Source organism: Fundicoccus sp. Sow4_F4, from assembly GCF_052116145.1.
Classification (GTDB): domain Bacteria; phylum Bacillota; class Bacilli; order Lactobacillales; family Aerococcaceae; genus Fundicoccus.
This window is the reverse complement of the sequence record NZ_JBQKLQ010000004.1, coordinates 230,686-283,153: the sequence shown is the minus strand read 5'-3', so window position 1 is coordinate 283,153 and position 52,468 is coordinate 230,686. Positions and strand designations below refer to the sequence as shown.

Genomic DNA, 52,468 nt, shown 5'->3' with positions numbered 1-52,468 from the left:
TGGTCATCCAGTGTCTCGAAATTTATTCGGTTGTGTTTATCAGCCGTAGCCAATAAACTCTTACACATCTTGGTGTTTATCTTTGTTTAGTTTTCAATGAGCTTTGTGTCACTTTGGAAACGCTTCGTTTCTTACCGCGACAACTTCTATATCATAACACGAATCTCTTTACGTTGTCAACACTTTTTAAAAAATGTTTTCGTCTTAATGTTTCATGTTTTTTGTTTACTTGTTGTGTTGCTTCTTCAACAAGGTCTTAATCTTAACATTTACTTAACATTTAAGTCAAGTCTTTTTTAAAATTATTTTTCGTCGTGAGTTGCTTTGTTTTTCTATGTCCTCGTGACGACAAGGAATAATATAACATGGGATTGTTCCTTCTGTCAAACATATTTTTGATATTTTATTAATATTATTATTGCTTTGGAGGCAAAGCTACTATAATCAAGCTTTCCTATAACATTTCTTTAGTAAATTCATTATTAAAATGGTTTGTTTGTTCTCTATTATCAGTTATACTATGATTCAGTAATAATATCTCACCATGAAGCAACAATTCATGCGTGTAGTTGGAGGCATTTATGGAACTTAATCACCCAATGTTTCAACTAAAAGATTTAAGTAGTCTATGGCAAAGTACAATTGGCTTAGAGAAAGAATCATTACGTTTGAAACAAGATGGCAACTTATCCGATTACCCACATTCTGCTGAGTGGGGTACTCGCACGCAACAACCTTATATTCAAACTGATTTCGCTGATAGTCAATTAGAGTTAATTACTCCCCCAGTGAAGACAGCAAAAGAAGCAATCAAATGGCTAGCAGCAAGTCATCAAATTGTGCAGACTACTATGACAGAACAGCACGACGATGAACTACTCTGGCCTTTCAGTGGTCCTGGTCTTTTACCTGATGACCCAGACGTCATCAAAATTGCTCAGTTAGAAAATCCAGATGAGTATAAGTATCGTGCTTATCTTGCAGAAGTATATGGTAAGCCCGTTCAACTATTATGTGGCATTCACTATAACTTCCAGATTAACCCCGCTCTTATAGAAGCAAAAGTTTCTGAATTGAATCAAAACTTGTCTATTAAAGAAGTTACGAACGACCTTTACTTAACTTTAGGACGCAACTACTTACGTTATCGTTGGTTACTGACTTACTTCTTGGGGGCTACACCATATTTGGCAGATAACTATTCAACCAATTTATTCGGAGCACCAAAAGAATCAACCATGCGTTCATTCAGACAGAGTCAATACGGCTACCAAAATGATCCCGATTTATCTATTTCATATGCTTCATTAGAAGCATTTGTAACAGATGTAGAAAAAGCTGTTACAAGCGGACAACTCTCTTTAGAAAAAGAACTATACCGTGATGTACGTTTTAGAGGTCAAGAACAATACCGTAAGTTAATTACAGATGGTATTAAGTACATCGAGTTTCGTAACTTTGATTTAAACCCACTTGACCCTTATGGAATAACACGTGAGGATATTATCTTTACCAAACTATTTATCCTTACAATGTTGTATATTCCACAGATTGAGCGAGATGAAGAGGTTGAATTAGGCAACATAATGAATCATGTCGTCGCCGCTACAGACTCTTTGGCACCTTTGGCATATAAAGAAGAAGGTCTAGAATTATTAACTGCAATGCAAACGATCGCTCGCACATTAGATGAACAACAATTGACTGACGGCTTCTTCGAAAAGATTGTAGCTGATAGAATCCCATTACTTGAAACACCAGAATTAACTCTTGGTGGTAAAATCATCTTAGAGATAGAAGAAAAAGCGAAAGCTAAAGGCGTCAAAGCGCAAGATTACTTCTTAGAGTACGGCTTAGACTTAGCCCGTCAACATAAAAAAACTTATCTAGATCGACCATACAATTTACACGGTTTCGAAATTTATGAAATTTCGACACAACATCTTTTAACTTATGCCATGAAAGCAGGTATCGAAATTGAAGAATTAGATGCGTCTGAAAACTTAGTCAGATTATCGTATAACGGTCATTCTGAATTAGTCAAGAATGCTAACATGACGTCCTTCGATACACAAATCAGTTATTTCGTTATGGAGAACAAAGTCGCTACTAAGAAAATCTTAGCAGAAAACGGGATTCATGTCCCTGCTGGGGATAGCTTCACGAGCTTTGAAGAAGCTTCTCAATATTTTCCATTGATAGGATTTGAACAATTTGTTGTGAAACCTAAGAATACGAATTATGGTATTGGCATCAGCATTTTCAAAGCTCATCCTAGTCGTGAAAACTATGAGGAAGCATTACAAATTGCATTCGCTGAAGATGAGACTGTTCTTATAGAAGCATTTGTCCCTGGAACCGAACTTCGCTTCTATGTCCAAAACGGCGAAGTCCATGCAATTTGCGAACGCCAACCCGCTCAAGTCAAAGGAGACGGCCACTCGAGCGTTTCAGAATTAATCGAGCGTGTGAACACCGATCCACTACGTGGTTCGAATCACCGTGCGCCTTTAGTAGAAATTGGCAAAGGCCGTTTGGAGCAATTACAATTAAAAGCTCAGCAGTTATCGCTTGATTCGATTCCCGACAAAGATCAAGTTGTTTACTTACGTGAGAATAGTAATATTTCAACAGGCGGACTTGCCATTGATCGTACTGATGAAGTTCATCAAGATTACAAAGACCTAGCAATCAAAAGTGCCAAGGCATTAGGCGCTAACTTCTGCGGGATCGACTTAATCATCAAGGACTTCTCACACCCTATTCAATCGGAGAATGACTACGCGGCTATTGAAGCCAACTTTAACCCAGCAATCATGATTCATTTATTCCCAGAACAAGGCAAACCACGTTTGTTAGGAATCCCAGTTTTACAACAACTGTTTCCTGAAGCACCTGTTAGATAAATCACCTCCTAACTTTCTTGATGTATTATAGAAGGAAAGTCTAACTATCTAGTATATACAAAAAGCTGTGACTCAAATTGAGCCACAGCTTTTTGTATATACTAGAAGATTAAATCGACCAATTCATCTTGAGTCACATTACCGAAATATTTATTAATATCAATTCCATTGAACACTTCGTTAACAGATGCTCGGTCATACTTAGTGTCTACTAACACCTTCTCAACGTCAGCAATATCTCCTAAACCGAAAAAGTCTCCGAAAATTTTAGCTTCAGTGAACTTACCTGCTTTAACATTAAAGCGGAAATCAACTAAACCAAATGGAAACTTATGACTTTTCTGGATATCGAAACTTGGTGATTGTCCATAGTTCCAATCCCAGTTACCAAAGCGTTCTTCCCGAATTTCATAGATTTTCTTCCAGTCTTCTTCCGTTAAATGGTATTCTTTCACGTCTTCACGTTTCTCAACACCAAAGATTTCTAATAAAATAATGTCTCTGAAAGCTTCAGTCGATAGTTCTTTATACTGTTCATCGACATATGGCAGTATATTCGTCACACGAGAACGAACGGACTTAATGCCTTTAGATTCAATCTTTGCTTTGTTAGGTTTCAAGGCATTATTCACTTCATCTAGTTCTGACTTGAACATAACCGTTCCATGCGCAGTCATACGGCCATTCTTGGCATACATCGCATTTCCTGAGAATTTACGTCCATCAACTAACAAATCATTACGCCCTTTTAATTCGGCACTTGTCGCTCCCATCTTACGAAGGGCTTCGATCATTGGTTGAGTAAAACTTGCGAAGTCTCTAAAGGAGCCATCGTCATCTTTAATTAAACAAAAACAGAAGTTTCCTAAATCGTGATAGACTGCTCCTCCCCCTGACATGCGGCGAACAACCGTAATATCATTGGCTTCAACATAAGATTGATTAACTTCTTCAATGGTATTCTGGTTGCGGCCGATAATAATTGATGGGGCATTAATATAAAACAACAGAATCGGCTCATCCACTAAACGGTTCTCTACTAAATAGGTTTCAATTGCGATGTTGACACTCGCATCATAATTATTCTGATTATCTACAAAATACATCTATTCCAATCCTCTCCGTTGACTACTTCTAGCCTCTGTCCAAAAAAATGGTTTTGCTTTCTATCCGAAAGTCGCGCTTACACTTCGTATAAAGCGCCTGGATAAGCTTCTAAAAGTGAAATGCTAGCGTTCAAATCCTCCATTACTTGACCAATAATTAAACCTTTATCAGCCTGTGGTGGTAAATGAGTGGGAACTAGCGCTTTAACTTTCGCTTCATTAGCCAGTCGAGCTACTTCCTCCGCAGTAAAGTGTTTATCGTTTTGGCCGACTTCATTTGAGAAGTTGCAATCAGCCACTAACAAATCTGCTTCATTCGCAAAAGCGATCATTGCTTCTAACCAACCACTATCTGCCGTATAGACAATGACTTTACCCGTTTCTCTTTCTAATATTCTCATCGCATAACATTCCAAGGGATGAACCGTCTTAATGAAAGTGAAATCAAAGGGTCCTAATTTCAAGACACCATTTGGTTGATAAGGTTTCGCTAAACTTGAGCCATCATCAACTAATAATGGGGCAAATGTTGACTCCGGGAAATGATAAATGGGAATAGGTGTCGTTTGAGGGGCGGGTTTTTTCAATAAAAATAAATGTTGAAAAATCCCGACGTCTGCCACATGATCCGGATGATCATGTGAAAGCACAACTGCGTCTAGGCTATTAACATCGAGGTATTTTTCAATTGCTAAAGCAGAGCCGCTTCCGGCGTCTAATAAGACGTGATAATCTCCTTCGCTCGAGCTGAGCAAATAAGAAGACGTCCCATTTTCTCCTAATGGGTAACCACCGGCACAACCGATTATTCGTAGTTTCATTCAATTAGCTCCTTTTGAAATGTTCGTCTAATCTGACGTATGACTTGATGTATCAGAGACGGCTGTTTAAACATTCTCACGAATTTGCTTTAATGCCTGCTTGTTCATTTTACGAACAATCGCATTCACTAATTTCACAGTGTTTTTAAAGTCATCTTCATGAATAACAGAGGTATGTGAATGTAAGTAACGCACAGGCACCGTAATCGCAATTGATGGAATACCGCTTAACGCTTGATGTTGTGCTCCAGCATCTGTTCCACCGCCAGGAATGAATGTATATTGGAATGGAATGCCTTCTGCTTCAGCCACATCTACCACAAATTCACGAAAACCTTTGTGACCAATCATTGACGCATCATAAACAATCACTTGTGGGCCTTTACCTAAAACCGAGTCAGCTTCTTTAGCTGTCATCCCTGGTGTATCACCTGCCGTACCTGTATCTAATGCAATGGTTAGATCTGGTTCGATTAAATAAGTCGCCCCTTTAGCGCCACGTAGACCAACTTCTTCTTGAACGTTTGCGCCTGAATAAAGTACCGTCTCATGACCATTAATTGCTGCTTCTTTTAAAACTTCTAAAGCGACAGCCACACCAATACGGTTGTCCCATGCTTTAGATAATAAGAAGGGGGTCTCGTTTAAACGAGTGTATTCAATATAAGGGGTAATCATATCCCCAGGACGAATGCCCCAGCTTTCAACTTCTTCTTTTGAGCTTGCTCCTAAGTCGATGAAAACATCTTTGATATCAATTGGTTTTTGACGCGCTTCTGCTGTTAGAACGTGCGGTGGTTTTGAACCTGTAATCCCACGGAATTCTTTTCCTTCGCGAGTAGTTAGTGTGACTTGTTGCGCGAGTACTACTTGACTCCACCAACCACCAATGGTTACGAAATGTATAAAACCTTTGTCTGTGATTTGGCTGACCATAAAACCAACTTCATCCATATGGGCCGCTAACATTAAGCGTGGACCGTCCGCATTTCCTGTATGCTTTGCAAAGATACCTCCTAAACCATCTTGAACAAATTCTTGCGCATGGTCGCTTGCTTCTTTTTTGAATAGTGCTCTTACTTTACCTTCGTTACCAGCGATACCGTTAACTTCAGTTAGTTCTTTTAATAATGTCTCGTTAATTTCCATTAAAAATACTCCTCACATTGATACAGTTTTAAATCATTTATTAAGACAGACTAAATAGATTGAGTCTGAATCTTTCATAGTACCAATATAACAGTTCAATTCGCATAATTCAATTTACAAAAACGTGTCTGAAGTGATTTCAGCGTTTGGATATTAGTCATTTTCTGTCTAAAAGAATTCACTAACGTTTATTTATAGGTTTCGCCTGAGCTTTGGCGCCATAAGATGACTTCATCCCGCCAAAGGCTACTTTTAACATCAATAATTCTCTGATTTGAACTTCCTCGAAATTGTAAGCTTAAATCCTTCTTACTTAATTCAAACCGCCCATCGACTAACACATCAATTAAACTGAGCAATTCCAGCTTATCTGGTGATTCTTGCATCATCTCTTCCCAATAATAACCCGTCCAAGACCAAATATCTTTACTGTTTCCAAATTCCTGACGAATCGCTCGACATAAAGGAATAAGTATTTGAGTATTCAAAAAAGGTTCGCCCCCCAACAGTGTCAAGCCTTGACAATAAGGTGCTGCCAAATCTTTTAGTATTTGCTGTTCTAAAGCTTCAGTATAGACCGTGCCGTAGTTAAAATTTTGCGCTACTCGGTTATAACACCCTTCACATGCAAATAAACAGCCACTGACATAGAGACTACATCTCACACCTTCTCCGTCTACAAAATTATAAGGCTTATAGTCCGCTATTTTACCTTGACTCCACTCTTGGGCTAACCATTCTTGCGCCCTAGGATGCCTCATGTCTGTCTCTCCTTTTTTTGACTAAATATGTTTCTTGCGAGCACTAATTTCTTTATGACGTCCATGGACCATAGGTCTTTGTTGAGGATTGCCTAAATAACCACAGGTCCTTTTAACAACATCGCATGTTGCTGGATTGCGATTGCCACACTGCGGACATTGGAAGCCTCGAGCTGTTGCTTCAAAATCACCATCATAGTCACATTCATAACAATGGTCAATTGGCGTATTCGTTCCTAAGTAACCAATTCGATCATAAGCATAGTCCCAAACGGCTTCTAAGGCCTTAGGATTTTGTCGCATATTTGGATACTCACAGTAGTGAATGAAGCCACCACTACAATATTGAGGATAGTCTTTTTCAAAAGATATTTTCTCAAAGGGTGTGGGAGTCTTGCGAACATCATAATGGAAGGAATTCGTATAATACTCTTTATCTGTAATGTCCTCTACCACACCAAATAACTCTCGGTCCATTTGGCAAAATCGATCAGTTAAACTTTCTGATGGCGTACTGTACACGCTAAAATGATAGCCATGTCGTTCACTTAAGACATCAACTTTTGCTTTTAACGTCTTCAAAATATCAATCGTAAAGTTTTTGGCAATCGAATTTTCTTCCCAAGCTGCTCCATAGAAACAAGTGGCGACTTCATACAAGCCAATATAACCCAAAGATACCGTTGCTCGTTTATTCTTAAACAGGTCATCCACCGCTTGATTTGGCTTAAGCCTCTCTCCAAACGCTCCATGCATATATAAGATAGGTGCATTTTCTGGCTTTGCTTCCTTCACCCGGTTCACACGGTAAACTAAGGCATCCTCTACAATTTCAAGACGTTCATTTAATAGTTGCCAAAATGTTTCTTGATTACCATTAGCCTCTAAGGCCAGTCTAGGTAAATTCAAGGTCACCACTCCGAGGTTCATACGCCCATCATTAACTTCTTGCCCATCTTCATTTCGCCAGCCTTGTAAAAAAGAACGACAGCCCATCGGCACTTTAAAACTTCCCGTCAATTCAACAATTTTATCGTACATTAAAACATCCGGGTACATTCTTTTGGTTGCACACTCAATCGCTAATTGTTTGATGTCGTAATTGGGATCAACTTGCTGCAAATTCACACCACGTTTTATAGTAAAAACCAATTTGGGAAAAATAGCTGTTCTGTTCTCTGTCCCTAATCCTGTAATTCTAACTCTTAAAATTGCTTTTTGAATTTCGCGTTCAATCCAATTTGTTCCTAACCCAAAGCCCAATGTTGTAAAAGGCGTTTGTCCTTGAGAGGTATACAAAGTATTAATTTCATATTCTAAACTTTGCATTGCGTCATAGATATCTTTCTTCGTTCGCTCTACTGCATAGGCCATTTGTTTTTTTGAATCTTCCATCCAGTGACTTGCTATTTCCAAGTGCTTTTGTAAATTAAGTTCTGCATAAGGGGCTAACACTTCATCCACTCGATTCGCACTAGTGCCGCCATATTGGCTACTTGCAACATTGGCAATAATTTGTGCCATTTGCGCTGCGGCCGTTTGAATTGATTTAGGCGATTCAACCTCGGCATTGCCTATTTTGAATCCCTTTTCGAACATTGATTTGAAATCAATTAAACTACAATTGCTCATTGGCGCATAAGGATGATAGTCTAAATCATGATAATGTAGTTGACCTTTTTGGTGTGCATTGGCTACATGTGGTGGTAGCATAGTCAGTCCTATAGATTTTGCGACTATTCCGGCTGTTAAATCTCTTTGAGTATTGAACACGCGACTATCCTTATTCGCATTTTCGTTCACAACCTTTTGTTCATTCGCTTGAAGCGCTTGAATGCGAACATTTATATTGGAAGCTTCTGCTCTTTCTAAGTCACGTTCTGTACGATAACGAATATAGGCCTTGGCTACCTCAATGAGTCCACTTTCTAATAAGTGATGTTCAACAATGCTTTGAATTTCATAAATTTTTATATCCCTTGTATAACGGCTAGCGATATCTTGTTGGATTTGTTTCGTCATTGCGGTCAAAAGCTCTTCATGTTCTTCTGTCACTGTTGAATAAACCTCAACCACTGCATTCATCATCGCTCGCTTTATTTTATCTTGATTAAATAGCACACGACGCCCATCTCTTTTGATCACCTGAATACTTAGTTCTTGCGAAATACTCGCTTTATTCTCTTTAATTAAACTTGACATTGAGTCATCCACCTTTCTCACAACACAACATATGGTGTCATGACACCTTTATGTTAGCATACATATTGTGTTTTAAACAGAGTTTTTCTCAAGCTATTCTAAAGTATCATTCAATAATTTTATAATGACAGCTTTGAATAATTGCGTCAGCGTCTTTATGAGCAAACTTTAAATTGATATTTTTTATAAAGTGTTTATTCTGAATATATTACACAGCAGTAAATTTTAGAACGATAATTTCCCTACCAAGCCTCTCGACAGAATAGCTCTTTGAGCAGTTCGCTGTCGGAATTTGTATTGACTATCGATAGCCAATTTGTTTGTTCTGGAAGATCCACTGCTTGTTTAAAATTCGAACCCGTTCTTATGTGCTAATTACGAGGTTTGGGAAAAGATGAAAGGGTCAGTCACTACGTTTTTAACGGTTATTTAAGACTATCAGCTGGCTTTAATCGGGGCTGTGTCGTGACGAAGGACACCATTTTCTTTTAAGATTTTATATTGAAGGAATATCTTTGACTAGACTCTGGTGCACGAGTCGTGTGATGACACGCCGTTTAAGGTGGTGGAAAGCACGTGTCATGTGGTGACACGCCGTTAAAGGTAGTGGAAAGCACGTGTCGTATAGGTGACACGGCGACTTTGGATAATTAAGCTTAATTTAGCAGTTATTTCTGCCTGAAATGTTATAAAACTACTCAGGATACGAAGAATAATAGTATAAGAGCACGTGTCATGTGGTGACACGCCGTTAAAGGTGGTGGAAAGAACGTGTCGTATAGGTGACACGGCGACTTTGCCTTGTATTGCTTGTAGACTCTAAACTCCTTTGTGATGCTCGGATTTCTTATAATTTTAGTCCCAACCATGACAAGTAATCTGAAGCATGATAAATCAAACTTCCGTCCATTAATCCTTATAATATAAAAAAAGCGACTCACATGACGTGAGCCGCTTTTATGAATTTAAATGCTGTAAAATTACTCAGCACTTTCCTCTTCAGTTGTTTCCTCTTCAGTTGTTTCTTCTTCAGTTGTTTCTTCAGTTGTTTCTTCTTCAGCTGGTACTTCATCGCTTGTTTCTTCAGTTGTTTCTTCTTCAGCTGGTGCTTCTTCTTCCGAGAAGCCAAAGAAGTTACTGAATAAGTTTAACATGGTTGTTTGAGGACTTTCGATTGCTTCCTCAATACCTAATGGGTAGCTGTCATAAACAGCGTCTTCAGAAATAATCATGTAGTCACCAAAGATTTCATCTTCACCACTGATTGTTGGTAAGAAGACCATGTGGTAAGTCACACCTTCGTAAACCATTTCAGACAATCCCATGATACGTGTTTGTCTATCCGCAACGGTTTGAACATTTACTTGATCAGCAATCCATGTTTCAATTTCATCTTCAGCTAAAACATCTTCTGGATAGATTTCCATATCTAATGTCGCGATACCAATATACATTAAGGTGTCATTGCTAAAGTATAAGATTAACTCTGAGGCCTTGTTTTCGCCTGTCGCCTCACTTACTTCATCAATCTCAAATGTATAACTTAAATACTTTTCAGTTTCACTTAATTCAAACTCTTCCCCTTCAACGCTTGTTTCAAAACTGTCGACTACTTCTTGGTAAGAAGTGCCGTTCACATCACCAACAGCGACATCTTGAACTGTAAATTGGCTTAAAGCTTGTTGGTAAGCATCATATGCATCTAATAAAGCTAAGTTTTCTGCCGAGGCTTCTGTTAATACGCCTGCTAAGGGATGCCCAGCTTCTGCTTGTGCATCTTCCGTCGTTTCTTCGGAAACCTCTTCCGTCGTCTCCTCTGCATCTTGTGCCCAAACTGAAGCAACTGGTAAAGCGACAAGTGCCATATTGGTTGCTAATGCAGTCACTACTAATTTTTTCAATGTCTTTTTCATAAATGATTCTCCTTTAAATTAAGCTTTTTATGCCTCTATGTCTAACTTACTAATTCAATTATAAAGGACAATTGTGGATAGTTACACCAAAACGATTGAATGAAAATAATAGACAAGTTTGTGATTACGATGATAACACTAATTCAAAGCCTGTTTTTTCATAAAAAAGCCCCTGCATTTCTGCTACTTTTTTCTCACACATGTAAGGTAATTTGGCTAATAACCACCAATCGAACAGTTCCAATTCTTCATAAAAATATACCTGTTGATTGAGTAAAAATTGTTGGCAGTCAGCATTCAAGCGAAAGCCCGCATAATAACCAGATAATTGATGAGAATTGACTATTGGTGCAGAACTTAAATAAGTCAATGACGTTACGCGCGTCAACCGATTGATTTGTTCTTTAAACTCCCTGAAGCTGATTCCAACTAAAAACTGGTGGATACATTGTAAAGGCATTAACGAAAAAAAGTCATTACTGCGCCCTTCGACTAGGCGCCGAACAGGCGAGCGCTTCGGAATGTAATCAACCAGTAGCTGACTTATCGTCTGGCTATTATCATTATCTGCTTCGATATACAGCCAATGATCTATCACCGCCAAGTCAGCTTTTAAAACTAGGCAACCTCGCATCCGCAACTCATAATACTCTGGCTTGGAATAGATCGTAAAATTTCTAAACGCTTTTTGATAATACAAGGGATGTGCCTCAAGATAGAAACACTTCTCCAAGGTGGCAAAGGACCTTAAACATGTTGACTGATGATATTGATTAGGAATCAACAACTGATAACCGTGAAATTTCTGAAGCAATAACATACAAGGCTCCTTAAATCATATTTTGTCCATATAATACGATTTTTGAATGAAGCCAACTATCTATTTAATATTAACACTAGATGAATAGTTTGTTACATAATGAGCATTAAACCGCAATGGCTCCATAAAAACCACTCCGAAAGGCCGTTGAAATCGACTTTATCCCACTTTCGATAATTACTCATTAAGAAGTCCAGTCAATTCAACAAAGAGATCTTTCATCGCACCTTGAGGAGAATCGAGTATCTCTTCTAACTCAATTTGATAACCGAAAATCGCATGATCTTGGTAAATATATATAAATTGTGCATACATCTGTTCTGTCGTTTCACCTTGCGGTAGCAAGACTTGATAGTAGTCCTCGCCTTGATAAACCATTTGAGATAAGCCAAACACGCGTGGACCAAACTCAACCATTAGATGATAAGAGTTTTTCGTATCCAACCACTCTTGGTCTAATCCCATCGGCAACAACTGATCATTGTTAATCACTAAATCTAGGGAGCCAATGCCTGTATAGTATAATTCTTCATCAATAAAATAAAATAACAACTCACCCAACACTGGTTGATCGTCGTTGGGATTATTTGTCGTTTCACTCTCATACATATAACTTAAGTAACTTTCCGTTTCGCTCAGATGATGAAAAGTAGGTTCAACGGCTGCCTCAAATTCTTCTACTTCACTTAAAGAGGTACCCGTCACTTCCTCTGATGCCATATCGTGCAAGTTAAATTGCTCAATTCCTCGTTTATAATCTTGATAAGCAGCCCAAATCGCATCATTTTCTATTGTTTCCTCTGTGATTAGCGGATCCAGATAATGCTCTGTTTCAGCAGCCACGATTGGCGCTGTATGTCCAAAGACTAATAAACCAACTAACACAGACTGACTAATTAACGGTCTCAATCTTTTGTTCATTTTATTGCCTCCTTATGAATGTGTTGAGGGGCGGACGACTATAGCTTTCAATATTTTCACTTTGTTCCGTGCCCAAAGGTAGACAAATTTAGCAGAAACTTCCTTCACAGCTCTCGCTACTTGTTAGTTATAGTATATCAATTGCTTTCAATCAAATCACTTAAATGCACTTATCGCTTTGAATTACCTTGTAAGGATGCCTTTTCTTTTGTGAAGTTTTCGGCTTGCAAAGGCGCCTAACAGGCCATAGTGGCTTAGCCGACGAGCTTGCCCCACCGAAGTCGCCCCTTCAAAAGACCAGTCTTGCGCTTATTCGACCAAACAAAAAAAACACTTTCTCCTTCGCTGCTGGGCGTGGGTGGAAAGTGCAAGCAATCTGTCGTAGTTATTCTAAATAAATTAGTGTGTGTTGTTTTGTTTTCGGTCCCAGAGCGGGATGTAAAAGTAACTCAATAAAGCGGCGGTCGCTAACCACGTGCCGGCGACCAGTAACCACGTGAAGTTAAAGCCTTGGATGAAACTCCAGACCAGGGCATAGAAGGCGGTTTGAATGATAAATATGATCATCATCGTTGGCTGGAAGGCTTGATACTGCTTGGCGATTTGTACTGGGTATAGTTGTTGGAATGGGTGTGCGTCATAGTAGTGAATCAGCGGCACCAATTGGACGACGGTTAGTAAGTGGCCGATTGCTCCTAAAATCATGGCCATGTATAATTGGTCGACTAAAAGGAGCATAACAGCGATAAATAACATCACACGTAGCCAAACGCCGCTATAGGCATTGTTGCGAAACAGCATACGTAAGTACATATAACTGCCTCGGTTGGCTAGGCGTTTGCTTAGGTTCTCCAATAGGCCGTCGAGAAAGGCGCGTCGTTTGACAGAGGGGACCAAATGTGGCACGTCTGCAAAAATGGCGATCCATTTGTAGAAGGTCGATTCGCGGGCCGTTTCTTGTTCGATGACATATTCAAATTGGATTAAACGTTGCTCACGCTGAGTCAACGCCCACAAAACGTAAGCGCTTAGGCCAATTAGCACGATACCAAACATTAAGATATGCCAAGGTCTTGATGGTAATAAAAAGCTACTTGTCAAGACTAGCACAAAAGCCAAGGTGTGGTGCCATTGGTTCAAGGGTTGTTGGATTTTCCCTAGGCCTAAGGTAAAGATATTTAAGTAAATTAACACAAAGCTGAGAACTTTAGCCAGCGCTAAGTAAACGCATAGAAGTAACAATTGCTCGCTAGACCACGAGGTCACCAAACTGATAAATGGTGACAGTAGTACGACTGCTGCCAGTAAAATAATGACAGGCAGAATAACTGCCAAGAGTGTGCCCTTCAGCCAATAGGCATGCCACTCTTTGCCGCGAGCAAATAAGTAACTTTTATCCGAGTCCTTCGTTAGCCACATCGGTTTACCTAATTGAAAACAGACGGCCAAAATGATGACGGCAATCACAATAATCGGCAAACGAATACTTCCTGTGTCCATGGCTTGCAAACGAACGAGTTGTTCGCGGTAAAAGAATGCACCAAAGCCTAATATGACAAACAGTATAATTGAGAAATGATCGTTAAAAATTAAGCGGCCGTATTTGCCTAACTCTTTGGCAAACTGCGCGAAACGCTTTTGCCAAAGTTGCGCTAAACTTGTCATACGCTGCCACCCGCCTCAGCCGCTAAGCCCTCTTCAGCAATCATGACATACAATTCGTCTAAGCTAGCATCTGGTCGTTTAAGCTGCGCCTGCATCTGTGTGAGGTCACCGCTGGCAATTAACTCGCCTGCTTGCAACATTAGAAAATGGTCGCATAAAGATTCCGCAATACTTAGGACGTGGGTTGTAAATAGAATCGCGCTGCCAGCTTCGGCCCGCTCTTTTAATAATTGCGTGAAATGTTTGATCGCTAATGGATCGAGTCCTAAGAAAGGTTCGTCGATAATCAAAACGCGTGCGTCCGTCACTAAGGCACAAATAACCATCACTTTCTGCTTCATCCCTTTAGAAAAATATGCCGGGAACCAGCTCAAATGTTTATCTAAACGAAATAATGTTAACAAAGGCTCGGCCCTTTCCATCACTGTCTCTATCGGTATGCCGTACCCTAAAGCAGTCATTTCTAAATGTTCTTTTAGAGTCAACGCTTCATATAAGATAGGTGTTTCAGGGATATAGGCCAACTGTTTGGCATAAGCCGCATGATCCGCTTGTAAGCTCTTGCCGTCAATCGAGACCGAGCCTTTTTGTGGTGTCAATAAACCTAAAATTGTTTTTAAAAGAGTTGATTTTCCGGCACCGTTCAAACCAATTAGTCCAACGATTTCGCCAAATTCAATGTCAAAATCTACATTTTTCAAGACGGGTACCTGACGGTAACCACTAGATAGCTCTGTAACTTTCAGCGTCATAACTTCCTCCTGTGTTCAGTGCGTTTGCCACAAGATCTTGGCACGTTCACTTTTTCAATAGTCACATTATATCACAGAAAGCCATTGCAAGAACTCCATATGATTATTTTTTGCTTAGGAAGTCAAGCACTTGATCAAATCCGCGATTTGCCAAGGACTCAAACCATCCGTTTCAATCTTCACATCAGCCACTTCCTCGTATAACACCAGCCGCTGCTGATATAAAGCCTCTAACTCCTGGCGACTTTTCTGCTTAACAATCGGCCGACACACCAATGGATCATTGACGATGCGTCCGTACAACAAGTCAAAACTACTAGCCAAACACACAACATTCGCCTGCTCTTTCAACAAAGCACGCACCAACTCAGTCTCCACACAGCCACCACCTGTCGACAGAACGCCTGCCTGGCCCAAATGCTTCTGCAAAATTTCCAATTCCAACTGACGAAAACCGGCTTCGCCCCTTTCTTTGAAAAGATTTGGAATAGTCATCTCGGCTTCGTCAGAGATTGCCGAATCCAAATCAAGAAAGGCTAATCCTAGCTTCTTCCCCAGTAAGCGTCCAATGGTCGTCTTACCGGCACCCATAAAGCCAACTAAAATCATTTGCTCCTTCTCCTTTCTAGTGTTTGCTTATGAAGCGGTCTTTAGAATTTGTTGGAACAGGGCCGCTTCATTAATTGCCTGTGCTGCGTGCGAAAGTCTACTATTTCTCTGTCGTATGAATAAATCACACATCAATGGAACTCTTACGTAAGGGTGGTTCTAGTCCACCTTCGCAGTCTTTTACTTTATCCCCTCGCTCGGCTTCTCCAGACTTTCAATCGTGTCAAAAAAACTAGGATAGCTAATGTTGACGCAAGAAGCATCTGCTAGATGAACCGTTCCTTCCTTAACTAAAAGAGCCGCAATTTGTAACATCATGCCGATACGGTGATCGCCAAAACTGTTCACATCTGCCGCTTGCAAGTCAGTCTGACCGCGAATTAACCAACCATCTTCGGTAGGTATAATGTTGGCCCCCATCGCATTCAGTTGAGAAGCAACTGCTTGAATGCGGTCCGTCTCTTTGACCTTCAACTCTTCGGCATCACGAATCATCGTGACACCATTGGCTTGGGTCGCCATTAAAGCAATCACTGGCAATTCATCAATCAAGCGTGGAATGATGCTGCCTTCAATCACCGTGTTCTTCAATTGGCTACTGCGAACGGTTAAGTCAACACTAATGCCATTATCACGCGGCTCAATTTTCAAATCGCCTCCCATCGCCTGTATGACGTCCAATATACCCGAGCGCGTCTCATTGAAGCCGACATTTTCAATCTTAATTTCCGTCTCTGGAAGCAACAAGCCTAAAGCTAAAAAGTAAGCAGCTGACGAAATATCTCCCGGCACCTCAACCCTTTGCCCGGTGAGTTTCTGACCGCCACGAATGCGAATCGCTTTACGCTTAACCTCCACATCGACTCCAAATAAACGCAACATTTCTTCCGTATGATTACGGGATAAAACTTTCTCGATAATGGTCGTTTCGCCTTCTGCTTGCAAAGCGCCTAACATGATGGCTGACTTCACTTGGGCGCTCGCGACCGTCATTTCATAGTCAATCGCCGTCAACTTGTCGACCGGCTGAATTACTAAAGGCGGTAGCTCGGTTTCAAGATAACCCGATAGTGAAGCACCCATTGCTCCTAAAGGCTCCATCACGCGTCCCATCGGTCGTTGATTCAAGGAGGCGTCTCCAATTAATTGACTTTCAAAAGGTTGCCCAGCCAAAAGGCCCGTTAATAAACGCATGGTCGTACCGGAATTACCACAATCTAATGGCTGCTTGGAGGCTGTCAAACCAGACCAACCACGCCCTTCAATCACAATCTCATCACTTTCAAGATCTTCGTTTATCTCCACTCCCAATTGGCGCATAACCGCAATCGTTGCCAGACAATCTTCCGCTTTTAAAAAACCTGTCACACGTGTTTGCCCTTCAGCTATTGAACCTAATATAATACTGCGATGTGAAATTGATTTATCGCCTGGTACCGTCAAACGGGTTTGGATACCTGCCAAATGTGTTCTTAATTTTCTGCCCTTTGTATTGGGGGCATCCATCGTAATCGAAGTCTTAGTGAGATTGACTCGTTTACCCGTTTTTCCAGAAGCGCCACTACTTGCTTGATTAGTTTCCTGGCTGGTAGTCGACCCATTCCCCATATTTTCTAGTTTTCTTGTCATCGCTCAAGACTCCTTGTCTTCAGTGTTTTCCTCTAATACCATTTGACTAGTTTCAGCTTTGTTTGCTGGCTTCGCTTGGCTTTGCGCCTGGGTTTTATTGTGAACCTTGGCACTTCTTGTGGCACGCTGAGTTTCTTTATCAGCCTTGGCATCTGCGTGAGCGGCCCAATCCGTATTTACTACATCCCCTTCACCAATTTGTTGCCACATATCCGGATTCTTGCTGTATGCTCGGTGAGCTGCCACCGCGCGTTTCAACTCCCCATAGCTATCATGTGGAAATTTCTCCAGTACTGCTTGGGCGAGCTCTAGCGCCACCACTGCTTCAGCCACCACACTGGCTGCAGGAACCGCCGTCGTATCACTACGCTCAATACTCGCGTCATAAGTTTCTTTCGTATAAATATCCACACTTTGCAGCGGACGATATAAAGTCGGAATCGGCTTCTTGACACCACGCACAATCACCGGCATGCCATTCGTCATTCCGCCCTCAATCCCACCTAAGTGGTTACTCAAACGATAAAAACCTCGCTCTGGACTATAAGCAATCTCATCCATCACTTCACTACCAAAACGACGGGCTAACTCAAAACCATCGCCAATCTCAGCCCCCTTAAAGGCATTAATACTGACCATCGCTTGGACTAAACGACCGTCCAACTTCTTATCCCATTGTGTATAGCTTCCTAACCCAACCGGAAGTCCCGTCGCAATCACTTCCACAACACCGCCCAGTGTATTACCCGCTTTCTTGGTCTCATCAATCTTCGCCATCACTGCCGCTTCTTGAGCCGAATCCACCATCATCACAGGTGATTTCGATACACGTTCACGCAAGTCAATCAAACTCAACTCAGCCACATCCGCCTCGCAGACGATGCCACCAAGCTCACGTACATAAGCTGCCACTTCAACGCCCAAGCCTTCCAACAATTGACTTGCTACCGAGCCTAATGCCACCCGCATCGCCGTCTCGCGTGCAGACGAACGTTCCAAGACATTCCGTAAATCCGCATGGTGGTACTTTATCCCACCCACTAAATCCGCATGTCCCGGACGCGGACGATGAACCGCTCGACGTAACTTCGCACGTGGATCCTCTAAAGGTTCAATCCCCATCACACTCTGCCAATTCTTAAAATCTTTATTGGGTAAACTCATCGTCACCGGCGAGCCTAAAGTCAAACCATGACGCACACCAGACGTAATCTGAATTCGATCTGTCTCAATCTTCATACGATTGCCACGCCCATAACCACCCTGGCGACGCGCCATTGCCACATTAATCTTCTCCACACTGATCGGTAACCCCGCAGGTAAACCCTCGATAATCGTTGTCAACACAGGGCCATGAGACTCACCCGCTGTAATAAAACGTAACATACTACTCCCCCTAATCTAAAAGTTCACCCAGCACCCACTCAACATCCAACTCTCCAGACGTGAATAAAGCATAATTCACCGCCGCCTGTCCCACCAACATATGTAAACCATGCAAAGTCACACAGCCTTGCTCTTGGGCCACACGCAAAAACTCCGTCTGCAAAGGATTATAAACAATGTCACACACCAAAGCCCCTTTTTTAAACAACAGACCTTTAGGTAGAATAGTCTGCTGGCAATTTGGCGCCATACCAACACTCGTAGCCTGTACCACAATATCACTAGCTAAAAGCACCCTCTCAAGAAAGTGCCGGTTCGATAAATCAACCAGCTTTATTTGCACACCGTAATCTTTCACCAATCTATTTATCAGCTCTTTAATTACCAATGGCCGTTCCAGATCACGGCCAACAATTACCAATTCTTGAACCCCTTCTAGAACTGCCTGCACCATCAGAACGCCTGCCGTATTACCTGAACCAAAAATCAACACCTTTTCTTTAACTAACTGATAACCTTTCGCTTTGACTGCCGACCAAAAGCCAATCCCATCCGTGTTATAACCTTTCCAACGCCCATTATCTAAAACCAGCGTATTGACCGCTTGAACATAATTGGCCGTTTCATCCAATTCATCCGCACAGGCTAAGGCTTCATCTTTACAGGGCATTGTGATATTCAAGCCCTTAACGCCTAACTGTTTAAGCGAAGCTATACTGGCTTGTGTGTCTTCTTTAGTCACTTCAAAAGCGAGATAGACACTATTGATTTTAAAGCGACTAAAGGCCTGATTGTATATCGAAGGGGACTGAGAATGCTTAATCGGTGAGCCGATTACCGCATAGAGGCTCGTTTCACCATTAATTCTTTGTTGACACATCCGCATTCCACTCCTTTTCAAACCACTGACTAAATTCCACAACTGGCAACTCGATCAATTCACAGCGGCCAAAGTCGCTTGGTAAGACTATTGTCATTGTATGCCTGCGCCTTTTTTTATCATTCAACATGGCTTGATTTAAGTCTTTTGCCGAATAAACATACGGCCCTTCCAATAAATGATAATCATCTAGTAACTGTGTGAAGTTAGTCAAGTAATCCGGTGGCAATTCTCTTCTTTGCATCGCCATTTGCAAAAACAGCTGCATGCCCGTCGCAATTGCTCGCCCATGACTAATTTCATACTGGCTGACTTGTTCCAATGCATGACCTAGAGTATGACCGTAATTTAATAATTGCCTTAAGCCTTGATCAAATTCATCTTCTACAACGACAGAGCTTTTCATTTCAACACAAGTTTTTACTAAGCGCACTAGTTCTGGATCTTGTGCTGTCAGTGGTTGCTCTCTAGACATCAGCTCTTGTAATAAACTTGGCTTCATAATCATTCCATATTTAATCAGTTCGCTACAACCCTCTTCAAAAATTGCTGCAGGCAAGGTTTCAAACGTAGCAACATCACATAAAACAACACTTGGGTGATGAAAGGCCCCTACCAAGTTTTTACCTTGCGGTAAATCGACGGCCGTTTTACCGCCAACAGACGAATCAATCGCCGCTAATAAAGTCGTAGGTATTTGTATAAAATCAATGCCACGCAAATAGATACTTGCGACAAACCCAACTAAATCTCCAATCACACCACCGCCTAAGGCTATCAGACAATCTTGCCTTGAAAAGTTTAAGCTAGCCAACATCTCCACTAATTCTTCTACATTCGACAGCGACTTTTGCCTTTCTCCAGGAGGGAAGACTTTAACGTGACTAACCTCAGCCACACTTTTGATAGCATGAGTGACTCTGGATGCATAGCCTTGTTCAGCTACATGCTCATCTGTCACGAGCAATACTTTTCGATTTTGCACTTGGTTTTTAATTAAGTCCCCCGCTCTATCTAGTAAGCCGTGACCAATTAAGACGTCATAACCTTGTTCAATCGGGATACGAATTTTCTCCAAGGTGTGACCCTCCTTCATTTTTGGGCCAATCATCGATTGGCTATCCTCGTCTTATAAAGTCTTCATGAATTGATGTAACTTCCAAACCTTTTCAGTCAAGGCGGTAAATTGGTCTGGGTACAATGACTGTTCCCCATCCGACACAGCCTCTTCGGGATGTGGATGAGTTTCAATAATTAAACCATCTGCACCTGCTGCTACCGCTGCTAAGGCAAGTGACTCAATCATATCGCGTTTACCAGCCGCATGACTTGGGTCAATCACAATTGGTAGATGACTTAACTTCTTAATCGCTGCAATGGCTGATATATCTTGAGTGTTACGAGTCATCGTTTCAAACGTTCGAATCCCCCGCTCACATAAAATCACATGTTCATTTCCTTCGGACATGATGTATTCGGCACTCATTAACCACTCTTGAATGGTTGCTGACAAACCACGTTTCAGCAGTATAGGCTTACTTGTTTTTCCTAACTCTTTTAATAAGTCGAAGTTTTGCATATTACGTGCCCCTACTTGAAACATATCGACATTGTCGAACAGATCAATTTGATCAATCGACATCACTTCCGATACCACTGGCATTCCTAAATCCTCGCCAACTTCACTCAATAACTCTAAACCAGATTGACCCATTCCTTGAAAAGAGTAGGGCGATGTTCTCGGTTTGAAGGCTCCGCCTCGAATCATGTTGGCTCCGGCTGCATGTACATAATTAGCCGTTTCTTGTAACTGCATTGGACTCTCGATTGAACAAGGCCCACCAATCATGGCGAAATGTCCACCCCCAACTTTCACATTCCCAACTTGGATAATGCTTGCTTCAGGATGCAACTGTTTACTCGCACGATGGTAAGGCATTTGAATTTTTTCTGTGCGAACCACTCTTGGCAAGCGTCGAATAATTTCTAACTTGTCTTCCGTAATCACACCATACAACAATAAAGAAATATCCGGACGGTGCGGTAATTCATTGACCTCGATTTCTAAATGCTTCAATTGGCTACAGATCTGTTCAACTTCGATTTTTTTAGTTAATGGGTTTAATGTAATAATCATTATTTTTTCCTCCTCAAATTTAGAACATCGTCAGCGACCGATTGATTAATGGATACAAAAAAACCTAGCCCCACTAATCACGGTGTGTGACTAGCGTTGCTAGGCTTTTAAAGTAACATTCGATAAGTGCCTCTTATACTGCAGGGGCTAGTTAGTCAGAAATGTTTAGTTAAAAGGTCCTATTTGAGTGCAACACAAATCACTTTTACTGTTATAAAAATAAAAGTAAAAGTAGTTAAAATATGTAAAGAAAGCTGCACTCGTCATAGACTTCATAATCATTTCCTCCTAACTTTTTTTGATAATTAGAATTTATCATTAAATTCTAATGGTGTCAACCATTTATACTCATTAACTTTTAATCCAAAACAAAAAGCGCTTCGCAGCGCCTTTTACTTTGTCATTTTTTATATTTTCTATCTGTTAGAAATTAAGCTTTGGTTAGACCCGTAATTGTTTTCCAGACTTCAAGGGCTGTTTCTAGTTTCGATAATTGTTCCAAAGCTCGCTTTTCATTGTGCTTGCCAAGGATTGTCACGCGATTCGTGTCGACATTGAAGCCAGCGCCTGCTTGCGACACGTCATTGGCAATAATCCAATCAGCGTTTTTCTTTTCCAGTTTGGCACTCGCATATTCCAACAAATTCTGAGTTTCAGCCGCAAAGCCGATCAAAGTTTGATGTGTTTTTCTCGCACCCAAGCCAGCCAGTATGTCCGGATTCTCAACCAATTCGATGGTCCTTTCGTCACCGGTGTCCGATTTTTTCATCTTTTCCTGATGGGAATTCGCGACGCGGTAATCACTGACAGCCGCCGCCTTGACCACAAAATCTAGTCCCTCGAAAGCCGCCTCAACCGCCGTTTGCATATCCTTGGCACTTTCAACATAAGTCACACCAATCCCTAAAGGTAGTGTTAAATTTTTATTGGTCGACACCAACTGGACCTGAGCACCGAGCCAAGTCGCCGCACGCGCCATCGCATATCCCATCTTGCCAGAGGAGTCATTCGAAATATAGCGAACCGGATCGATGCGCTCAATCGTGCCGCCAGCCGTAACGAGTACTTTTTTTCCTGCTAAAACTTGTGGCAATTCTGTTTGCGCCAAGACCATCTCGGCTTTCTCAAGGATTCTTTCCAGTTCTGGCAGACGCCCTTTACCGACATAGCCTTCCGCTAAAAAGCCCGTATCAGGTTCCATCACCGTGTAACCGTCCGCAGCCAACTGAGTAAGATTACGCTGTGTTGCTGGATTATGGTACATATTCGTATTCATCGCCGGCACAATTAAACGTGGACAATGCACTGCTAAGAGCACACTGCTGACAATGTCATCCGCCAAACCATTGGCCATTTTCGCAAAAATATTTGCTGTCGCCGGTGCTACAATCGCTAAATCACACCAATCGGCCAGCTCGATATGTTGCACACTCGTTGGATCGTGCTCATCAAATATATCTACAAGCACATGATGCTTCGTCAAGATTTGCAAAGTCAGGGGCGTAATAAATTCTTGTGCGCTCTGGCTCATCACCACACGCACTTGTGCACCTTTTCTTATCAGTTGTCTCGTAAACTCGGCCATCTTGTAACTCGCAATGCCACCAGTAATAAACAAACCAATTTTCTTATTTTCTAACATCTTTTACACCTACTTATGTATTGTTCCCTCCATTGTACCCCACTTAAGAAGTCCGACGCAATGCCAACCCCCTTGGACACAATAGGACGGATAATCCGCCAACAGATCAAGCATGAACCGATTGGCTATTGTAGTGTGCCAGTAGGTTCATTTGGCACCCGATTTTGGATTGTCTAACTAAAAAAAAAAGCGACTTGCTTACATTAAAGGGCGAGTCGCTTGAAAGCATGTATAATAAATTATTCTTCATCCGAAGAAGCTGATTCGGTCATATCGTTCATTGACCTTTCTTCTTTTTCGACCGTCTGATTGTGAAATTATTGGCTGAGATTAAACAAGTAAGAAGACGGTTGATCACTGCAGCTTGAACTATTCACAATGAAATGATAAACGACTTCCTGTTGTTGATTGAATAGCGAAAATTCATACATCATGTCATCAAATCCTGCAAAACTTCGGAAGGATAAACTCGTATAAGTTTCGCCTTTAAAGCGACTGTGACTGATGCCGGCGAAAACTGGTGCTAAAGACACTAGCTGCTCAAGGCGTTTGCCAGGTTCGCTATAGCTGATCGCATCTTCTTCTGATAAAACATTTTTCGCATTGAAATTCATTGTGACACTCGATAAGCCTACATATTCTAAATGGTCATCTCTAAAGTAGACAATAATTTCTGCCAAATGGTGTTGGCTCGTGTTGTCGCCGGCCGGTCCATCAAAGACATAGAATAAATAACTGACCTGTTCGACTTAAGTAGATTATTCTAGCATAACTTCCGTTTCAATACTTTCTAAAACATCCTCCATCTAATTCAATTATACGGTTCTCAGACCTATGAAGACAATGTTATGAATAGTAATAAACTTGAAGAACTTGCCGGCTTGCTTATGTTTTCTGCTGGTTTAATTACATTAAACCAGCAGATTAATGCCGGTCGTTTCGAATAAAAAAAGAACGTCGCAACGAAGAAAATAAAAAATAAGCTAGGAAAGAAAAAGGTGCCGGTCGTGGGTGCATCATAACAATTTATTTAGGGGCAATCTTGTGTTGAGTAGAGGATCGAGACCGTTATTGTTGAAGTTGAAGCTTGCTTTCTCAAAGAACGAGCCGCCTCTTCTCGCAAGGTTGGCACGATTGAACAACTTACAGGTCAGACGCTTAGAGTACCCCACCCCACTTTCTAACCAAGCCAGTAATTAAACACACGAATAAGGATTCTAAAGTCTAGGTAAATCAACCTTTAGTTGCTCATTTGTTTTATTATAAAAAAAGCTCCTGAGCAAAGTCAGGAGTGAGTTTGTTTACTTAAGCTTCAAAATCAACGCGTTTACTTAGTGGATACATGACGAATGCTGTGACTAACATAGCAGCTGCTTCAGAAATTGCTAGGGAAAGATAAGCGGGCCAAAAGGCAGCTTCCGCGCCAACAAATAATAACATGGCAGCAATCGGTAGCATTTGAATAACAAAGGCAATTGCCATCACAATGTATTTAATAATCATAGGATCAGCTTTCAAGCGACCAGTTTTTTGCAGTAACTTAACGAGCCATTCGGCAGTCCAACGGCCTAGCCATAGGAAGACAAAGGTTGCGGCACTTCCGACAACCATATCAATTGGCCCAAATTGGAAATAATTCACGAGGAACACTCCGGCTGTGACCGCATAAATATAGCGACGATTGTAAAGGCCTAGGTAATTCAAACCTTCTGATATTCGAAATTGAACGGGACCAAATGCGACTGGGGCAACGAGCAGCGTCAAGACGATGTATAAAGCGGCCACTAAACCAGCTTTCACCAAACTTTGCGCATTAGAGCTCGCGTAACTACTCTTTTGATGATGACTTGTCATATTTATCATTCTCCTTTGTAGGTGTTTACACCTATTACTAACCACGACCAAAGGAAGAGAGTAAGTACTCTGCTGAAGTGTCGTGGTGCCGTTCGATCATCACTCGAACAACGCACTTTAGTTTACCACTCACACAGATTTTTGCAAGGTGCTTGTTACCCAGTGGTGGACTGCTTGTGCGAGGTTTATGGAATCAAGAGGTGGCATGTCTCGACAAGTGAGTTTCGAAACTCCATCAGCCAAACACTACATAAGCCACTCCTTCACGCCCCTTTTCCTCACAAGGTCGCAGCCCATTAATATTCTCCAGAAAAACAAAAAAAAACGCCCAAATGGGCGGAACAATCATTGACCCGACTAAAATAAAAGGTTGGTATTCGAAATTTTGTCGGGAGTTTAGTGATTGGGAAATTTTGGTCGAATACCAACCGAGTGCTGCTGTAAATCTTTAGAACCTACGAGAGAGATTTACAAATCAGTAGAATGACTTCTAACTGACTATAACCCTATTATAACTGTTTGTGAATTATTTGTCAAACTTATTCTGAATATATTCTGTTTTAATTATAATGTTCTAATCATCTTTACAATGACGATTACCGATTAGTTTTAACGTCATACACATATAAATAGCCTTACTAGCCAGACTGTAATAAGGCTATCTTGTGATTTAATCATCATGTTCAATGCTGAGAATATCTCCTGTCAACGCAGCAATTTCTAAAGCAACTTCGCGATTAGAATCTTTATCTTCTATTTTAATATCCCAACATACAAGGGCTTGGCCCTCATCATCGTCCTCATCATTATCCCAATCTAATGTCCATTCGGTTATTTCGCCAAAGCCTGCTTCAGTTAAGGCAATCTCGTTAATTTCATCGATACTTAATAAGTCGTCTAATGGTAAGGCTCGTTCGTTGTCATTCTCTCGGTCCGTTTCACGTTCGATTACTTTTTCTTTTTCTGTGTCATAATCTAATTCATATTCATGTTGACTATCTTGACCAGTCAATTGAATGTCATAGTGACCCTCTTTTTCTAACTCGATGTCTATTTCAATTAATTCTGCGTCTGGAAATTCTTCAGTGAATAAATCCATGGCAGTGTTTAAGTATTCAGCTAAAGGGCTCAAATGTTCTTCATCCTTTATGACAGTTTCTGTTTCTGTACTCTCTTTTGATGAGTCAGTTTGTGCCATAACTACCGTGCCAAAGACACCGACAAATAAACTCGCAGATAAACTCAAGGACACCAATTGTTTGAAGTTACTTTTTTTCATACAAAATTCCTCCTATTTCGTTTCCATACACAGATTGAAAGCAAGCGCCTTGCTTTCATTACGTCTAATTAAAGTATAGAGAAAATATTTTTTGCTTGCAATTTCCTTGCTTGGTTAGACAACTGTTTTTCCTTCGTGCGGCGGGTCTGTAACCTGTTTCAATATTTCTTCCTTGAATGGCACCGTAGGATTAACAGCGCTTTTTTGGTAAAGAGATTATTATCGAAATTTGCATTTTTAATGCATTTTCCCTGCTTTTAATCTATAATAATAGGATAGTTACAATATTTAAGTAAACCTTAAGATGAGACGTATTATAAATGCTTATAGCTAGCTAAAGAAATCACTAGCAATCAGAACTTGCAACCATCTCGCGTCTTATTGTTTAATAGATGTAATATAAATATTAAATCATTCACTAATGGCACGAGGGGGACATTACAATGCTTACTAAGAAACAGAAACAACAAAGCGCTATGATTCTTGATCAGATCTATGCGAATGGCCCGATTGCTAGGGTTGAGTTATCACGCAAGCTTGGCATCACTCCCGCTACCTTGACAGAAATCACTCATTATCTGCTTGATCGTAAAGTTATTTATGAAGTTGGCGAAGATACAGATGACTATCATGTTGGACGAAAGAAAATTCTTTTGGATATCACACCTCAATACGCCTATTTTTTAGGTATCGAATTTTATCATAATTTTTTCAGCATGTGTATTACTGATAATAAAGGAACTGTCTTTGCACAGCAGGTGGTTGAATTTTCACCAGAGGAACTGAACGTGAATTTCACTTGGACGAGGATTTTAAATACCTTAGCAAGCTTCCGTGAACAACACGCTCAATTTACACTCACCTCTATTGGCTTTTCATTACCGGGTTTTCTGGACAGTGAAAATAAAGTGCTTGTTACAGATCACCCTTTCTGGAATTCACTTAATCTGACTGACTTTGAAAATGCGGTTGATTTGCCAGTCTACTTCGCACCCTTAACGAATTCACTGGCGATTGCACAGCGCATTTTTTCAACTGAGACTGCTATAGATGATTTTATTTTCTTACATATCCGCAATAAAATTGTGACGGCTTATATGAAAGATGGCCAGTTAGTTGAAAACCAAACACCTTACGTCGCTGAATTAGGCCATACGACGTCCAATCCACAAGGTGAGGTCTGTTCGTGCGGCAAGAGGGGGTGCTTGCATACTTATTCGAGCGAGGAAGCAATTCTTCGCAAATCAAAAATGATTTATGAAGTGTCCGCCAATTCTTTCTTTCATAACATTGTAAAAGATCAATCGCAAATTGATATGAATGCCTTCATTAAAGCTTACCGTTTAGGTGATGATGCGACCATGACGATTATCAAGAATGCGATGAAATATCTGGCGATCACCTTGGAAAATTTGACCATGATGATTGATATTAATCATATTTATGTTCATGGCACACTCTTTAACACACCAGAATTTACTGATATTCTGAATAATAGTCTTGCAGAAAATTCTTCACCTTATCGCAAGCTTCACCGTTTGAATTATACACTCGTTCCCTACAAGCAAATTAACGGTGCCATCAGTGCTTGTGCTCACAGTGTGAGAGAAACAATTATTCACGGCTTTTAATTACAGCCATATAAATAACCGTTTCGAAAACATGATGTTTTCGAAACGGTTATTTTTTAGTTAATTATTTAGGATCACGAATCTCATCGAAGGTTTGTTGAACATCAGTTGGAGTGATATTCTCACGCGGATGACGTAAATTATTAAAATCTCGCGTATTACGCTCCACTTCTTCCTGATGAATCGTCGGATCGCCATAATGGTCTGTTGGTTCATCTACCACCCTATCTGTATCGATTGCTTCAGCTTCTAACGCCTCACGTTCGACACGTGTTTCGGTGAATGTTTCATTACCGGCTTCACTCAGACCAAGCTCTTCAGCCTCTGTTTCAATTGAATTTTCTGGCATTCTATCCAGTTGATCGACTTCTGCTTCCGTTAAGTTTTCGAACTCTTCAATATTAACACCAGGCTCATCTGCCATACTCGCTCCTGATAATGGATTATAAAGATTGTTTGGTAAATCTGTGTCGACTTCACCAGTTGTTTGTGTTTCATCAGACGTCACATCCGCTGGAGAATCTGGCAATGGTGTTTCTGGTGGTTGTGTGACCCAAGCCTCTGGCGAGTCCGTTAAAGGTTCATCTGATGTCACGATAAGTACATCATCGGTTGAGTCCTCCTCAATCGTAGTTTCGACAGATTCTTCAGAAAAATCGCGCGGCTGATGGTCCACGGTGTCGCTTGTGACTGTGGTATCTGTCTTTGTAGGTGTTGCCCCTAAGTTGACATGATAAGCCGCATCTTCGAACGTACCATCAACAACCACTAGCACTTCGCCTGCCTCAATGTTGTCTTTGTAACCTGAAAAATCAATCTTGCGCTCTGCTTCACCTCTGTTGACATCTTGTGAATCAAAGCTAAAGAAATCCAATAAGCCTTCCCACCAATGACTTGTTTTTTCCACCAAATTATCAATCGACTCAATATGTGTCATCGTCTGTGCATGATTAACCACATCTTCGCTCGCCAATAATTTAATTCCGCTACGACTGACCCCTTTGCCAGTCAATTCATCCACTACCGCCTCCGCTTCATTCAACGAACGATAAACGCCATAAACAAATTCTTGAACCATTTTACTCCACTCCTTTTCTAATCGAATATTGTGTCTGTCTTTCTTATTTTAATCCTATAAGAAATCAAGAAGTGATACAAAAGTTACGACTCTACTTTGTAAAATTTAAGGAATTTTTAAGCGCTTTCTTTTAACAAAAGAGGACCAGTATCAGACATACTTAACGCAGTGCTAGTAGACAGGTGACGTGCTTTTTAGAATTAGTGTAGTGGCCCGACCAGAAAGAAGCAGCCATTCTGCCAGAAATTGTCATTCACGCGCTATAACTCTCACTGACGTTCCTCACGATTTAGAAAGTGTTAAACATTTGGCAATTCGTCTCGAAGGGCTGTGAGTAACAGCAGCTTGTCTTTATACTTTTGTGGGCGTAAATCATGTGTTTTCAAACGGGTGGTCACTCAAACTTAGGCTTCTATGTCCTGATAGCACAAAAAACTGCACCCCTTTTTAAAGAGTGCAGCCTGTTTGCCGATTAATTGAATTCTAAACGTGTGAATAAATCATCAAAATAAGCTTCTGACTCTGGATGATCCGTAATGTCTAAACCTTCATATCCGTAATCACTCATTTGTTCGCTGTCATACTTTTGGAGCGCGTAAGCGGCAAAGGCTTGTCCGAATGAGTGGAAAGGATTATTGAGAATCGCATCCTCATCTTCTTCATTGAGCCATTCTGTGTCATGGATAGCCATCCAATCGTCAGCCAGTGAGTAACTTGTATAATTTTCATAATTCGTATCTTCGGGCATGTAAGTACTTAAGTCTAGGATATGTCCAATTAGATAGTAGACAATACTTGGATCGTCTTCCATTTCTTCACTGAAATATAATATACGTTCTGAGTAAGCTTTCATTAACAAATCATCTCTTTGAGTTCGCTCATTCAATTGATCTTGACGGATGATTCGAATATCAAATAAGCGTTCTTGTAAATCAAGTGGCACTTTTTTCAAACTAGCATCGATAAAGTCAACTAATTCACTGGCTCTTTCTGAATCCTCGACATCGTCATAAATGAAGTAGTCATAGTATAAATCAGCCCCACAAGCGTTATTGTAGCGCCCTTCCAGAATAAAGTATTTGAATCGAATTTGTTCTAGCAATTTTGTCGCTTCTTCATAATCAGGATCATCTTCCGATAAGTCAGCGTATAAAGACTCTGCTCGCAAGAGGTTCGCCTTTCCATCAGCAAAAACAGCTGTAGGAAATCCTTTAGACAGGCGGTAAATTTCATCTAAGTCATCAGAAAAAGCATGCATGTAATCACTGATTAACTTATGATATAAGTCTTCGTTTTGAGCCGTTAAAAAATCAACAATTGTGTAAAACTCGGATAAAGCGTTTGACATATTCATCGGTGCTAATAAGGCCAACTCGCCACTGTCATAAGTCAGAATATACATCGGCCATACAGAATAGTCACGATAAGTTTCTAAGTCTGTAAAGTTCTGATAGTAAGTTTCTTCTTGTGATCCGTCTTCTACAATGACCCACTCCTGAGAGAATAAGGTCGACTCGTCAATACTGACACGGTCTGCCGGCAAATTTGCATCAAGTAATTCATAAGAACTTGTCGGAAACATCGTCGCTTCTGTATCAATTTCTTCACCATCCACAAGCAATGGACAGGCTTCCATCGCTGCCTCATCTGTTTGGGCATAGGTCATAGCTGAAGGTAAGGCTAAATTAGCGCCTAATAAGCTCATCGCTAAAGTTAACGTCAACTTCTTACTAGCTATCAATTTTTTCATCATAATCTCCTCCCATATTTTAAAGTATCTAAACTTAAGCCATCCCAACATAAAGTCGTCTATTCATTTTTATCCTATCATATCTTTATTATAATTTGCGACTATTAAGTCCTCTAGAAGGTTATTTGTATCAAACTTGTTTGAAACCTTCGGAACAAACAAAAGTGATAGACACAAAATGCGTCTATCACTTGTCTAGTTTTTAGAATTTAATGCGTACTTTAAAATTTACTCATTATAGTTATGTCGTTCAAAAAAAGCGTCGAAGTAAGCTTTTGATAAAGGACGATCGGCAATGTCATCATCTTGATAACCCAGTTCGCTCATCTGCTTATCTTGGTATTTCTCCAATGTATAACCAGCGAAAGCTTGGGCAAAAGATTCAATTGGGTCATTGTAGTAATAGTCTGCTTGATCTGGTTTGCCCCATTCTGCTTCATGAATTTCTAGCCACTCTGGATTCGTAGAGAAACGAGTAAAGGATTCATATTCTAGAGACGTTGGCGCATAAGCATCAAAGTCGACAATATGGGCGATTTCATGATAGACCAAGCCAATATCATTGGTCGTGATATCATCTCCAAAATAGATGACTCCCGTTGGTTGAGCGTAAGCATCGATAAAGGAATCTTCCATAACAGCCGTTATTTCTCCCTTAGGCACGAAATAAAAATCGGACAAACGTCTTTGGATATCGTCTGGTAATGTCCTAATCACGTCCTCGACCATAACAATTAAATCGTCCGCTAGCGCTTCATCCATTAACTCTTCTGATTTATAGAAATTAAAAGCCGGCGTCTGACTGTAACGGTTATTATAGCGTTGCATCAAGGCACTATAACCAATGCGCATCTGTTCGATAATTTCCGTTGCGCCATTATAATTCACATCCTCTTCGCCAATCGTCGCATACACTTCTTCCGCACGCATCATTGCTGCCTTTGCATCTGCAATCAGCTGCGGTGCAAACTGTCCCTGTAATTCATACAAATGATCAATGTCATCTGCAAATGGCCATACAAAGTCGTTAGTTACCTTATGGAGTAGTTCTTCTTTATGGGCATTCATGAAAGCAAGCTCATCATAAAACTCATAAATTTCTTCGGTGAAGTTAATCGAATGCAACATTTCCATGTCACCATTAGTATAGACAATGTAATACATCAGCCAAGTTGAATAATCTCGGTAGGTCGTCGGATCTGTAAAATTATGGTAATAAGTTTCTTCACGGCCTGGCGCTTCAATAAACAGTCGCTCATCACTATATAAACTCGCTTCATCCACTACAATTCGATCCGCTGGTAACTCTGCGTCTACAATGTCAAAGCTGACGCTTGGATACATCGTAGCTTCTGTATCGATGGCCTCCCCATTGACTAAAAATTCTGCTACTTCATTTGTAGAAAGCGCCTCTTCAGCGACTACTGTATTCATCGCAAATGACGGAGTAAACGGCAGACTCATCCCAAGTAGACCAGTGACTAAACTCCACTTTATGAGTTGTTGCTTGATAGACTTTTTCATCTCAAAACTCCTCTCTCCTATTTACTAAACCTTTATAAAATTCTTAAATTTATCCTAGCATATTCAATTTTAAGATGCGAATAAAAGCACTTCATTCGATTGCATTGCCTTCAAACACTAGCAGTAAACTCTTTCTTTTTCAGGACATTTTTGACCGTAAGAATTAACGTCCTATTTTTTTAAAAAGGCGGTTCAACATCTCTCGATTTAAGATATTTCCACTTCACTTTTATTACGCTATAAGCTATACTTGAATGTGCTGAGTCTTTAAGTGCTCAGATAATTTTATTTTTTTATATCACAGGAGGATTTTATTTATGTTAAAAATCGGTATTATTACTGGTAGTATTCGTGACGTTCGTGTCAATGACCAAGTGGCACAACACTTCAAAGAAGTTGCTGACAGCAAGAACTTAGAGAACGTATCTTTTGAAATTGTCGACATCAAAGATTATCAATTACCTATCTTCGACGACGCACTACCACCTGCAATGGCTAATAAGCAATATAACAATCCTGACGTTCAAAAATGGTCAGCTAAGATTGATGAATTGGATGGCTACATTTTCGTAACGCCAGAATACAATAAAACAATCACTTCAGCATTAAAAAATAATATCGATCATATCGGACCAGAATTTGCACATAAATCAGCCGGTATTGTTGCTTACGGTTCTACTTTAGGAATCGCAGCCGTTATGTCATTACGTGGTATCTTAGCAAACTTCCGTTTAGCAACAGTTACACCACATGGTGCATTCAACTACTTCACTGATTTCGTGGATATGAAAGAATTCCAACCCTCAGAAGTTCACACACCAACTGTTCACGCAGTCATCGACGAAGTCGTTGCTTGGGGCTGGGGTATGAAAGATGTTCGCGAGAACCACTTAAACAAATAAATCCATTCGTTAATCAAGCGGTAAAAAAAGAGCAGCCTAAGGCTGTAGTGATCCCCTAAATCTGTGTTCGGATTTAAGGGACACTACACAAGGCTGCTCTTTTTATATGTCATGATGGCATTTATTAGTTTAGAGGTCACTGAAGCTTTCTGGATGTTGATCAAATAGTCGTCCGTCTTCTTTAGATAAGTTGCTAACTCTTTCCATCTCTTCGTTAGATAGTTCGAAGTCAAAGATAGTTAAGTTGTCTTGTTGGCGACCAGCGTGACGTGATTTAGGTAGCGGTAAGGCACCGAGTTGGACTAAATAACGTAAGACTATCTGTCCAGTTGAGCGTTGATGCGTGTGAGCAAGTTCGCTAAGCAAAGGATCGTCCATACTGCCTTGCCCAGCACCTAAAGGACTCCATGCTTGCGTGATAATCTTTTTCGATTGATGGAAGGCTCGGCTATCGACTTGTTGGAAATAAGGATGCAACTCAATTTGCTTGACAACTGGTAAGACACTCGCCTCCTTTATGCTAGTGTATGCGTGACTAGACATTCATTGCCATTATTCAGCACAAAAGTTATAATAACTGTAAACACTTCCAAAAGGAGCTTACCATGCGTATAAAACCATTTTTCTCTAAAAATTTAATCCGATTGACTACCTCGGCTTTGGCTTTAAGTATCGCTGCCCCCTTGTCGACAGGTCTTCCCAATCAGACACTCTATGCTAACGACCAAGTCTTAGTCACCAACGATAAGCAAATACTCAATCAAGTATATCCCGACCAACACTTTCTAGTGGAACTCAAGGGTTTTGATGATCCAGCCATCAGCCGTATCACGCTTGATGCCTCCCAAATTGGTGCGAGCAACAAAATTGATATCCCACTTGAATTAATGGTTGTTTCTATTTCAGCCAATCAAGCAATTGAAGCTGGCGATTACTTTCTACCCGTTGTGGCCACCGACGAAGACGGAGGAATCATTAAGGAAATCGACTATCCGGTCACGATTCTAGCCAATGAACTGCCAGACCACGAGCGACGCGACTGGGAGGAAGAAGTCATTTACTTCCTATTAACTGACCGGTTTTATGACGGTCAAGCTGATAACAACAACCCTTACGACCTAGCTTATGCTGAAGCTGACAACCCACGCGGGACTTACCAAGGAGGCGACTTTGCAGGTGTAACCGAAAAACTCGATTACTTAGCCGAGCTCGGTGTGACCACTATTTGGCTATCACCGATTGTCGCCAATATTCAATATGATGTGTCTGCGGGCACAACGGATGGCGCCTTCTATGGCTACCACGGCTACTGGGCTGAAAATTTTGAAGAGTTGAATCCACACTTCGGTAGCTTAGAGGACTTTCATAAATTAATTGATGCGGCCGCTGAACAAGACATAAAGATTATGGTGGACGTTGTCTTAAATCATACAGGTTATGGCCTACATCCTGATGACGGCAAAGGCGAGTCACAAGTAGAAGGCTATCCAACTGACGAAGATCGCGCGGTCTTTAGTGACATGATTAGGCTAACGCCTGGTAATGATTCCGTGAGCGAATCCCTCTCTGGCCTACCCGATTTACTAACGGAAGATCCTGACGTTCGCGAGCAAATCGTTGCTTGGCAAACGGCCTGGCTAGATATGGCAACCACAGAAAACGGTCATTCCATCGCCAGTTTCCGTGTCGATACCGCAATTCATGTGGATACGGTGACTTTGAAACACTTTCGTAATCAATTAACAGAAAAAAATCCCGATTTTAAATTAATCGCAGAAGCTTGGGGCGCTGACCCTATCAACCATAAACACTATCTAACTAATGGCATGATGGACTCTGTACTCGATTTTAAATTTAAAGAAACGGCTCGTAATTTTATCAATGGCAATTTAGTCGGCGCTAATGAGCAACTAATTAAACGTAACGAAGCCATGACAAGCAACGCGACTGGCGGCCAGTTTCTCAGTAGCCACGATGAGACCGGCTTCTTGTATATGTTGAACAACCATCTTGGCAAGTACCAATTGGCCGCCAGCTTACAGTTGACAGCCAAAGGTCAACCCGTCATTTATTACGGCGAGGAGCTCGCTCAAACCGGCGCCAACAACTGGCCGATTTATGACAACCGCTATGACCTGGATTGGGAAGTTGCAACAGCTAGAGACAACGCCACACTAACTCACTACCAAACAGTCTTAGATTTCCGCCACCAGTTTTCTGATAGCCTTTCTAAAGGCGAGCGTCAATTGCTGGCCGGATCAAACGCCGAGAATTATATTCTAGTTGCGCGTAACTACCAAGACGAGTCGGTCTACCTGCTCTTTAGTAAGGCCGAAGAAGCCACCGACATCACACTCGAACTTAGCGAAGCCGACGCGCTCGTCACCGACCACTACACAGGTGAAACCTACCAGGCCCAAGGAACGCGCATCCGTTTGCCCCTGCCACTTTTGGAAAACGGCGGCACCGGCCTCCTCACTTTAGACAAAGGCCACTTCATCAACCAAACCGACAATTAAGGAACAATAAGCCCACACTCAGTTACAGAAAAACTCCGCCTCGCGATTCCAGTCGCTAAGCGGAGTTTTCTTCTTTATAAATTCTGAGCGCTTCCCTCCAGAAGCAAACCTTCCTTAGCTAAAGCTGTTGGAGAAAGGTCTAATCACTTATTTCTTTTAGAGCAACAAGAAATAAGTGAGCTGAAAAAACACAGCTTGTATATCACGACATGAGTTTGCGCCGTTTTATAAAAAAGCCGTGTATTGGAATGTAATAGGTATTTATGATAATTTCAGTAAATCTTGTAAGTCCCGCATCGTTCGTAAAGGTAGCTGTCCAGGAGCGGACGTGTCTTCTAGTGAGGCGAAAGTGGCTGCTGAACCAAAAAGTTCACCTGTAAAACGAGACACCTTCCCTAAATCCCCCATCGCAATCGTCACCAGTGGGATATCAAATTCTTTGCTCGCTCTCAATGTCGTCGACAATACAGTTAATACATCGTCAGCTGATGTTGGCATGACGGCAAGTTTGGCAATGTCCGCTCCTTTTTGCTGCATCTGCTTCAACTTCTGCAAGAGAATGTTTTTAGTTGGCGTCCCATTAAAATCATGAAAACTCATGATGACTTTCACATTATTTAAATATGCAATATTTTTCAAGCCTAGTACAATATAGTCTGGCATAGCTAACTCAAGATCAATTAAATCCACACTACCATTCAACATGATCGTTCGGTAAAGAATATAATACTCTTCCACTGGTAACTCGACATTGCCGCCTTCAGCCACACTACGAAAGGTAATCAATAATGGCTTTTGAATTAAGTCACGAATTTGGTGCGATAAGTGGGCAACTGCCCCGTCCTGTTTGAGCGCTTCAAACAAATCGATGCGCCATTCTACTAAATCACACGGTGATTTGCGCGCTTGATGAGCTTCCAACAAGACATCTTCTTGCGTTCGTCCGGTTAGAGGGACAATAATTTTAGGTCTACCTTCTCCAATTGTGACACTATCGACTTTCACATACTTCATAAAAACCCTCCTTATCGCTAATTTTTGTTCCTACAATTAACCCAGCATCTCGATATCAGGACACAGTGTGACTTTATCTTTCAGATTTTGAGACACTATTACTTGTTTTTCTTTCGTGACAAGGATTCCTTCAATCCCTTGCGCTTGATTCAACCATTGCAGAGCCTTTTGGGGCGCTAGACTGAACAAGACCGTCGACCAAATCTCGCCATCTATCGCCTGATCACTGACAATCGTCACGCTAGCAATTTGGCTAGCAATCGGATAACCCGTTCGTGCATCGAACAAATGGTGATAATATTTGTCGCCGACTTTTAATTTCTGCTCATTAATTGATGATATAACCACTGCTTGATTTTGCGTCTTCAATTCACCTAAAAACTGACCATCATAAGTCAGGGGATCTGGGATTTTGACTGACCAGTTGCCATCGATGCCCTCATTTGCTTGGCCAAGAGTAATTAAGTTGTTGCCTAAATTAATCATGCCTGAGTGGACACCTTTTTCAAAGAAAAAACGTTTTAAACGATCTGCAAAATAGCCCTTTGAGATGACTCCCAAATCCAAAGCCATACCTACTTTTGATAAATAAACGGAATGTTGAAAATCATCTAAAATAATCTCTGCTGGATTTAAACAATCTAACTTTGTTTCGATTTGTCGTTGGTCAGGTAATTGTGCCTCACTAAAGCCGACATGCCATAAGTTTGTAATCGGTCCAATCGCAATATTGAAAATCCCATTAGTCGCCAGCCCGATATCGCGTCCAATTTTAATCAAATCATATAGGTCTTTTGAAACTCGAACTGCTTTTTGACCGGCTGATTGATTGATAGCCACTACTTCTGAAGCTGGGTCAATGCTGCTATAGCGCATTTCATAATCACGAATCATCGCCTCCGCTTCACTGAAAATATGGTCTGCATCTGGATGATCAATCGATAATTCGATGTCCTCTCCCATCAAAATAAAACCATGTAAATATTCTGCCATTTTTTAACTCCCCCTTAGACAAACAATTCTGATTCACTTGTTAACCTTCACCTTATTTTTTTACTTCTAAGCTTATTCTAATACAATTGAGAGCAATTGCAACGCCCATGCTCTATTTAATGTTATTTTTGTGATGGGAGGCCTAGCTTGCGTGAGGAAAGTTTAGATAGTGATGTGGGAGATTCTTTCGTTTGCCTATTTTCCCTAAAAAAATAGACTCCCTGATGTGGGAGTCTTTGGGTATTTATTCTTCGTCTTCTGTTTCTTCTAGTTCAAAGGCTGCTTCAAGGTGCCCGTTTTCCGCTAGTTCTTCTAGGAAGTCATAAACTTCTGGCGAGGCAAAGGCGGCTTGGAGTGCTTTCGTTGCGTCTGTGTCTAAGTTGCCTTCACGGATAATGACTTGGATCGCGAATTTAAATTCTTCGTCATCTTCTCGTAAAACGGCGTCCGCTGGTGTTAGGCCTACGCTAGTGATATAAGTTGGGTAGTTGAATACGAGTTCAACGCCGTCTTCATAGGCGCCTGTCAGGTTCAGTAAGTCGATGTGTAGAAACTCCAAGTTGTGTGGGTTTTCTGTGATGTTGTCGACTGTTGGGAACATGCCAGCTTCTTCGTCTAATTCAATGAGGTCGTAGCTTTCTAAGATTAATAGTGCACGGGCTTCGTTTGTAATATCCGATGGGATTGCTACTTCTGCACCGTCTTCTAGCTCTTCAATTGAGTCATAAACTGGTGAGTAAAAGCCAAGAATCGCATTGTATACTGGTTGGATAGCAACTAAGTCGCCGTCTCTTTCTTGGTTAAAAATTTCCGCAAAGGGTTCGTGTTGTGCAAAGTTAGCATACACTTCGTCATTTAACAAAGCTTCGTTATATTGGATGTTATCCGATACTTCGACCAATTCGATTGTATAGGGTTCAGCAATAACCTCTGCTGCAATTTCAACGATGTCTGTCATCGGTGGTAAGTGTGAGGCGACTTTCAAGACATTATCCTCTTGGGCTGTAACGGTCGTGCTTAGAGTGGCACCAAACATTAAAGCTGCGATACTTGCGACTAATCCTTTTTTAAACATTTTATCTAACTCCCTTTTTTATTTTTTTGTTACCTTTTTTTAGCGTTTATCGAGTTTGCTGGCTAGTTTGAAACCAAGCCATTGAATGAGTTGGACAAACACGATGATAATCACGATTGCTGTGTACATGATATCTGTTTCATATCTTTGGTAGCCGTAGCGAATCGCAAAATCTCCGATTCCGCCACCACCGACAACTCCCATGATGGTTGAATAAGACAAAAAGCTGACAAATGCTGATGTAAAGCCAATCACCAATGAGCTTCTAGCTTCGACAAAGAGAAATTTTATAATTAATTGTGTTAGGTTGGCTCCCATGGAATCCGCTGCTTCGATAACACCTTTGGGTAAATCAAGCAGGGATTGTTCGACAAAACGTGCATATAGCGCAATCGCTATTAACATTATTGGGAATGAAGCTGCAATGGGATCGCCTGTGGCTCGTCCGTAAAAAGTTCTAATGGCCGGTTGCATAGCGACGACCAACAACAAAAATGGAAACGATCTGACAATATTCACGAAAACATTCGTGAGAGTATAGAGTCCTTTATTTTCGGCCGGTCTACCTTTAGCAGATAGAAATAAAAGTGTACCTAGGGGTAAGCCCAGTAGAATCGCTGCGGCAGAGCCAAGTCCCATCATTATGCTCGTTTCTTGTAATGATTCCCAGATTTTCGGTGCGAAATCGATGAGTCTTTCAAGATATAAATCTAAAGTAAGTGGTTCATTAGGCATCTTTTGCTAGCACCTCCAACACACGTTCATGATACGTTATGCGAGCTTTGACCTGATTCGTTTGTTCGATGTTTAGTAAATCCATCAGTTTACCAGCTTCCAATATAGCTGCGCGGTGGCAAAGGTTTTGGATGACTTCCAATTCATGGGTCACGATTACAATCGTCATCCCAAATTTCTGATGGGCTCTTTTTAGCACAGCTACAATTTCATCGGTCATAGTCGCATCTAAAGCAGAGGTGGGCTCATCGCAAAGTAGAATACTTGGTTTCGTAATCAATGCTCTGGCAATCCCGACTCTTTGTTTTTGTCCACCGGACAATTGACTCGGATAGTGATTAGCTTTATCTGCTAACCCCACAAATTCCAACACATCATTGACGTTTAGGTGTTCTTTGTAATGGTGCAACTCTAATGGTAGGAGCACATTTTCGCGAACCGTTTTATTATTGAGTAAATTAAATTGTTGAAAAACCATGCTGATATGTTTGCGATGTTGACGCAGTTGTCTTTTGGATAGTTTAGCAATGTTGAGACCATCGACGAAAACTTCGCCTTGATCGACTGCTTCCAGGGCATTGATAAAGCGCAGCAAAGTCGACTTCCCCGCTCCACTTTCTCCAATTACTCCGAAGATTTCTTGTTTTTGAATGGTTAAACTAACATCATCGACTGCATGAAAAGCTCCCGAAAAGCCCTCGTATTTCTTTGAAACATGTTTGAGTTCAATCAAATTGTCACCACCTGATGTTTAATAGAAGTTTGGTCGTTCGTTTTTTAGTGAGTCTTGGCTGGATAGCTGGTTAGCTGGATGGATAGCTGGTTAGCCGGATGATAACTGCAGCTGATTCCATTTAAATTGCTTGAAAACTGTTAAATATGAATGGTGCTTATGCTGTGCGTTCCTGGAAGTCTTCTTGTGAATACAGTAACAGACTAGCGGATTTTATATAACAGTTATTACCTACTAAAGATAGCATTGGATTTCATAGTTGTCAACATCCATTCTATTCTTATCCAACTTAAGTATAACAGTTATCAGATTGTGCATGACACAGTTTGTGACACAGAAATAAAGCCTTTTCATTCGACTACCATTCCCAAGCGAGTTGGGTGTTATACATCAGACAATTTTTAACCTTATTTTCATCAGAAATTAAAACGAACGTTCAGGAGGTTTCTGGGCACTAATGAACGAAGGCAACTCATGAGCAAGAAGCTAATTTTTCTAGGTATATTGAGTAATTTCCGGCTGAAACGTATAAGCTATCAGCCACCGCTTATATGATTAGTCTATAAAAGAGGTTGTCTCTTAATTTAAATCGTCGTGAGTTGTAAACGAACGACTCCTTTCGGTTTTTTTATTGGGGGTGGGGATGGGGATGTATGCAGGGGCTGAGTTTGAGGGGAAAGTTAGACTTAGATTCCCGTTCTATGGGTGTCACTTCTCTCTTTGGTCGGCACAAACATCATGGCGATGGGACCCACGATGTGGAAAGCCCTCCTGAATCCGTCGCTCGAGCAGCGATGATGTGAGAAGCTAATTTTACATGCTTTCTGATGAAAATACACCTTAATTTGACTCATTTCAGGTTGCTTTTGAGGCGATTGGCGCTTTCCACACACTCCACACAAAAACACTAACCTCTGTAATGTTCTCACAGAGGTTAGTGTTAAATTTAAGCAAGCTCTTGAATAAACCGCACGACGCGTGTCATATCTTCCACTTTATCCGTCACAATAAAGTAGCCCACGTCACCGAAAACACCTTCTGTTATAACAGAACTAACAATAAACTCCCCGTACCAAGCATAAATATCATCCTGCGTATACAGATAATTATTGTAACGTTTACGCGAAACATACCCACAATTTTTACGTTGACTCAAATCAGCCGTAAATTTCTGATGCAGAATGACTTGCGCATATTGATCATAAATATCAATACTATTGCCGAAATTAAACATCTCCACCATCGGACCACCCGGTGGGCGACAATTAATCTCCAAAGCCACTAAGGATTTATCAGTCTTCAAACGGAAGAATTCAAAATGGAAAAAGCGCTCCTTTACGTCGAAAGCCGCCACACACTGACGCCCTAATTCAATAATATCCTCAGGAATCTCACTGGGATAATGCACAAAACTATCGATGTTTTGAGAAATAATATCTAAAGCCGGCTTGTCATACAACATCTGTTGATAAAATACGATGCGCCCTTCATGATCAGTCAGACCATCAAAGGTTACGATGTCTCCATCGATAAACTCTTCCATAATAAAAGTCGTCGCCGTATTACGTTCAACAAAAAACGCCGACAACTCCTCATCACTCGTAATCCGCCAAGTATCGCTCGCACCTACACCAATATTCGGCTTCACAATGACCGGATAACCAAGCTCATCGACAATCTGTTTCGCATCATCCCAATCATCAAAGACACGCCCCTCAGCCACCGGAACACCAATCGAACGGAAAATCTCCTTCATCTTACTCTTCTGCTTAATCCGATCCATATCCTTTGCCTTAAGACCCGCAACATTAAAATCAGTCCGCAAACGCGCATCCGTCTCCATCCAATACTCATTATGAGACTCAATCCGATCAATCTTCCCATAACGATGTGCAAAATAAGCAACCGCCTGATACATCTGCTGATAATCCTCCATATTATCGACTCGATAATACTCAGTCAAGGCTTCACGCGTTCTCAGCGACAAATTCTCATAAGGCTCATCCGAGATTCCTAGAACAGTCGCCCCATTGGCACGCAACGCCGACGCAAACAACTGAAAATTCTCCGGATGATGCGGCGAAACAACGACAAAATTCAGTGCCCTTTCCATCAACTTCCTCCTTCACCACGAGTAATTAAAAAACGCTTACTTTTTATAAGAATAAGATAGACCGCCATCTAGCTTTACACGAGACTAGCTGACTATCTTATCGATGCTTGGTTGACACTCTAATAAAGTGACAAGTGAAAAGCCACTTAGTCGCTCTATTACAAACCTAAGCTAATTTGCCTTGCTTTTCGAGAACAGACAAGAAATACGGCCATTGCTTACGCCACCAAGGCCAATCATGAGCCACATCAGACCCCCAAAAATCAAACCAACCTGGAATGTTTTTTGCGACAAAGACTTCTTGTAGACGACTCGTATCATAAATATGTGGACTTTCCCAAGCCCCCTGACCTACACAGACAATAAAATCATTTTGACGGTACTGATCCAAAAACCAAGGATCTGACATATTCCATAAGTAATCAATCGGTGAATTTTGATAGACAGCCAGGTCATCGCCAAAGTCGCCGGTAAAGAAACGTGTATCATACACCCCACTCAGGGCAATACAGGCACCAAAGACATCCGGATGACGCAAGGCAAAATTGACCGCATGAAAAGCGCCCATTGAAGCACCCATCGACATTAAGGAGCCGCCCCATTGAGATTCATGACGAATCAAAGGCACCATTTCCTGCACAATATACGCATCATAAGCATTATGCGCTTCTGCCTTATCATGGGCATTCTTCCAATCAGCCAGCCAAGACTCCCCATCAAAGCTCGACACCGTGTAAACCGTGATCTTACCACGATTAATAAAATCAGCCGCTGCTTCAATCATGCCAAAATCTCCAAACTCGTGTTGGCTGCCGCCTGACGAAGGAAAAACAACTACCGGTCGGCCAGCATGCCCATACTTATTAAAATACATTTCGCGTCCTAACGCCCCACTGTAATGACTTCTTCTTTCAAAATTCATCATAATCCCCCTTAGAATTAAAGCAAAACACCTAGACCATTAAGCATCAATATAAGCTAAAGTATCTAACAGAGTCTCTTTATCACTGGCTCGAACGACATAACCATTGCTACCTAAGACCGGTACAAAAGCTTTTGGCACCTCAATCAGCTTCATTAAATGCTCACCACAGTAAGCTTTGATTGCCTCGTTGTTATGGGCAAAGGTCCGTCCAGCCTTGCGTGACATATAGGCACAATAATAAGGACGACTGATCTCTGCCTCAAAACGATTGTGTTTGACAATATTGGCATACTCCGCAAAAATATCCATATCATTGGCATAATTAAACATCTCAACTCCAGCGCCACCCGGCGGTCTAAAATTAATTTCTAAAGCCATATAGCTGCCATCCACTCTTTCAAAGAATTCGATGTGGAAAAAGCGTTCCTTTAATTCAAAGGCTGCGACAATTTTTCGACCATAATCTTCAAGTGCTTGAGGAATCGCACGATCAATATAATAGAAGAAACTACTATTAGTCGTCACCGCATCCAGGACGCCCTGGTTATACACATAAGAAGACGTAAAGACAATCTTACCATCTTTGTCAGTCAGTCCATCAAAGGAATGAATCGTTCCTTCAATATATTCCTCCATAATATAGGCCTGCTGTTCATCCTTCTCACGGTAAAAGCGCGCTAAATCATCCGCATCATTCAACTTCCAGGTATCATTGGCGCCCACCCCACTATCCGGTTTAACAACCACGGGATAAGCCAATTCCTCGATCAAACGCTTTGCATCAACCAAATCCGAAATGACACGACCTCTAGCAGCCGGAACATTGACTGAACGAAACACTTTCTTCATCGAAGATTTGCGTTTGACCCGCTCCATATCACTTGCCTTAAAACCAAAGACATTAAAATCACTTCTCAAACGTGCATCCGTTTCTAACCAATGTTCATTATGCGATTCAATCCGGTCAATCTTGCCATACTTAAAGGCAAAATAGGCCACTGCCCGATACATTTGTTCATAATCATCCATACTATCGACACGGTAATATTCCGTCAGCGACTGCTTCGATGCTTCGGGCAATGACTCATAAGAACCATCGCCAATGCCTAAAACGTTAATTCCGACATCTTTTAAACGGTGGGCAAAATATTGATAATTTTTAGGAAAATGGGCGGAAACAAGAATAAAATTCATCACATGACTCATCACAATCACCTCAATCATAATAGTTGTCTTATTATAACACAGACACTCATCATTCTCTAATCAAATTTTCATTTTAAAAACAGTGAATTCGCCCATAAAAAAAACAACATTCTCCTCTTCAGAAAATGTTGTTCAGTCTCATTGTGATGGTTCGCGCTAGCTCACATGCTCAGTCCTTGCAGCTAGACAGCCTGTTTCGCCGTCAAGTTTAGGTGCCTATTTTGAAAGTGACTTGGTTTGCTTTTAATTGTTTCATGGTTTGAGGGCCAATGCCTCGTAGCTTAGCGACCTCAGCTTCGGTGACTTTTTCAAAAGCAGCAAATGTGGTCAGACCGATGTTTTCCAGAATCTCACGCGGTGATACAGCAATGCCAGCCAAAGGATCCGTCGCCGGCTTTGTTTGAGCGTTGGGAAATTCGATGACGTTCGTTGCCGACTTTGTCTGTGGCAACCTCTTGGCCTTACTTTTATAGGCATGCTTCAACCATGGATAAAGGTAGGCAGCCCCAACTAGGAGCGGAATCAGCGGGTACAAGGCCACACACAAGGATTCAAGACTATACAAATTATAGCTACCTGGATGACCTAACTTCACAATCATTTCGATTGGAGCCGCCTCATGCCTGAACAATTTACCCAACTCAGGATTTAGCTCCTTTAACGTTTGCATTAAATCATAGGCGTAATCCGTATGTTGCGTTAAAACCGACACACAAATCAGTGGCACAAGCAACATATCATCGTGCGCATCTTCCGGCACTTGCTCCAATAACCGCTTGGCTTTATCCCATTGATAGGTTCTAGCATAGATAGACATTAAACCATAACGTGCGCCCAGATTATCCATATCATTGTAATCAAATAAGTCCTGAAACTGCTCTTGTGCTGCTGACAATAAACCGACCTCTAATAGAAATTCGGCATAGATTCCCTTGAATTTCCAATAATGTCTTTCTTCCCAATTAATCCAGCCTGCCTGATCGGTCTTTAACCATTTGGCCCGTTCACGTTTTTCAATGGTTACATAGGTCTTTAATTGTTCAAGTAAATCATCATCCATTAATAATAATTCAGCTTCATAGTTATCCGGCCATAATTTCAATGCTTGTTTCAGCATCTTTTTTTGCTTCGTGCGATTCGACTCTCGACTTGCCTTGCGAACTAACAGCATAGATTCTTCCTCGGCTAATAATGGTTCAGTCTCATCCCACTGATCTTCTGCCTCGGGTGAAATGTTTTGTTGGTCCATAAAAGCTTCAACCGTTTCTTCAATTGACGAAAACTGATCTTGGTTGGCATCGATAAATTCCTGCAATAATCTGAAAATGTCATCATTAAAATGCATGTAGGCTACCCCCTATTTCCCCAATTATATCATGTTAAGAAAAGCATAACACTATCAATCTGGCAGAATAAATAAGAACATCCCATGGCCTTTACCTAAAATTTACCTATTCTTTACACGCTAAAAAGCTTTACGCGAAATTTACGCGTCATTTACAGGAAATTAATAATCTCTCGCTATACTTTAAGACGTCAGTCCAAACACATTTGTGTCAAAAATCATGACTGAAGCTTGTCAATTTATTTATAAAAAATCCGTCGACATCGACAGAAAGGAATCGATATGGCATCACATAGTGTTAAAAGAAAGCCCCGAATAGAGCCTTACCTTTATTTGGTTCCTGCTGGGATTATTTTATTAATTTTTACCTACTGGCCATTTTTCCGCACAATTTATCGTAGTTTCTTCATTACGGATAACCGTGGCGTGGAAAAAGTCTTTTACGGCGTAAAGAACTACACAGACTTATTCAGCTCAAGTTCCTTCCAGAATAGTATTTGGGTGACTGTTCAGTTTGTCGTCTTAGTTTTACTCGTCGGCATGTCGATTGGTTTTATTACAGCTCTCCTTTGTAGCAAAGCTTTTCCAGGCTTGCAAGTCTTCTCGACAATTTATGCCTTACCAATGGCCATTGCTTCAAGTGGTATTGCGATGGTGTTTAAAATTATGTTGAATCAACAAACTGGTGCCTTGAACCAAATCCTTGGGACAGACATTAACTGGTTAGTTGATCCACAATACGCCCTTTTCAGTCTAGCTTTCATTACTGGTTGGTTGAATAGTGGCCTCAACTTTCTTTACTTCAGTGCTGCCTTAGCCAATGTGGACGAAAGTCTGTATGAGAGTGCCTCCGTTGATGGAGCAGACGCTTGGAACAAGTTTCTCTATGTTACCTTGCCGAGTATTCGCAACATCACATTTTACGTGTTTGTCATCAATATTATTGGTGCTTTCCAATCCTTTGCACAAATCCGTATCTTGACGGCTGGTGGTCCTGGAGAATCAACCAACGTCATCGTGCATGATATTTACCGCAATGCCTTTCAAAACTTCCGTTATGGCTTAGCATCTGCTGAATCAATTATTTTATTCGTGATAATCGCAGTCCTCACAGCCATTATGTTTACTATTCAAGCAAGGGGGGCCCGTTCATGACACAAGAAGCACCGGTTGAAATAAACAAAGTCGCGATACCAGCTGATTTACAACTTGAACAAGAACGCTTAGAAAGACGAGCCTCGTTTAAAAATCTCTTGATCAAAATCAGCCTTTTAATCGTGAATACACTTTTAGCGATTGTGACTTTGTTTCCTTTGATATACGCCGTGGCCATGTCACTCAAATCGCCCGGCGAAATTTACACAACTGACTTCCAATTGTTACCAAACAGCCCACAATTTTCAAACTACGAAGCAGCCTTTAATACTGCACCACTTGGTCGCTTCATTTGGAATTCCTTTCTAGTGGCTAGCTGCATAACCATCGGGCAATTAATCTCTGGATCACTCGCTGCTTTTTCCTTCGAGTTTTTAGATTCCAGGTTCAAAGAAGTCATATTCGCTTTAGTTTTGGCAACCATGATGGTGCCAGGTGAAGCGACCATCGTTTCGAATTACTTACAGGTCGCTCGTTGGGGTTGGCTAGATAGTTACCATGTTTTAATTATCCCTTACCTGACATCGGCTTCGACGATTTTCTTATTCAGACAATTTTATAAGAGTTTTCCTTTTACTCTCTATGAAGCAGCCAAGATAGATGGCTGTAGTAATCTCAGATTTGTGTTTACAATTCTGCTACCATTATCAAAACCTGCACTAGGCGCGACTGCCGTTAACGCCTTTATCAATGCATGGAATATGTATATGTGGCCATTAATGGTCTCAGGTTCTGATAATTATCGAACGGTCCAAATTGGGGTTTCAATGATGCAAAGTGTGGATAGTCAGTCAATCGTCTTGATGTTTGCCGGAGTTGTCTTCTGTTTACTGCCCTCTCTACTGATTTTCTTAGTCGGTCGCAAAACGTTGGTCAAAGGATTGTTCTCTGGTTCAGTTAAAGGTTAACCAGCTTAGCTGGTGATACAGTCAATGTATCTAGCTTTTGTTTAGCAATATCATAAAGCAAGGTTTGGTCAATTTAGACCATCATTACTTATATAATAAGGAGCAAGCAAAAAAATGAAAAAATTTAACCTATTAAAAACAGTTACAGCGGCAGCAGTTGCTTTAACTGCATTCGTCAACATTGGTGCAACAACACACGTCCAAGCACAAACCGGTGAAAACCAAGACATCGTTTTCTGGCATGGTATGGGTGGTAACGCTGGAACTGCTTTAGAAGCTTTAGTGGAACAATTTAACGAAGAAAACGAATTAGGCATTACAGTTACTTCTGAATATCAAGGCTCTTATGATGACACAATCACTAAATTAAGAAACTCTTCATTAGGAAACTTAGAAGCTGATTTAGTTCAAATCTACGATATCGGTTCTCGTTACATGATCGACTCAGGTTTAGTAACGCCAATGCAAAGTTTTATTGATGCAGAAGAGTATGACCTTTCACAAATCGAACCAAACATTGCGGCTTATTATTCAGTCAATGATGAATTAATTTCGATGCCATTCAACTCTTCAACACCAATCCTTTACTATAATGTGGATTTATTTGAAGCAGCTGGCATCGAAAATGCGCCAACAACTCTTGCAGAAATCATCGAGATTCAACCTGCTTTAGTAGAAGCTGGTGCAACAATGCCAATCTCTTTACAAATTTACGGATGGTTTGTTGAACAATTTATCGCAAAAGAAGGCGAACACTTTGTTAACAATGGTAATGGACGTGAAGACGTTGCAAGTGAAGTTGCCTTTATCGACTCAGGCGTAATGGTAGAAGTATTAACTGCTTGGAACGATTTATTTGTTGCAGATGCTGCTCCAAACGTTGGTCGTCAAGGTGGACAACCGGAATTCGTTTCGGGCCAATCAGCGATGACATTAGGTTCAACCGCTTCATTGGCAGGAATCCTTGCTGAAGTAGACGGTAAATTCGAAGTAGGAACAGCTTATTTACCAGCCGTCACTGAAGATGGCTTAGAAGGTGGCGTTTCGATCGGTGGTGCTTCTGTCTGGGCATTAGATAGCCAAGATCCAGAAAAATCACAAGCTACTTGGGAATTTGTTAAATTCTTAGTTTCACCATCAGTTCAAGCTGAATGGGCTGCAGCAACTGGTTACTTCCCAATTTCAACTGCTGCTCACGATGAGCCAGTATTCCAAGAAAACGTTGCTAACTTCCCACAATTCCAAACAGCGATTGACCAATTACATGCCTCATCACCTGAATCACAAGGTGCTTTAGTTTCTGTATTCCCTGAAGCACGTCAAATCGTTGAAACAGAAATCGAAAACATGTTAAATGGTAATTCAACACCAGAAGAAGCTGCCCAAGCAATGGCAGACCAAATCAACACAGCAATCGAACAATACAACTTAGTTAACTACTAATTTTTATCGTCGACACTGCATCATGTTGAAACGATAAAGAGAAAGCTTCTTGCGGTTTACAACGTAAGAAGCTTTCTTCTATTAGCAGCATTTAAATACTCTGAAAGCGAGGCATAAATATGGCGAATGTTGAATTACGCGAAGTAACTAAATCTTATGGTAATCAAGGCACTTTGGCTGTCAAACCCTTAACTATTGAAATTAAAGATAAAGAATTTGTTGTCATCGTTGGGCCTTCCGGCTGTGGTAAATCGACGACTTTACGAATGATCGCTGGCCTGGAATCTATTTCTGGAGGCGGCATGTATATTGATAATGAACTGGTCAATTATGTAGATTCAAAAGACCGTGACATCGCCATGGTGTTTCAAAACTATGCCCTTTACCCTTATATGACCATTGCAGAAAATATCGGTTTCCCCTTAAAGATGCAAAAAGCACCCAAGGCCTTGATCAAAGAGCGTGTGAAAGAAGTGGCTGAAATCCTTCAGCTTACCCCCTTTTTAAAACGTAAACCAGATGCCTTGTCTGGTGGGCAAAGACAAAGGGTTGCTCTAGGACGAGCCATGGTTCGACAACCAAAAGTCTTCCTCTTAGATGAGCCTTTATCAAATTTAGATGCGAAACTGAGAGTCGAAATGCGTGCTGAAATTGTTAAATTGCACCATGAACTCGAAACAACCTTTATTTACGTCACGCATGACCAAACGGAAGCCATGACCATGGGCGACCGGATTGTTGTGTTACGCGACGGCCATTTAGAACAAATGGATACACCTATAAACTTATACGAATCACCCAAAACAAAATTTGTGGCTGAATTTATTGGGAGCCCTCAAATGAATGTCTTCCCCACTCAATTGTTGTATGAAAACCTAGATGTTGTGGCGGTTTCCTTCAACGGTAAAGGGGTTGAGCTAGGGCAAGCCTGTAAAGATCGTTTAAAAACGGATGTCATGGCAGAACAAATTTATGCCGGCATTCGCCCTGAACATCTGATTTTAACAGATGAAACAGATCCAGCTGCAATTCGTGTCCAAGTTGAAAGCATTGAGCACTTAGGTCATAACGTCAATGTCTTTTTCACAACCAGCGATTGTCCAGAGGCTTTGGCAGCGACCATCGCTGTTGAAGATACACCAGAAGTCGGTGACTTGATCTACTTAAAGGCTGATGCAAACCGTTGGCATCTCTTCGATCGCCATAGTGAACTCTCCCTACTTGAACCGCTTAGCCTCTAATATTAACAAATAGCCATCCTATTCCGTTTTCCGAATAGGATGGCTATTTGTGTGTTTGAAAACTCAATTGCTTCTAGCTTTTTCAGCAACTAAATTTAATTTAGTTGGCGGCCCTGTCACTTTGCATTAAAGATGGACTCATTTTGGGCGATACTTATGCTTCCTTAAGCGTCTTGACTCGTTTTCTTCTGTCTTGGCGGCTGGACATGTGCTTCCCCTGAGATCAATTGCTTACCATCTTGATTGGTCAATGACGTATCCAAGGTTATTCGGCCACGTCGGTCAATTTCTTTAATAGTCACAGTTGCGGTAACCGTATCATTAAAATAGATTGGCTTCAAAAATTTTAAGTCTTGCGACAAGTAGATTGAACCAGGTCCAGGCAACTGCATGCCAAGAACAGATGAAATAAAAGAGGCCCCCAATATACCATGGGCCACTCGCCCTTTAAACATTGATTGTTTGGCAGATACTTCATCGACATGAGCGGGGTTCAAATCGCCACTGATACCTGCAAATAGGACCACATCTGTTTCAGTAACTGTCTTTGTAAAACTTGCGCTTTGTCCAACTGTGAATGGTGAGTGCGTCATTTTTTTCGTCTCCTTTTATAATTTTAACTAAGTTCCTTTAACTAAGAGTGAAAGACACCCTTCAAAAAGGCCACTGTTTCTGCTAAGCATTGTTGTCCGGCTTCTGTATCGTAAGAAAATTGGTATTCGTGAATCAATTCCTCTTCTGTTTCAGTAAAGAATAAAGAGCTGACTGGCACTTCTAATGCCTCAAGTCGTTCGACAAAAGCTAGGCCCTGGGGCTCAAAGGAGTGGGTATTGCCATCCGTAATAAAGCTGGCTGGAAAAGAGGCTTGTAGGTGATCAGCTAAAGACGCTTCGAATAATTCAGCGCGTTCATTCCATTGACGGCTACCGATCATTGAACGCGACACAGTATTATAAAAAAAGCGTAACAAAGGACTTTCAGGACGAACCGTCGCCATCTGACTCATCGCAAGTGGTCCGCAATATGAAATAAAGCCTTTGATTTGCTTGTCAGCAAGGGTTTGCTCATAGCCGAGTGACTGACGATAGGCAGTCGCTGTTTGAAGTAAGACATATTGCCCGGCAATTTGAGCGCCTGCCGAATCACCTCCAAAAACTAGTTGCTCAAAATCAATCACTTCTGATAATGATTCGTCATGGATCACATGATTGACCGCTTCGTTCAATTGATCCAATTGACTGGGATACTTTTCATCTGGAGCTAGCGCATAATTAAAGGCAATAAAAGCGACACGCGTCTCAGCTACCAGATAAGTCGCCAATTCCAACATTTGTGATTTATTCCCTCCAACAAACCCACCACCATGCATCCATAGTACAACAGGAACTTTTTCATCTTCTGCTAAATCTGCAGGTAAGTAGACATCATATTGATTCCGAGCAAGTGTTGACGGGTAGGTTAAGTCTGTCGTGACGGTAACAGTATCAAGGACTCGATCATAGTGTTCCGGATGGGTGATGCCATAAGGTCTGTCGAATAATTGTTTGATTAAAAAAGCCCCGGGTCTTGGCGATAAATGCATGGCAGTCCCGGTTGCTATTGCCAATCCACCAATGGTTCCAACTGACCACAGGAAAACTTTGCGTATTTTTTTCAACTAGAGTGCCTCTCTTTCATTTCGCAGCTAAGACTGCTTGTGTGTGCGAGTGTCATTTCGACAAGCTTTATAAAAGATATGTTTTAAAT

Annotated in this window: 43 protein-coding genes and 1 pseudogene (1 of these 44 cut by a window edge); 8 read left to right on the top strand and 36 right to left on the bottom strand. The window is 41.2% G+C overall.

Annotated elements, in window-relative coordinates:
- The first annotated feature begins 581 nt into the window (after nt 1-581).
- Nucleotides 582-2,906: a bifunctional glutamate--cysteine ligase GshA/glutathione synthetase GshB gene (gene gshAB / locus ACTQ5J_RS08270; RefSeq protein WP_441752272.1), complete on the top strand. Its 2,325-nt coding sequence runs from the start codon at nt 582-584 to the stop codon at nt 2,904-2,906.
- Between the two features lie 101 nt (nt 2,907-3,007).
- Here gshAB and ACTQ5J_RS08265 read toward each other — a convergent pair whose 3' ends face one another.
- The 20 genes and pseudogenes from ACTQ5J_RS08265 to ACTQ5J_RS08170 form a co-directional block, all read right to left on the bottom strand.
- Entirely contained in the window at nt 3,008-4,012 is a 1,005-nt protein-coding gene (locus ACTQ5J_RS08265) for a lipoate--protein ligase (RefSeq protein WP_441752270.1), read from the bottom strand.
- A 77-nt stretch (nt 4,013-4,089) separates the two neighbouring features.
- Nucleotides 4,090-4,833 (bottom strand): MBL fold metallo-hydrolase, encoded by a 744-nt coding sequence (locus tag ACTQ5J_RS08260; RefSeq protein WP_441752268.1) that lies wholly within the window; start codon nt 4,831-4,833, stop codon nt 4,090-4,092.
- A gap of 66 nt (nt 4,834-4,899) precedes the next feature.
- A complete protein-coding gene (locus ACTQ5J_RS08255; RefSeq protein ID WP_441752266.1) occupies nt 4,900-5,982 on the bottom strand; it encodes a M42 family metallopeptidase in 1,083 nt (360 codons plus the stop codon).
- A 188-nt stretch (nt 5,983-6,170) separates the two neighbouring features.
- Nucleotides 6,171-6,743, bottom strand: a complete 573-nt coding sequence (nrdG, locus tag ACTQ5J_RS08250; protein ID WP_441752264.1) for an anaerobic ribonucleoside-triphosphate reductase activating protein — start codon at nt 6,741-6,743, stop codon at nt 6,171-6,173.
- Nucleotides 6,744-6,764: 21 nt separating this feature from the next.
- Complete coding sequence (gene nrdD / locus ACTQ5J_RS08245; protein WP_441752262.1) at nt 6,765-8,945, bottom strand: anaerobic ribonucleoside-triphosphate reductase; 2,181 nt, start codon at nt 8,943-8,945, stop codon at nt 6,765-6,767.
- A 980-nt stretch (nt 8,946-9,925) separates the two neighbouring features.
- On the bottom strand, nt 9,926-10,858 hold the full coding sequence (locus ACTQ5J_RS08240) for a hypothetical protein (RefSeq protein ID WP_441752261.1): 933 nt from the start codon (nt 10,856-10,858) through the stop codon (nt 9,926-9,928).
- A 124-nt stretch (nt 10,859-10,982) separates the two neighbouring features.
- Entirely contained in the window at nt 10,983-11,672 is a 690-nt protein-coding gene (locus ACTQ5J_RS08235) for a hypothetical protein (protein WP_441752259.1), read from the bottom strand.
- A 183-nt stretch (nt 11,673-11,855) separates the two neighbouring features.
- On the bottom strand, nt 11,856-12,599 hold the full coding sequence (locus ACTQ5J_RS08230; protein ID WP_441752257.1) for a hypothetical protein: 744 nt from the start codon (nt 12,597-12,599) through the stop codon (nt 11,856-11,858).
- A 399-nt stretch (nt 12,600-12,998) separates the two neighbouring features.
- Entirely contained in the window at nt 12,999-14,264 is a 1,266-nt protein-coding gene (locus ACTQ5J_RS08225; protein WP_441752255.1) for an ABC transporter permease, read from the bottom strand.
- Entirely contained in the window at nt 14,261-15,016 is a 756-nt protein-coding gene (locus tag ACTQ5J_RS08220) for an ABC transporter ATP-binding protein (RefSeq protein ID WP_441752253.1), read from the bottom strand. Before ACTQ5J_RS08220 ends, ACTQ5J_RS08225 begins: the two co-directional genes overlap by 4 nt.
- Before the next feature lie 114 nt (nt 15,017-15,130).
- A complete protein-coding gene (locus ACTQ5J_RS08215; protein WP_441752251.1) occupies nt 15,131-15,625 on the bottom strand; it encodes a shikimate kinase in 495 nt (164 codons plus the stop codon).
- Between the two features lie 180 nt (nt 15,626-15,805).
- Nucleotides 15,806-17,131, bottom strand: a complete 1,326-nt coding sequence (gene aroA / locus ACTQ5J_RS08210) for a 3-phosphoshikimate 1-carboxyvinyltransferase (RefSeq protein WP_441752296.1) — start codon at nt 17,129-17,131, stop codon at nt 15,806-15,808.
- 339 nt (nt 17,132-17,470) lie between these two features.
- Nucleotides 17,471-18,640, bottom strand: a pseudogene (gene aroC / locus ACTQ5J_RS08205) (chorismate synthase); the annotation flags it as partial.
- 10 nt (nt 18,641-18,650) lie between these two features.
- A complete protein-coding gene (gene aroE, locus ACTQ5J_RS08200) occupies nt 18,651-19,520 on the bottom strand; it encodes a shikimate dehydrogenase (protein ID WP_441752249.1) in 870 nt (289 codons plus the stop codon).
- Entirely contained in the window at nt 19,501-20,598 is a 1,098-nt protein-coding gene (gene aroB, locus ACTQ5J_RS08195) for a 3-dehydroquinate synthase (protein ID WP_441752247.1), read from the bottom strand. The genes aroE and aroB overlap by 20 nt, the downstream gene beginning before the upstream one ends.
- A 51-nt stretch (nt 20,599-20,649) precedes the next feature.
- Nucleotides 20,650-21,657, bottom strand: a complete 1,008-nt coding sequence (gene aroF / locus ACTQ5J_RS08190) for a 3-deoxy-7-phosphoheptulonate synthase (RefSeq protein ID WP_441752245.1) — start codon at nt 21,655-21,657, stop codon at nt 20,650-20,652.
- 430 nt (nt 21,658-22,087) lie between these two features.
- Complete coding sequence (gene coaBC, locus ACTQ5J_RS08185) at nt 22,088-23,299, bottom strand: bifunctional phosphopantothenoylcysteine decarboxylase/phosphopantothenate--cysteine ligase CoaBC (protein ID WP_441752243.1); 1,212 nt, start codon at nt 23,297-23,299, stop codon at nt 22,088-22,090.
- A gap of 317 nt (nt 23,300-23,616) precedes the next feature.
- Nucleotides 23,617-23,979, bottom strand: coding sequence for a hypothetical protein (locus tag ACTQ5J_RS08180; RefSeq protein WP_441752242.1), 363 nt, complete (start codon nt 23,977-23,979; stop codon nt 23,617-23,619).
- A gap of 625 nt (nt 23,980-24,604) precedes the next feature.
- On the bottom strand, nt 24,605-25,153 hold the full coding sequence (locus ACTQ5J_RS08175) for a QueT transporter family protein (RefSeq protein WP_441752240.1): 549 nt from the start codon (nt 25,151-25,153) through the stop codon (nt 24,605-24,607).
- Nucleotides 25,154-25,823: 670 nt separating this feature from the next.
- Nucleotides 25,824-26,432, bottom strand: coding sequence for a PepSY domain-containing protein (locus ACTQ5J_RS08170; RefSeq protein ID WP_441752238.1), 609 nt, complete (start codon nt 26,430-26,432; stop codon nt 25,824-25,826).
- A gap of 443 nt (nt 26,433-26,875) precedes the next feature.
- Here ACTQ5J_RS08170 and ACTQ5J_RS08165 point away from each other — a divergent pair, with 443 nt between their 5' ends.
- A complete protein-coding gene (locus tag ACTQ5J_RS08165) occupies nt 26,876-28,063 on the top strand; it encodes an ROK family transcriptional regulator (protein ID WP_441752236.1) in 1,188 nt (395 codons plus the stop codon).
- A 64-nt stretch (nt 28,064-28,127) separates the two neighbouring features.
- Here ACTQ5J_RS08165 and ACTQ5J_RS08160 read toward each other — a convergent pair whose 3' ends face one another.
- The 3 genes from ACTQ5J_RS08160 to ACTQ5J_RS08150 form a co-directional block, all read right to left on the bottom strand.
- Nucleotides 28,128-29,141, bottom strand: a complete 1,014-nt coding sequence (locus ACTQ5J_RS08160; protein ID WP_441752234.1) for a hypothetical protein — start codon at nt 29,139-29,141, stop codon at nt 28,128-28,130.
- 472 nt (nt 29,142-29,613) lie between these two features.
- Nucleotides 29,614-30,891 carry a hypothetical protein gene (locus tag ACTQ5J_RS08155; RefSeq protein ID WP_441752232.1) on the bottom strand — a complete coding sequence of 426 codons (1,278 nt, stop codon included), beginning with the start codon at nt 30,889-30,891 and terminating at the stop codon, nt 29,614-29,616.
- Nucleotides 30,892-31,119: 228 nt separating this feature from the next.
- On the bottom strand, nt 31,120-32,415 hold the full coding sequence (locus tag ACTQ5J_RS08150; RefSeq protein WP_441752230.1) for a hypothetical protein: 1,296 nt from the start codon (nt 32,413-32,415) through the stop codon (nt 31,120-31,122).
- A 317-nt stretch (nt 32,416-32,732) separates the two neighbouring features.
- Here ACTQ5J_RS08150 and ACTQ5J_RS08145 point away from each other — a divergent pair, with 317 nt between their 5' ends.
- Nucleotides 32,733-33,317, top strand: coding sequence for an NADPH-dependent FMN reductase (locus ACTQ5J_RS08145; RefSeq protein ID WP_441752228.1), 585 nt, complete (start codon nt 32,733-32,735; stop codon nt 33,315-33,317).
- Nucleotides 33,318-33,446: 129 nt separating this feature from the next.
- Here ACTQ5J_RS08145 and ACTQ5J_RS08140 read toward each other — a convergent pair whose 3' ends face one another.
- Entirely contained in the window at nt 33,447-33,860 is a 414-nt protein-coding gene (locus ACTQ5J_RS08140) for an aldo/keto reductase (RefSeq protein WP_441752226.1), read from the bottom strand.
- Nucleotides 33,861-33,922: 62 nt separating this feature from the next.
- Between ACTQ5J_RS08140 and ACTQ5J_RS08135 the strand changes: the two genes are divergently transcribed.
- Complete coding sequence (locus tag ACTQ5J_RS08135; RefSeq protein ID WP_441752224.1) at nt 33,923-35,836, top strand: alpha-amylase family glycosyl hydrolase; 1,914 nt, start codon at nt 33,923-33,925, stop codon at nt 35,834-35,836.
- Between the two features lie 261 nt (nt 35,837-36,097).
- Here ACTQ5J_RS08135 and aroD read toward each other — a convergent pair whose 3' ends face one another.
- The 9 genes from aroD to ACTQ5J_RS08090 all read right to left on the bottom strand — a co-directional run bounded on the left by aroD (nt 36,098) and on the right by ACTQ5J_RS08090 (nt 45,975).
- Nucleotides 36,098-36,850 (bottom strand): type I 3-dehydroquinate dehydratase, encoded by a 753-nt coding sequence (gene aroD, locus ACTQ5J_RS08130; RefSeq protein WP_441752222.1) that lies wholly within the window; start codon nt 36,848-36,850, stop codon nt 36,098-36,100.
- 36 nt (nt 36,851-36,886) lie between these two features.
- On the bottom strand, nt 36,887-37,843 hold the full coding sequence (locus ACTQ5J_RS08125) for an FAD:protein FMN transferase (RefSeq protein WP_441752220.1): 957 nt from the start codon (nt 37,841-37,843) through the stop codon (nt 36,887-36,889).
- Between the two features lie 244 nt (nt 37,844-38,087).
- A complete protein-coding gene (locus ACTQ5J_RS08120) occupies nt 38,088-38,918 on the bottom strand; it encodes a MetQ/NlpA family ABC transporter substrate-binding protein (RefSeq protein WP_441752218.1) in 831 nt (276 codons plus the stop codon).
- 39 nt (nt 38,919-38,957) lie between these two features.
- Nucleotides 38,958-39,653, bottom strand: a complete 696-nt coding sequence (locus ACTQ5J_RS08115) for a methionine ABC transporter permease (protein WP_441752216.1) — start codon at nt 39,651-39,653, stop codon at nt 38,958-38,960.
- On the bottom strand, nt 39,646-40,386 hold the full coding sequence (locus ACTQ5J_RS08110; protein ID WP_441752214.1) for a methionine ABC transporter ATP-binding protein: 741 nt from the start codon (nt 40,384-40,386) through the stop codon (nt 39,646-39,648). The genes ACTQ5J_RS08115 and ACTQ5J_RS08110 overlap by 8 nt, the downstream gene beginning before the upstream one ends.
- 946 nt (nt 40,387-41,332) lie before the next feature.
- Complete coding sequence (locus ACTQ5J_RS08105) at nt 41,333-42,499, bottom strand: ATP-grasp domain-containing protein (RefSeq protein ID WP_441752212.1); 1,167 nt, start codon at nt 42,497-42,499, stop codon at nt 41,333-41,335.
- A 166-nt stretch (nt 42,500-42,665) separates the two neighbouring features.
- On the bottom strand, nt 42,666-43,421 hold the full coding sequence (locus ACTQ5J_RS08100) for an esterase family protein (RefSeq protein WP_441752211.1): 756 nt from the start codon (nt 43,419-43,421) through the stop codon (nt 42,666-42,668).
- Between the two features lie 39 nt (nt 43,422-43,460).
- Nucleotides 43,461-44,630, bottom strand: coding sequence for an ATP-grasp domain-containing protein (locus ACTQ5J_RS08095; RefSeq protein WP_441752294.1), 1,170 nt, complete (start codon nt 44,628-44,630; stop codon nt 43,461-43,463).
- 208 nt (nt 44,631-44,838) lie between these two features.
- The gene (locus ACTQ5J_RS08090; RefSeq protein ID WP_441752209.1) at nt 44,839-45,975 is read right to left on the bottom strand and encodes a tetratricopeptide repeat protein; all 1,137 of its coding nucleotides are present in this window, start codon (nt 45,973-45,975) and stop codon (nt 44,839-44,841) included.
- A gap of 282 nt (nt 45,976-46,257) precedes the next feature.
- On the opposite strand from ACTQ5J_RS08090, the gene ACTQ5J_RS08085 reads away from it, so the two are divergent.
- The 4 genes from ACTQ5J_RS08085 to ACTQ5J_RS08070 all read left to right on the top strand — a co-directional run bounded on the left by ACTQ5J_RS08085 (nt 46,258) and on the right by ACTQ5J_RS08070 (nt 50,722).
- Nucleotides 46,258-47,130: a carbohydrate ABC transporter permease gene (locus ACTQ5J_RS08085; RefSeq protein WP_441752207.1), complete on the top strand. Its 873-nt coding sequence runs from the start codon at nt 46,258-46,260 to the stop codon at nt 47,128-47,130.
- Complete coding sequence (locus ACTQ5J_RS08080) at nt 47,127-48,038, top strand: carbohydrate ABC transporter permease (RefSeq protein ID WP_441752205.1); 912 nt, start codon at nt 47,127-47,129, stop codon at nt 48,036-48,038. Before ACTQ5J_RS08085 ends, ACTQ5J_RS08080 begins: the two co-directional genes overlap by 4 nt.
- A 114-nt stretch (nt 48,039-48,152) precedes the next feature.
- On the top strand, nt 48,153-49,481 hold the full coding sequence (locus ACTQ5J_RS08075; RefSeq protein WP_441752204.1) for an ABC transporter substrate-binding protein: 1,329 nt from the start codon (nt 48,153-48,155) through the stop codon (nt 49,479-49,481).
- Between the two features lie 119 nt (nt 49,482-49,600).
- Nucleotides 49,601-50,722: an ABC transporter ATP-binding protein gene (locus ACTQ5J_RS08070; protein ID WP_441752202.1), complete on the top strand. Its 1,122-nt coding sequence runs from the start codon at nt 49,601-49,603 to the stop codon at nt 50,720-50,722.
- Between the two features lie 164 nt (nt 50,723-50,886).
- Here the strand turns inward: ACTQ5J_RS08070 and ACTQ5J_RS08065 are convergent, their stop codons facing one another.
- From ACTQ5J_RS08065 to ACTQ5J_RS08055, 3 genes are all read right to left on the bottom strand, one after another.
- Entirely contained in the window at nt 50,887-51,315 is a 429-nt protein-coding gene (locus ACTQ5J_RS08065) for a MaoC family dehydratase (RefSeq protein WP_441752200.1), read from the bottom strand.
- 41 nt (nt 51,316-51,356) lie between these two features.
- Nucleotides 51,357-52,379 carry an alpha/beta hydrolase gene (locus ACTQ5J_RS08060; RefSeq protein WP_441752198.1) on the bottom strand — a complete coding sequence of 341 codons (1,023 nt, stop codon included), beginning with the start codon at nt 52,377-52,379 and terminating at the stop codon, nt 51,357-51,359.
- A 67-nt stretch (nt 52,380-52,446) separates the two neighbouring features.
- A protein-coding gene (locus ACTQ5J_RS08055) for a hypothetical protein (protein ID WP_441752196.1) crosses the window boundary here: on the bottom strand, nt 52,447-52,468 show its final stretch. It continues 275 nt past the right edge of the window; only the last 22 of its 297 coding nucleotides appear in the window; the start codon falls outside the window, past its right edge; its stop codon occupies nt 52,447-52,449.

Coding starts and splice junctions, on each gene's coding strand:
- ACTQ5J_RS08255 (WP_441752266.1), bottom strand. CDS start 5,982: ATGGAAATTAACGAGACATTATTAAAAGAACTAACTGAAGTTAACGGT.
- ACTQ5J_RS08100 (WP_441752211.1), bottom strand. CDS start 43,421: ATGAATTTTGAAAGAAGAAGTCATTACAGTGGGGCGTTAGGACGCGAA.
- aroE (WP_441752249.1), bottom strand. CDS start 19,520: ATGTGTCAACAAAGAATTAATGGTGAAACGAGCCTCTATGCGGTAATC.
- ACTQ5J_RS08240 (WP_441752261.1), bottom strand. CDS start 10,858: ATGAAAAAGACATTGAAAAAATTAGTAGTGACTGCATTAGCAACCAAT.
- ACTQ5J_RS08065 (WP_441752200.1), bottom strand. CDS start 51,315: ATGACGCACTCACCATTCACAGTTGGACAAAGCGCAAGTTTTACAAAG.
- ACTQ5J_RS08095 (WP_441752294.1), bottom strand. CDS start 44,630: ATGAGTCATGTGATGAATTTTATTCTTGTTTCCGCCCATTTTCCTAAA.
- ACTQ5J_RS08120 (WP_441752218.1), bottom strand. CDS start 38,918: ATGTTTAAAAAAGGATTAGTCGCAAGTATCGCAGCTTTAATGTTTGGT.
- ACTQ5J_RS08260 (WP_441752268.1), bottom strand. CDS start 4,833: ATGAAACTACGAATAATCGGTTGTGCCGGTGGTTACCCATTAGGAGAA.
- ACTQ5J_RS08220 (WP_441752253.1), bottom strand. CDS start 15,016: ATGACGCTGAAAGTTACAGAGCTATCTAGTGGTTACCGTCAGGTACCC.
- ACTQ5J_RS08215 (WP_441752251.1), bottom strand. CDS start 15,625: ATGATTTTAGTTGGCTTTATGGGTGCCGGTAAGACGACCATTGGACGC.
- ACTQ5J_RS08085 (WP_441752207.1), top strand. CDS start 46,258: ATGGCATCACATAGTGTTAAAAGAAAGCCCCGAATAGAGCCTTACCTT.
- ACTQ5J_RS08140 (WP_441752226.1), bottom strand. CDS start 33,860: ATGTCTAGTCACGCATACACTAGCATAAAGGAGGCGAGTGTCTTACCA.
- nrdD (WP_441752262.1), bottom strand. CDS start 8,945: ATGTCAAGTTTAATTAAAGAGAATAAAGCGAGTATTTCGCAAGAACTA.
- ACTQ5J_RS08070 (WP_441752202.1), top strand. CDS start 49,601: ATGGCGAATGTTGAATTACGCGAAGTAACTAAATCTTATGGTAATCAA.
- ACTQ5J_RS08150 (WP_441752230.1), bottom strand. CDS start 32,415: ATGAAAAAGTCTATCAAGCAACAACTCATAAAGTGGAGTTTAGTCACT.
- ACTQ5J_RS08135 (WP_441752224.1), top strand. CDS start 33,923: ATGCGTATAAAACCATTTTTCTCTAAAAATTTAATCCGATTGACTACC.
- ACTQ5J_RS08265 (WP_441752270.1), bottom strand. CDS start 4,012: ATGTATTTTGTAGATAATCAGAATAATTATGATGCGAGTGTCAACATC.
- ACTQ5J_RS08075 (WP_441752204.1), top strand. CDS start 48,153: ATGAAAAAATTTAACCTATTAAAAACAGTTACAGCGGCAGCAGTTGCT.
- ACTQ5J_RS08090 (WP_441752209.1), bottom strand. CDS start 45,975: ATGCATTTTAATGATGACATTTTCAGATTATTGCAGGAATTTATCGAT.
- ACTQ5J_RS08160 (WP_441752234.1), bottom strand. CDS start 29,141: ATGGTTCAAGAATTTGTTTATGGCGTTTATCGTTCGTTGAATGAAGCG.
- ACTQ5J_RS08225 (WP_441752255.1), bottom strand. CDS start 14,264: ATGACAAGTTTAGCGCAACTTTGGCAAAAGCGTTTCGCGCAGTTTGCC.
- aroA (WP_441752296.1), bottom strand. CDS start 17,131: ATGGATGCCCCCAATACAAAGGGCAGAAAATTAAGAACACATTTGGCA.
- ACTQ5J_RS08115 (WP_441752216.1), bottom strand. CDS start 39,653: ATGCCTAATGAACCACTTACTTTAGATTTATATCTTGAAAGACTCATC.
- gshAB (WP_441752272.1), top strand. CDS start 582: ATGGAACTTAATCACCCAATGTTTCAACTAAAAGATTTAAGTAGTCTA.
- ACTQ5J_RS08230 (WP_441752257.1), bottom strand. CDS start 12,599: ATGAACAAAAGATTGAGACCGTTAATTAGTCAGTCTGTGTTAGTTGGT.
- nrdG (WP_441752264.1), bottom strand. CDS start 6,743: ATGAGGCATCCTAGGGCGCAAGAATGGTTAGCCCAAGAGTGGAGTCAA.
- ACTQ5J_RS08105 (WP_441752212.1), bottom strand. CDS start 42,499: ATGGAAAGGGCACTGAATTTTGTCGTTGTTTCGCCGCATCATCCGGAG.
- ACTQ5J_RS08080 (WP_441752205.1), top strand. CDS start 47,127: ATGACACAAGAAGCACCGGTTGAAATAAACAAAGTCGCGATACCAGCT.
- coaBC (WP_441752243.1), bottom strand. CDS start 23,299: ATGTTAGAAAATAAGAAAATTGGTTTGTTTATTACTGGTGGCATTGCG.
- ACTQ5J_RS08155 (WP_441752232.1), bottom strand. CDS start 30,891: ATGAAAAAATTGATAGCTAGTAAGAAGTTGACGTTAACTTTAGCGATG.
- aroF (WP_441752245.1), bottom strand. CDS start 21,657: ATGATTATTACATTAAACCCATTAACTAAAAAAATCGAAGTTGAACAG.
- ACTQ5J_RS08175 (WP_441752240.1), bottom strand. CDS start 25,153: ATGACAAGTCATCATCAAAAGAGTAGTTACGCGAGCTCTAATGCGCAA.
- ACTQ5J_RS08145 (WP_441752228.1), top strand. CDS start 32,733: ATGTTAAAAATCGGTATTATTACTGGTAGTATTCGTGACGTTCGTGTC.
- ACTQ5J_RS08170 (WP_441752238.1), bottom strand. CDS start 26,432: ATGAAAAAAAGTAACTTCAAACAATTGGTGTCCTTGAGTTTATCTGCG.
- ACTQ5J_RS08125 (WP_441752220.1), bottom strand. CDS start 37,843: ATGGCAGAATATTTACATGGTTTTATTTTGATGGGAGAGGACATCGAA.
- ACTQ5J_RS08165 (WP_441752236.1), top strand. CDS start 26,876: ATGCTTACTAAGAAACAGAAACAACAAAGCGCTATGATTCTTGATCAG.
- aroD (WP_441752222.1), bottom strand. CDS start 36,850: ATGAAGTATGTGAAAGTCGATAGTGTCACAATTGGAGAAGGTAGACCT.